This window comes from Curtobacterium sp. PhB115 (assembly GCF_003752025.1).
Lineage (GTDB): Bacteria > Actinomycetota > Actinomycetes > Actinomycetales > Microbacteriaceae > Curtobacterium.
Genome location: NZ_RJKR01000007.1, coordinates 115,343 through 172,351 on the forward strand (window position 1 = coordinate 115,343; position 57,009 = coordinate 172,351).

Here is a 57,009-nt window from a genome sequence, read left to right on the forward strand (position 1 = left end):
GACGATGTTCCTCGCCGAGCGGGGTGTGCCGGACCTGTGGCTCGTCTTCTGGACGATGCTCGGCGGCGCGATGTCCGCGGGCTCCGCGTCCGCGTTCAACTGCTACATCGACCGCGACATCGACCGGCTCATGAAGCGGACGAGCACCCGTCCGCTCGTCACCGGCGAGCTCTCCGACCGCGAAGCCCTCGTGTTCTCGTGGATCCTCGGGATCCTGTCGACCGCGGTGCTCGGCTTCCTGGTGAACTGGCTCGCCGCCGCGCTGAGCGTCGTCGCGATCCTCATCTACGTGTTCGTCTACACGCTGTGGCTCAAGCGCCGCACCCCGCAGAACATCGTCTGGGGCGGTTCCGCCGGCTGCATGCCCGTGCTGATCGGGTGGGCGGGCGTCACCGGGTCGCTCACCTGGGCCCCGGTCATCCTCTTCATGGTGATCTTCCTCTGGACGCCGCCGCACTACTGGCCGCTCTCGATGAAGTACCGCGACGACTACGACGCCGCGGACGTGCCGATGCTCGCCGTGGTCCGCGGTCGCACCGTCGTCGGCCTGCAGGTCGTGCTCTACGCCTGGGCGACGCTCGTCTGCTCGCTCCTGCTCATCCCGGTCGCGCACATGGGGCCGCTCTACACGGTCGTCGCGCTGGCCGGGGGCATCTGGTTCGTCGTCGAGTCGCACCGTCTGTACTCGCGGGCGATCCAGCACGTCGAGCACGTGCAGCCGATGCGCGTGTTCCACAGCTCGATCACGTACTTGACGCTGCTCTTCATCGCGGTGGGCATCGACCCGCTGCTGCCGCAGGTCTTCACCTTCTAGGGGTCGCACCGACGTCGTACGACGTCCTCGACGTCGTACGACGTCGAGGACGTCGTTCTGCGTCTGCGGGGCTGCCCGCGGCTCTCGACGTGCGCACACGCCGGCCGGGAGGCACGGGGCGGGCCCGCCACGGGCCTCCAGTCCGGTGGGCGGTCCGTGGGGCTGGCGCCGCGTCGGCACGGCTCCGACACGCCGGTCGCGGTGCTGACGCGGCGGGCGGAGCACCCGATGTGCGACACCCCACGAGTCGAACGACTCGTGGGGTGTCGGAGAACGGGTGTGTGTTCGGCCCGGAGGTCAGACGCGCACGGCGTCGCGCCCGGCGGTCCCGCGGGTGGAGAGGACGACGACGCTCATCGCGCCGACCAGCAGTCCGGCGAGGACCATGTGCGTGCCGACGAGTCCGACGGGCAGGCCGGTTCGCGCCTGGGTGAGGCCCACCGCGATCTGCAGGAACTCGACGACCAGCAGCATGAGCGGCCACCGGCTCGAGATGCGCAGGCGCACCGCGCCGACGACCAGGACGAGGGTCAGGGCGAACAGCGCGTACGCGGGCCATGCGTGCACGTGCTCCATGACGGCGGGGTCGAACCCGGTGCGGTGCAGGCGTCCGCCGTCGACGGCGGCGTCGGCACCGGCGTGCGGGCCGCTGCCCGTCGTGAGGATGCCGACGAGCACGGTCACGACGACGGCGGCGACGGTGCCGCGGACCACGCCCGTGTACCAGGCGGGGACGAGGCGCTCCGCGGTGCGCGGCCCGTTCATCGCGCGGTAGACCAGCGTCGCGGTGACCGACGTCAGGGCGGCCGAGACGACGAAGTGCAGGCCGACGACGAAGGGGTTCAGGTTCGACCAGACGCTCATGCCGCCGATGACCGCCTGCACGGGGATCGCGACGCCCTGGGCGAACGCGAGCCAGAACAGCTCGGGGCGGGTGCGGCGCATCCGGACGACTGCCAGGAACATCGCGACGGCGACGATGACGAGCACGAAGGTGAGCAGGCGGTTGCCGAACTCGATGATGCCGTGGACGCCCATCTCGGGCGTCGACACGAGCGAGTCCGCCGTGCACTTGGGCCACGTGGGGCATCCGAGACCCGAGGCGGTGAGGCGCACGAGGCCGCCGGTGCCGATCAGGATGACCTCGACCACGAAGGACGCCCAGGCGAGCCAGACCACCCGCGGATCGACGACGCGGGGGAGTGACCACCACCGCTGGGTCCGGAGATCCTGGCCGACGGGGGATCCGACGCGAGTCACGAGGGTGGTGCCTTCCTGTTGTTCCGTGCAGTGAACCTGTAGGATTCGAGGGTTCAGCAGCAGTCAAGTCTAGGCAGGCGCCGGCTCCGAATGAGCCGAGATCGCCGATCACTCCACGGACTGCGTGGAACCATTGTCGTTGCGAGGGAGCAACACCGTGACCGCCGTGCGCAGCAACGTCGGCGGTCTGCGGTGGAATGGCGTCCAGACGCCACGGGTTGACACCCGCACACGCTGTCCCGCGAGAAGGAAACGAGGAGACCATGTCCGACGTGCTCATCGACCGTCCCGAGCTCGAAGGGCTCGGGCAATACGAGTTCGGCTGGTCCGACTCCGACTCGGCCGGAGCCTCCGCTCGTCGTGGGATCTCGGAAGAGGTCGTCACCGACATCTCGAACCTCAAGAACGAGCCCGAGTGGATGCTGAAGAACCGCCTCAAGGGGCTGTCGCTCTTCGGCCGCAAGCCGATGCCGACGTGGGGTGCCGACCTGACGGGCATCGACTTCGACAACATCAAGTACTTCGTGCGCTCGACCGAGAAGCAGGCGCAGTCGTGGGAGGACCTCCCCGAGGACATCCGCGCGACCTACGAGAAGCTCGGCATCCCCGAGGCCGAGCGCCAGCGCCTCGTCGCCGGCGTCGCCGCGCAGTACGAGTCCGAGGTCGTCTACCACCAGATCCGCGAGGACCTGGAGCAGCAGGGCGTCATCTTCATGGACACCGACACGGCGCTCCGTGAGCACCCGGAGATCTTCCAGGAGTACTTCGGCACCGTGATCCCGGCCGGCGACAACAAGTTCGCCGCGCTGAACACCGCCGTGTGGTCGGGTGGCTCGTTCGTCTACGTCCCGAAGGGCGTCCACGTCGAGATCCCGCTGCAGGCCTACTTCCGGATCAACACCGAGAACATGGGCCAGTTCGAGCGGACGCTGATCATCGCGGACGAGGACTCGTACGTCCACTACATCGAGGGCTGCACCGCCCCGATCTACAAGTCGGACTCCCTGCACTCGGCCGTCGTCGAGATCATCGTGAAGAAGAACGCCCGCGTGCGCTACACGACGATCCAGAACTGGTCGAACAACGTCTACAACCTCGTGACCAAGCGTGCGATCGCGCACGAGGGCGCCACGATGGAGTGGATCGACGGCAACATCGGCTCCAAGGTCACGATGAAGTACCCCTCGATCTACCTCGCGGGTGAGCACGCCAAGGGCGAGACGCTCTCCGTCGCCTTCGCCGGTCCCGGTCAGCACCAGGACGCCGGCGCGAAGATGATCCACATGGCGCCGTACACGACGTCGTCGATCGTCTCGAAGTCGATCGCCCGTGGCGGTGGCCGCGCCGGCTACCGCGGCGAGGTCCGGGTGGACCCGAACGCGCACCACGCCGCGAACACCGTCCGCTGCGATGCGCTCCTCGTGGACACGATCAGCCGGAGCGACACGTACCCGGCGATCGACATCCGCGTCGACGACGTGCAGCTCGGCCACGAGGCCACCGTCTCCCGCGTCAGCGAGGAGCAGCTGTTCTACCTCATGTCGCGCGGCATGCCCGAGGACGAGGCGATGGCGATGATCGTCCGTGGCTTCATCGAGCCGATCGCCCGCGAGCTCCCGATGGAGTACGCACTCGAACTCAACAAGCTCATCGAGATGAGCATGGAAGGATCCGTCGGCTAGATGTCCAGCACCACCCCTCCCCACATCGACCAGCCGATCGAACCCGCGGCGACCACCCAGCACGGCGCCGGAGCCCACTCCGACGGCGGCTGGGACGCCCCCGACAAGACCATCCCGGTCCAGACCCGCTCCGAGCGGTTCCAGTCCGGTGACGTCGAGGCCTTCCCGACCGTCACCGGCCGCGAGGTCAACTGGAAGTTCGCGCCCCTCGCGAAGCTCCAGCCGCTCCTCGACGGCGGTCTCGACGGATCCGCCTACCCGTTCCTCGCCCGCCAGTCCGACGGTGCCGACGTCGAGTGGGGTCGCAGCGACGACCCCCGCGTCGGCACGGCTGGTCTGCCCGAGGACCGTGCCGCCGCCGCTGCCTGGTCCGCGCGGGACGCCGTCCTCGCCGTCACCGTCAAGGCGACCGAGGCGCACGAGTTCATCACGATCACCCGGTCAGACTTCGGCACGCAGCCCCGCGCCGCGCACACGGTCATCACCGCCGAGCCGCACGCACAGGGCATCGTGGTGCTCGACAACCGCGGCACGGCGCTCCTCAGCGAGAACGTCGAGATCGTCGTCCAGGACGGCGCCCGACTGACCGTCGTCAGCCTGCAGGACTGGGACGACGACGCCGTGCACGTCTCCACGCACTTCGCCGAGGTCGGCCGCGACGCCTTCCTCAAGCACGTCGTGGTCTCGCTCGGCGGCGACGTCATCCGCGTGAACCCCTCGACGCACCTCGGTGCGCAGGGCGCCGACACCGAGATGTACGGCGTGTACTTCGCCGATGCCGGGCAGTACATCGAGCAGCAGGTCTACGTGAACCACGACGCGCCGAACACGCGCGGTCGGGTCAACTACAAGGGCGCGCTGCAGGGTCAGGGCGCGCACACCGTCTGGATCGGCGACGTCCTGATCGGTCGCGCGGGTGACGGCACCGACTCGTACGAGCAGAACCGGAACCTCGTGCTGACCGACGGCACCCGCGCCGACAGCATCCCGAACCTCGAGATCGAGACGGGCAACATCGAGGGCGCAGGCCACGCGAGTGCGACCGGACGCTTCGACGACGAGCAGCTGTTCTACCTGCAGTCGCGTGGCATCTCGGAAGAAGAGGCCCGACGACTCGTCGTGCTCGGCTTCCTGGTCGAGGTCATCCAGAAGATCGGTGCCCCCGAGCTCGAGGAACGCCTCATCGCCGCGGTCGAGCAGGAGCTCGCCGAGGGCCGTTCGGTCATCGCCGAGCCGGCAGACGCCGCCGCCGAGGCCACCGCCTGATGCCCGAGAAGGTCTGCGCCGAAGCCGACATCGCGGTGGACAGCCCGATGCGGGTCGTCGTCGACGGCACCGCGGTGGCGATCGTCAAGGACTCGTCCGGCACCGTCCACGCGATCGGTGACACGTGCACCCACGGCGACATCTCCCTCGCGGAGGGCTTCGTCGAGGGCGACTCGCTCGAGTGCTGGGCGCACGGGTCCCGCTTCTCGTTGACCACCGGCAAGCCGCAGAACTTCCCCGCCTACGAACCCGTCCCGGTCTTCCGGGTCGAGGTCCGTGACGGCCAGGTCTACGTCGACGTGCACGACCCCGTGCCGGTCGACTAGGTCGTCTCCCACACACTTCCCGCGGCTGACGCCGCACACAGCTGCAACCGAAGGAACACACGTCATGTCCACTCTGGAAATCCGCGACCTCCAGGTCTCGATCGACACCGATCAGGGCACCAAGGAGATCCTCAAGGGTGTCGACCTCACGATCAACGAGGGCGAGATCCACGCGATCATGGGACCGAACGGGTCGGGCAAGTCCACCCTCGCGTACACGATCGCCGGTCACCCCCGGTACAACGTCGTCGGTGGCTCGATCACCCTCGACGGCCAGGACGTCCTCGCGATGAGCGTCGACGAGCGTGCCCGTGCCGGCATGTTCCTCGCGATGCAGTACCCGGTCGAGATCCCCGGCGTCACGGTGTCGAACTTCCTCCGCACCGCGAAGACCGCGATCGACGGCGAGGCCCCTGCCCTGCGCGGCTGGATCAAGGAGCTCCGTCAGTCGATGTCGGACCTCAAGATGGACTCGTCGTTCGCCGAGCGCAACGTCAACGAGGGCTTCTCCGGCGGCGAGAAGAAGCGCCACGAGATCATGCAGCTCGAGCTCCTCAAGCCGAAGTTCGCCGTCCTCGACGAGACCGACTCCGGCCTCGACGTCGACGCGCTGAAGATCGTCTCCGAGGGCGTCAACCGCGCCAAGGCCGCGACCGGCCTCGGCGTGTTGCTCATCACGCACTACACGCGCATCCTCCGCTACATCAAGCCGGACTTCGTGCACGTGTTCGTCGCCGGCAAGGTCGCGGAGCAGGGTGGCCCCGAGCTCGCCGACCGCCTGGAGAACGAGGGCTACGACCGCTACGTGCAGGCCGCTGCCGCCGCCGAGGCGCAGGCCTGATGATCGCGGCACTCGCTCCGGAGAAGTTCGACGAGGTCGTCGAGGGCCTGAAAGAGGTCCAGGACCCCGAGCTCGGCGTCAACATCGTCGACCTCGGACTCATCTACGACCTGGCGTGGGACGACGAGGCCTCTGCGCTCGTCATCAGCATGACGCTGACCAGCGCCGGCTGCCCGCTCACCGACGTCATCGAGGGCGACACCGCGAACGCCCTCGACGGCATCGTGGACGCCTTCCGCATCAACTGGGTCTGGATGCCGCCGTGGGGTCCGGAACGGATCACCGACGACGGGCGCGAGATGATGCGCGCGCTCGGTTTCGCGATCTAGTCGCGACCCACTACGGACGGGAGGCGCGGTGCCAGCTGGCACCGCGCCTCCCGTCCGTTCGTGCGCACGCCACGCGCGGGGCGCGCCGCCGAGTGGTCGCAACACGCCGCGGGCCTGGCCCGTCGGTCGGTCACGACTCCCCGCCGCTCGGACGCCGAGTGGTCGCGTTCTGTCGCCTGGACCGCGGCCAGGCGACAGACCGCGACCACTCGGCGAACGTGAGCGGACGGTTGCGACCACTCGACGAACCGGACCGACAGCCCGTCGCCGCGCCGGCGCGCCGCCGACAGCCCGTCGCCGCGTCGCCGCGCCGCCGCGTCGCCGCGCCGCCGCGCCGCCGCGCCGCCACCACGCAGCACGGCCCCGCACCGATCGGTGCGGGGCCGTGCTGCAGCGGGCAGTGCGTCAGCGGCGGCCGAGCGCCTTCCACGCGAGCGGCAGGACACCAGCAGCGATGAGCGCCTTGGCGATGCCGCCGACGATGAACGGGTAGAGGCCGGCGGCGAGCACCGACTGCACGTCGTTCGGGGCGCCGAGCTGGCCGAGCACCACCGCCAGGTACGGCAGACCGGTCACGAACGGGATGGCGCTCGCGAGCAGCATCGCGACCGCGGCGCGACCGAAGTGACGGTCCCAGTTGCGGCGCGCGAGCCAGCCGACGACACCTGCGGCGGGGATGAACCCGATGACGTAGCCGAAGCTCGGCACGGCGAGGGCCTGCAGGCCGCCCGTCATGTCGGCGAAGAACGGTGCACCGGCCAGACCGGCGACCGCGTAGACGAGCAGCGAGAGCATGCCGCGTCGGGCACCCAGGGTCGCACCGACGAGCACGACGGCGAGCGTCTGTCCCGTGATCGGGACCGGCCACATGGGCACCTCGAGCTGTGCCATCGCGGCGGTGAACAGGGCTCCGCCGGCGACGAGGGCGGCGTTCGTGGCCAGCCCGTGCGACCGCAGACGGTCGGCGAGGACTGCGCGGGGAGCGAACCCGGTGGCGTTCGTCATGGATTCTCCTAGAATGGACTGCTGGTCCCGTTCGGAACCATCGGTCCCGTCAGCGTAGCGGTGCACCTCACGCACACGTCGTTGTGCAAACCCACCAACTGATTGGACGTCCACTGTGCTTGCCGTGCACGAACTCGAGATCCGCGTCGGAGCTCGTCTCCTCATGGAAGACGTGTCCTTCCGTGTCGAGAAGGGTGACAAGATCGGACTCGTCGGCCGCAACGGCGCGGGGAAGACGACGATGACCAAGGCCCTCGCGGGCGAGACGCAGCCCACCGGCGGCAAGATCGACCGCGGTGGGGAGATCGGCTACCTGCCGCAGGACCCGCGCTCGGGCGACCCGGAGGAGACCGCGCGCAAGCGCATCCTCGACGCCCGCGGCCTGGGCGAGCTCGTGGAGGGCATCCGCCTCGCCACGCTCGACATGGCGAGCGACGACGCCGCAGTCGCTGAGAAGGCGATGCGTCGCTACAGCCGGCTCGACGACCAGTTCAACGCGCTGGGTGGCTACGCGGCCGAGGCCGAGGCGGCGTCGATCGCGTCGAACCTCAAGCTGCCGGACCGCATCCTCGACCAGCAGCTCAAGACCCTGTCCGGTGGTCAGCGTCGTCGCATCGAGCTTGCCCGGATCCTGTTCTCGGACGCCGAGACGATGATCCTCGACGAGCCGACCAACCACCTCGACGCCGATTCCGTGGTGTGGCTGCGCGAGCACCTCAAGACCTACCCGGGCGGCGTCATCATCATCTCCCACGACGTCGAGCTCGTGGAAGAGGTCGTCAACCGCGTGTTCTACCTCGACGCGAACCGCCAGACCATCGACATCTACAACATGGGCTGGAAGCTCTACCAGCGGCAGCGCGTCGCCGACGAGGAGCGCCGTCGCAAGGAGCGGGCGGGTGCCGAGAAGAAGGCCGCGACGCTCAAGGACCAGGCCGCTCGCTTCGGTGCGAAGGCCTCGAAGGCTGCTGCCGCGCACCAGATGGTCGCGCGTGCGGACAAGCTGCTCGCCGGCCTCGAGGACGAGCGTGTTGCCGACCGCGTCGCGAAGATCCGCTTCCCGACGCCGGCCCCGTGCGGTCGCACCCCGCTGATGGCCGAGGGGCTGTCGAAGTCGTACGGCTCGCTCGAGATCTTCGCGGGTGTCGACCTGGCGATCGACCGCGGTTCGCGCGTGGTCATCCTCGGATTCAATGGTGCCGGCAAGACGACGCTGCTGCGCATCCTGGCGGGTGCCGACCAGCCCGACACCGGGGAGATCCAGCCCGGGCACGGTCTGCGCATCGGCTACTACGCGCAGGAGCACGAGAACATCGACATCAACCGCACCGTGATCGAGAACATGGTGTCGGCGTCCACCGACCTCAACGAGACCGAGGCCCGTCGGGTGCTCGGGTCGTTCCTGTTCACGGGCGACGACGGCTACAAGAAGGCCGGGGTGCTCTCCGGTGGTGAGAAGACCCGTCTGTCGCTCGCGATGATCGTCGTCTCCGGCGCGAACGTGCTGTTGCTCGACGAGCCGACGAACAACCTGGACCCGGCGTCGCGTGAGGAGATCCTCAACGCCCTGGCCGGCTTCGAGGGGGCCGTGGTGCTCGTGTCGCACGACGCTGGCGCGGTCGAGGCACTGAACCCCGAGCGCGTGCTGCTGCTGCCGGACGGCACCGAGGACCACTGGAACAAGGACTACGCGGAGCTCATCGAGCTCGCGTAGCGCGCGCTGGCCGTCGTGGACTTGACCGGCTGACGGACGGGAGGCCCGTGGCGGTGTCGCCACGGGCCTCCCGTTCCGTCTTCTGGGCGCGTCTCAGACGCGGCGAGCCTCGATGAGGTCGTCCTCGATCTCGGCGTCGGTCTTCGGCTTGGCGTCCTTGCGGCGCTGGCGCTCCTGGGCGCGCTCGCGTTCCTCCGGGTCGTCCTGGTTGAGGTTCCGGTACTCCTGCACCATCACGTACGCCAGGAACCCGAAGCCACCGGCGGCGAACAGGAACCACTGGATGAAGTAGCTGAGGTGCAGACCGGTGTCGGCGGTGGGACGCTCCCAGCCGAGCGGTCGGGCCTCGGTCGGGGCGGGGGACTCGGAGGCGAGCTCGCCGTACGCCCCGGTCCAGATCGGCGTGTCCACCTTCTTCGCGACGTCGGACAGCGTGACGGACTGCACCTGGTCGGTGTGTGCCGGGTCGGTGCGGCCGGGGATGCGCGGCTCGCTCTCCTGCAGCCGGACGACGGCGGTGACCTCGCCGGACGGGGGCGCCGGCACGTGGTCGGGGGCGTCCTGCGCGTTGCCGGTGGGGACCCAGCCGCGGTCGACGACGAACGCGCGGCCGTCGTCGGTGACCAGGGGGGTGAGGACCTCGAACCCGGGCTGACCGTTGTGCACGCGGTTGCGCACGAGCAGCTGCGCGTCGACGTCGTAGTGGCCGGTCACGGAGACCCGGAGCCACTCTTGCTCGTCGTGCCAGCTGGAGGCCTCCGGCAGCGCCTGGTCGAGCGGCACCGGGGTGTGGTCGTAGTTCTGGGCGACCTGTTCGTTCTGGCGGACGGCCTCGTTGCGGCGGTCCCACTGCCACATGCCGAACAGCGCACAGACGATCGCGAAGACCACGGCGATGGCGAAGTACCCAACCCAGCGGCGGCTGCGGACGAAGTGCCAGCCGACGAAGGGCTCGTCCGGGTCGCGTGCGTCGTCCGGCGAGCCGACGCCCGCGCCGGCACCCGCACGTGCACTCGCGGCGGCGCGCTGCAGCTTGGCCGCGTGCTTCCGGCCGTACCGGGACTGCGGGTCGAAGTCGTCCGTCATCGGGTGGTGCCGGTGGAGCGCACCCCGACGTCGTTCTTCGGTGACGCGACGGGATCGCGCTCGTCGTCGAGTCGGTCGACGTCCTCGTGCATGCCGGTCACGCGGACCGGGAACGAGCGGGACCGGAGGTAGTCGGCGAGGAAGTCACGGTGCTCCTCGCACGCGGCCCAGATCTTCACGCGGTCGGTGGCGTGGATGCGCGGGTTGCGCCAGTTCACGCGCCACGCGGCGGTGGAGACGCAGCCGGCACGCGAGCACACCGGGGTCGAGCCCGGTTCGGTGTGCAGGTCGAAGGTCGCGCCCATCAGCGGTGCCCCCACATCTTCGAGCGGTCGCCGTTGCGCTGCCACTCGTCCTGCGCGTGCTGCGCCTGCTGACGGAGGCGGTCCTGCTCGTCACGGTACGCCTGCGCCCGGGCGTCCTCCTGCTGCTCGCGGAGGCCCGGTTCGGCGGCGTCGTACAGCTGCATGGCACCGGCGGGGGAGATCATGTCGCTCTCGGTGCGGCTGCCCGCGTTCGCGATGACGACGGCGACCCAGGGGATCACCGCGGCGAGGACGATCGGCACGACCGCGATCCACGAGTGCCAGATGGAGTAGACCAGCACGGCAACGACGAAGAGCACGACTCTGATGGCCATCTGCCACACGTAGCGGGACAGGCGATGCGCCCGATCCTGCTCCGGCGAATCCGGGAGCGTGGTGATGCTGGTGTGCGTGCTCTTCATACCGATGGTCTCCGTCTACCCGTGTCCCAGCCTAAGCCTGTCCGGCCCGACATGCGTGCGCCGCGCGCGAACGCGTGCCCGTGTGGCCTCCGGTACGCTCGTCCGGGCGTGTCAGCCGGGTCTCCCGACGCGACGCGCCGGACACCACCACCGAACGGAGCGACCATGAGCACCCCCCGTACCGTCCTGATCACCGGCGGCAACCGCGGCATCGGCCACGCCCTCGCCGAGCGGTTCGTCGCCGCCGGGCACCGCGTCGCCGTGACGTCGCGGAACGGACAGGGCGGCCCCGAGGGTGCGCTCACGGTGCAGGCCGACATCACCGACACCGCCTCGGTGGACGCGGCCTTCACACAGGTCGAGGCCGAGCTCGGGCCCATCGAGGTCCTCGTCGCGAACGCCGGCATCACGAACGACCAGTTGCTGCTCCGGATGTCCGAGGACGACTTCACGAGCGTGGTCGACACGAACCTCACCGGCACCTTCCGCGTGGTCAAGCGCGCGACCAAGGGCATGATGAAGGCGAAGTTCGGCCGGATCGTGCTCATGTCGAGCGTCGTCGGCGCCTACGGTCAGATCGGCCAGGTCAACTACGCGTCGTCGAAGGCAGCCCTCGTCGGTATGGCCCGCTCGATCACCCGCGAGCTCGGGTCGCGCGGCATCACGGCGAACGTCGTCGCCCCCGGCTTCATCCAGACCGACATGACGGCAGCGCTCTCCGACGAGCTGCAAGCCGAGTTCAAGAAGGCGATCCCGGCGGCGCGCTACGGCACCGTCGACGACGTGGCGGACGCCACGCTCTTCTTGGCGAGCGACGGCGCCGGGTACGTCTCCGGCGCGATCATCCCGGTCGACGGCGGCCTCGGGATGGGCCACTAGGGCCTCGATGTCCGCGAGGTCCGCGAGCCGACGGGCCGCGGTGGTCGTCGCGGTCGCCGTTTCGCGCTGAGCGACAGTTCACGGGCGCTCGAGCGCGTGAGGTGTCGCTGAGCGCGAAAAGTCGGCGCCGAGCACGCCGCGCCGAGCACGCCGCGCGCCTCAGCCGCGCAGACCGAGCGTCGCCAGCACCGAGGACAGGTCGCGGTCGACGACGGCGACGTCGGCCTGCTCGCGCACCCGCGGCTTCGCGTCGAAGGCCACCGAGAGCGCCGCGACGCGCATCATCTCGAGGTCGTTCGCCCCGTCGCCGATCGCCACGGTCCGGCTCGCGTCGACGCCGTCCGCGGCCGCCCACTCGCGGAGCGCGACGGCCTTGGCGTGCGCGTCCACGACGTCGCCGAGCACCCGGCCGGTGAGCACGCCGTCGATCACCTCGAGGCGATTGGCCCGGCAGTGGTCGAGGCCGAGCTGCTCCGCGAACGGGTCGAGCACCTCGTGGAAGCCGCCGGACACGACGCCGACGGTGCCGCCGGCGGCGTGCACGCCGCGGACCAGCTGGTCGGCCCCTCGCGTCACGCGGACCGCCTGCTGTGCGCGGACGAAGACGTCAGCCTGGAGGCCCGCCAGGGTCGCGACACGCTCCCGGAGGCTCTCCGCGAAGTCGATCTCGCCGCGCATGGCGCGCTCCGTGATCGCCGCGACCTGTGGCCGGGTCCCGGCGGAGTCGGCGAGGAGTTCGATCACCTCGTCCTCGAGCAGGGTGGAATCGGCATCGAGGACGACGAGGAAGCGTGGCACGCACCAACGGTACCGACTGACGGAGGCACGGCCGCGTCTGTGACGCGAGCCGTGCCTCCGGTGTGGTGCCAGGGTGTCGACGCGAGGGGCCGACGCTACGCGTCGACGCGGACGCCCTTGCCCACCACGGTGATGCCGGACTCGGTGACGGTGAAGCCGCGGGCCTCGTCGGCCTCGCGGTCGACGCCCACCTGCGCACCCGGCGCGATGACCACGTCCTTGTCGAGGATCGCGCGGTTCACGACCGATCCCGCACCGATGGTCGCCCGCTCGAAGACGATCGAGTCGAGGACCTTCGCCCCCGAGTCGATGCCGCACCACGGGCCGATCATGCTGCGCTCGACCTGCGCTCCGGACACCAGGCACCCGAGCGAGACGAGCGAGTCGACCGTCGAGCCGGTGTTGCCGTTCGCGTCGCGGACGAACTTCGCCGGGGGCAGGTTCGTCTGCTGGTTGAAGATCGGCCAGTGCTGGTTGTACAGGTTGAACACCGGGACCGGGGCGATGAGGTCCATGTGCGCGTCGAAGAACGAGTCGATCGTCCCCACGTCGCGCCAGTAGTACTTGTCGCGGTCGGTCGAGCCGGGGACCTCGTTGCGCTTGAGGTCGTACACGCCGGCGTCGCCGCGGTTCACGAAGTCGGGCACGATGTCGCCGCCCATGTCGTGGGCGGACGACTCGACCTGACCGTCGCGGAGCACCGCGTCGACGAGCGCGTCGGCGTTGAACACGTAGTTGCCCATCGACGCGAGGATCTCGCCGGGGGAGTCGGCCAGACCGACGGCGTCCGTCGGCTTCTCGAGGAAGGCCTCGATCTTCGTCGGGTCGTCGTCGGCGACCTGGATGACGCCGAACTGGTCGGCGAGGCCGATCGGCTGGCGGATCGCGGCGACGGTGGCGCTGCGGCCCGAGGCGATGTGGGCCTCGACCATCTGGTGGAAGTCCATCCGGTACACGTGGTCGGCGCCGACCACCACGACGATGTCGGGTCGCTCGTCGCGCAGCAGGTTGAGCGACTGCAGGATCGCGTCGGCAGAGCCGGCGAACCACCGCTTGCCGAGGCGCTGCTGCGCGGGGACCGACGCCACGTACGAGCCGAGCAGCCCCTCCATGCGCCACGTCTCGGCGACGTGGCGGTCGAGACTGTGCGACTTGTACTGGGTCAGCACCACGATCTTCTGCAGACCGGAGTTCACCAGGTTCGACAGTGCGAAGTCGATGAGACGGAAGTTCCCGCCGAACGGGACAGCGGGCTTCGCCCGGTCGGCCGTGAGCGGCATGAGCCGCTTTCCCTCGCCTCCGGCGAGCACGATGCCGAATACCTTCTTTGGTGCCATGCCGCTCACAGTAGGCGTCAGCACTGGGAACCGGTTACGTTGAACCCGTGCGAGTCGATCTACTGACCAGGGAGTATCCGCCGGAGGTCTACGGCGGAGCGGGTGTCCACGTGGCCGAACTGACTGCTGCGTTGCGGTCGGGGACCGACACCGACGTCCGGGTCCGGGCCTTCGGGGCCTTCCGCGACGAAGAGGACGTGTGGGGCTACCGGACCCCGGCGGGCCTCGAGCAGGCCAACGGTGCGCTGCAGGCGCTCGGCACCGACGTCGCCATCGCGGCGGACGTCGAGGGCGCCGACATCGTGCACTCCCACACCTGGTACGCGAACGCCGCTGGGCGGATCGCGCAGCTGACCTACGGCATCCCGCACGTCGTCACCGCCCACAGCCTCGAGCCGCTCCGCCCGTGGAAGGCCGAGCAGCTCGGCGGGGGTTACCGTCTGTCGAGCTGGATGGAGCGCGAGGCGTTCGAGCAGGCCGACGGCGTCATCGCGGTCTCGAAGGCGATGCGCGCGGACATCCTCCGCTCGTACCCGTCGATCGACCCGTCGAAGGTGCACGTCGTCTACAACGGCATCGACATCGACGAGTGGAAGCCGACCGTCGACGAGGACGCCGTGCGCGCCCTCGGCATCGACCCGTCGCGACCGAGTGTCGTGTTCGTCGGCCGGATCACCCGCCAGAAGGGTCTGCCGTACCTGCTCCGCGCGGTGGCCTCGCTGCCGCCGGAGGTCCAGATCGTGCTGTGCGCCGGTGCCCCGGACACCCCGGAGATCCTCGCCGAGGTGACCGGTCTCGTCGAGGGCCTCCGCGAACAGCGCGAGGGCGTCGTCTGGATCGACCGGATGCTCGCCCACCAGGAGATCGTCAACGTGCTCTCCTCCGGCACCGTGTTCGTGTGCCCGTCGATCTACGAGCCGCTCGGCATCGTGAACCTCGAGGCCATGGCGTGCGGGATCCCCGTCGTCGGCACCGGCACCGGGGGCATCCCCGAGGTCGTGGCGGACGGGCTCACCGGACGCATCGTCCCGATCGACCAGGCGCAGGACGGCACCGGCACCCCGACCGACCCCGACCGCTACGTGGCCGACCTCGCCGCGACCCTCACCGAGGTGCTCGCCGACGAGGGCCTGGCGAAGCTGATGGGCCGTGCCGGACGCCTCCGCGTGGAGACCGAGTTCACCTGGGACGCGATCGCGTCGCGGACACGGCACGTCTACGACGAGGTGCTCGGCCGGAACCCGTAGGCTGGTCGCATGCCCTCGGTCGTGCGCTTGTCAGACGTCTCCGTGGTCCGCAACGGGGCCACCATCCTCGACTCCGTGTCGTGGGAGGTGCAGGACGACGAACGGTGGGTCGTGCTCGGTGCGAACGGCGCCGGCAAGACCACCCTGCTGCAGGTCACGGGTGCGCAGACCTTCCCGACCTCCGGTGAGGTCGAGGTGCTCGGCACCGAGCTCGGCGGCGCCGACCTGTTCGAGCTCCGCCCGCGCATCGGTTTCGCGTCGACCGCGCTCGCCCGCCGGATCCCGGTGACCGAGAAGGTCATCGACGTCGTGCTCACCGCGGCGTACTCGGTGACCGGTCGCTGGAACGAGGAGTACGAGGAGCTCGACGTCCGTCGTGCGCAGCGCGTGCTCGACGAGTGGGGCCTCGGGTCCTTCACCGACCGCACGTTCGGCGAACTGAGCGACGGCGAGCAGAAGCGCGTCCAGATCGCCCGTGCGGTGATGACGGACCCGGAGATCCTGTTCCTCGACGAGCCGGCCGCGTCGCTCGACCTCGGGGCCCGCGAGAGCCTCGTCCGCACCCTCGGCGGCTACGCCCAGAGCGCGGACTCGCCGGCCATCGTCATCGTCACGCACCACGTCGAGGAGATCCCGGCCGGGTTCACCCACGCGCTCGTCCTCGCGGACGGCCACGTGCAGGCCGCCGGGCCCATCGACGAGGTCCTGACCGACCAGACCCTGACCGAGGCGTTCGGCATCGAACTCTCCGTCACCAAGGACGCCGGTCGCTACACGGCACGCGCCGCGTAGCGCTGCGATCGGGCCGTCTCTCTGGTAACGTAGACGGCTGGCGCAAGCCGACGACTTCCCGCGCATTCGCGCACTCCCCATCACCGCTACCGCTATCGAGGAAACTCCATGAAGACCGACACCCACCCCGAGTACCGCGCCATCGTCTTCCGCGACCTGGCCTCCGGTGAGACGTTCCTGACGCGTTCGACCGCGAACAGCGACAAGACCATCGAGCTCGACGGTGCCACCTACCCGGTGATCGACGTCGAGATCTCCTCCGCGTCGCACCCGTTCTACACGGGCAAGCAGCGCATCCTCGACTCGGCCGGCCGCGTCGAGAAGTTCAACCAGCGCTTCAAGGGCTTCTCCAAGTAGGGATCGGCCCCGACGCGACAACGGGCGGTCCTCCTTCGGGAGGGCCGCCCGTTCCGTGTACCAGCGGTCAGCGTGCGCCGTCCACCGCACGTGCGGCGAGCTCGATGATCTCCTGACCAGCCATGACGCCCGACGCCTGCGTGACGAGCAGGTTCGGCGCCGTCCACCCCGCCGCGTGCAGCTCACCGTGCGCCGGCCGGATCGCGACGTCCGCGGCGGCGAGCATGTCGCGGTCGAGGAGCGAGTCACCGGCCGCGACGGTCAGGGTCGCACCGACCCGCTCGGCGACGGCAGCCAGGGCCCGTTCCTTCCGGATCGCGACCGGCACGGCGTACAGCTTCCGACCCTGCAACGACACCGTCCAGCCGAGGGCCCCGAGTGCTGCTGCGAGGTCGGCCAGCGCGTCGTCCGGCAGCGCGGCCCGGTCGACCACGGCGTAGACGAAGAGGTCCTCCGCCCGGTGGTTCCGGAGCAGGGCCGCGGTGGGCAGCTGGGCGAGGAACAGTTCCTCAGCGGCCGCCAGCGGTGCCGACGTCGCGTCGATCTCGGCACGGAGCGATGCGGTCCAGGCGTCGTCGGGTCGGTCGTCGTGCAGCAGGACGGCACCGTTGGTCGTCACCGCCCACCCCTCGGTGGGCAGCGGCAGCCGGATGCGACGGTACTGCGCCACCGTCCTGGTCGTGACGGGGACGACCGTGGCACGCGAGGCGAGGCCCGCGAGTGCGGTCTCGGCGACCCGGGTCATGTACGACAACGGTGCGTGCTGGTAGACCTCGGTCACGACGAGCGCGGGCGCCGACTCGTCCGGGCCGTCGAGCAGCAGGGCAGCGGCGGAGTAGACGAGGGTGCGGTCGAGGTCGAACCCGACGAGCGCGCTCACGAGGTGGCTCCCTCGGCGGCCGGCGCGACGCGGCTGCCGAGCGGGTGGATGAGGCCGACGCAGCTGTAGGACAGGTCCGGACGGGTGACGACCGGCACGCCGCGCTCACGGGCCAGTGCGACCACGTGCGCGATGTCGACGTCGTCGGGGTTGCGCACCAGGACCTGCCACGGCACGCGGCGGAGGAGGACCCTGGTGGTCTCCCCGACACCGGGCTTCACGAGGTGCAGGTCCTCGATGCCGTACTCGGCACCGATCGCCTCGACCGTGCGCATGCCCCGCCAGTCGACGGCCCGCGCTGCGGTGTCGTCCGGTCCGGTCGCGTCGAGCGCGGCGGTCACCCGGTCGGCGACGGCGTCGAAGCGCTCCGCGATCGTGGCGACGAACGCGCGGGAGTGGTCGCGGGGTGCCAGGTGCCGGTACTGCTTCGCGCCGTGGAAGGTGCCGGCCGGGGTGAACGTCCGGTTGAACACGGTGCGGGACACCAGCCCCGAGACGGTCGAGTTGAGGCAGGCCGACGGCACCAGGTAGTCGTCGCGGGTGCCGTGCAGTGTCGTGCAGCCGGCCGGGTCCGCGAGGACGGCGAGCTCGTCCGGGAACTGCGCCCCGTCGGACTCGGCGAACCGGGCGAGCGCGTCGGTGAGCTCGCGCGTGATCGCTCCCTTGCCGGTCCACCCGTCGACGAAGACCACCTGGGCGGGGTCGTGGTGGTCGGCGAGCCACCGCAGCGCGGTCTCGTCGATGCCGACGCCGCGCACGATGCTGGCCGTGTAGTGGTCGAGCCGCAGCCCGTGCAGCCGCTCGGCCCACGCGCGCATCAGGATGCCGATGGGAGTGCCGGCCCGTGCCAGCGAGACGAGCACGGGGCGGTCCCGGCTGCGCAGGACGAGTTCGGTGACGATGCCGACGGCCTCGGCGATGCGGTCGGCCGACCGGTCGAGGGCGTCCCGGTACAGGGCTTCGTACGCCTCGGACGGCACGTACTCGACGGGGAGCGACTCGGCGTAGTTCGCGCCCTCCAGCTGGATCGCCCGCTCACGGTCGGCGGTGTCGGCCTCGAGTGCCGCGTCGGCGAGGTCCTGCAGCAGCCAGGTCACGTCGCCGGGTTCGTAGGAGCCGAAGGACGGCCCGGTGAGCGGCCGCGGAGCACTCCGGTCGGCACCGGTGTCGAGCGCTGCGTCGACGAGCACGACGACGGGCGCGGCGGTGGACAGCGCCGCGAGCAGGCCGTCCTCGCCGTCCAGCAGCGCACGGTCCGTCCCCGGCTCCGGCAGCACCACGATCGCGTCGAAGCCGTGCACGTTGTACGCGAAGCGCTCGCCCGGGCCGTCCACGGTGGTGTCGTGCGACCGGAAACGGACGCCCGAACGGATCGGCCACGCCGGGTCGTCGAGCACCGCGACGGGGGAGCGGGTCGTCGTGGAGAAGCGGACGTCGGCGTCGCTGCGGCGCCGGATCGCGTCCGCGACGACGAGCGGGGTGTGCATGTGCTCCTCGGTGCCGAGCACCAGGATCCGGCGGGGATCGCCGGCGACGTCGTGCAGCGCGGCGAGGACGTCCGCGGCGGTCCCCTCGACGTCGGTGCGCGGCAGACGGACCCGCTGCGCGGGTGTGCCGAAGCGGTCGACGGCCGTCGCCGGTGCGGTGGTGGTCGTGACGGTCCCGGGCCGGGAGGCGCGGGTCGGGCCCGCACCGGGCCTCCCGTCCGGCACTGGTGCTGTTCCGGGCCCCGCCAGCGCGACCGCGTGCGTCGCGACCACGTCGGCAGCCGCGGCCGGCAGTCCGGGCGGGAGCACGGCGTGGCCGCGCCCCAGGGCGACGACCGTGACGGGCGCGCCGATCTCGGCGGCGAGTTCCTGGGTGGCCGCCACGTCGGCCGGGGACCGGAGGTCGATGAGGCTCGCGACGACCCAGCGGCGCTGGGGCGCGAGGGCATGGAGTTCGCGGATGGTGGCGCGGGCGGTGGCGCCGGTGCTCAGCTCGTCGTCGACCAGCACGACCGTGCCGTCGGTCGGCAGCCAGTCCGGGTCGGCGGGCAGGAGCCGGTGCGCGGTGGCGTGCGAGTGCGCCTCGTCGAAGCCCGCCGCGGGCACGGCTCCCGGCGGGTCGTGCCGGGTGGAGTGGAGGTACCGGGCACCGAGGGACTCGGCGACGAGGGCTCCGAGGGCCGTCGCGGTCTCCGCGAACCCGAGGACCAGGGCGTCCGGGAGCTCGGGACGACCGGCGGCGAGGTCAGTCCGGAGCGTGGTGGCGGCGCTGTGGACGGCGTCGGTCGCGTCGGCCCGGGCGGTGCGACCCTGGTCTGGGTGGCGCTCGTCGGGATGGCGCTGGTCTGCACGACGCTGGTCGGGATGGCGCTGGTCGGGACGGTGCTCGTCTGGATGGCGCTGGTCGGGACGGTGCTCGTCTGGATGGCGCTGGTCGGCTGCGGTGGCGTCGCGGACGATCCGGTCGAGCCGCGCGGCGGTGCTGGCGTCCCAGCGGGCGCCACCGTCGAGCGCGTCGGCGGTGAGGGCGCCGAGTGCCTCGCCGGCGGCGAGGGCGACGGCGGGGACGGTCGGCAGGTGCTTCGCCAGGACCGTCGAGACGAGCAGGTGCGCGCGCTTCGGGTTGCGGCGCAGTGCGATCCGGGCGAGGACCCCGAGCGGGACGGTCGCGGTGCCGGTCGCGGTGTCCGCGTCGATTGCCGTCGCGGTCGCCGTGTCCGTGTCGGTTGCCGTCGCGGTCGCGGTGTCCGTCTCGGTTGCCGTCGCGATGCTCGTCGCGGTGTCCGTCTCGGTGTCCACCAGGGTGACACCGAGGTCGGCGGGTGTGGGCAGGGGCACGGTCACGTGAGGCTCCGTTCGAGCACGTCGACGAAGGTGACGTCCGGGTTGGCGACGCCGAACGCCCGGGCGCGCAGCACGGTGCGCACGGCCCAGTCGTGGTGCGGCTTCATCTCGTTCATCTTGTTGCCGTAGCGGGACGCGGCGACCCCGCCGGCGACGTTCGCGAGCACGTCGCTCGCATCCGAGAACTCCTCGTCGCTGACGACGGACATCGCGTGCACGAGGGGCACGTGCCGTGGGTGGATCACGGTCTTGCCGGTCAGGCCGTTCGCGCGGTCCAGGGTGACCTCGCGGAGCAGGCCGTCGAAGCCCTCCAGGAGGAGTTGCCGGCGGAGCGCGAGGTCGCCCGCTTCCGCGAACGGCGTGGCGCGGAGCTGCGTCCGGAACACCCGGTCGGCGTCGGGGTAGTGCTCCCACACCGGGCCGCTGACCACGAAGCCGTCGCGGGCGCGCCCGAGGACGTTCACCACGTCGCCGATCACCGACGCGAGGACCTGGACGTCGTACGCGGTGAGGTCGGAGGACCGGCGGAGCCCGAACACGCTGGACAGGTCGGTGGCGCCGATGCGGACCGCCAACACGTCGCGCCGGCGAGCGAGCAGCAGGTCGCGCAGCGCGGCGAGGGCCTCGGTGCGGGTCTCCCGGTGCATGATCGACGGCGACTCGAGGATCGGCATCACCAGGAGACGACGGTGCTCCGGCCGGCTCGCGTTGAGGTCGTCGAGCACGTCGAAGTACTGCGACCCGCTGTCCGGGGCGTCCTCGAACTTCGGCAGGACGAAGCCGCTCAGCACGTCCAGCGCACGGTCCCCGAAGCGTTCGACCAGCCGCCGGAGGTGCCCGGGGTCGCGGACCCGCAGGAAGAGCTGGGGGAGCGTGGCGTCGTCGGCGTCCGCGGCCAGGGCGCGCAGGGCATCGCCGACGCGTTCCTCGGCGACCGGGAGGTCGGCGTCGGCCACGGAGTCCTCGAGGCACAGCACGATCGAGCCGGCGCCGAGGGCCGTCTGCCGCTGGACGTCCCGCACCAGGTCGGGGCGGATGCCCGGCGTGTACAGGGTGGCGCCGAGCGCGACGGCCCGGAGGTCCTGGTCGCTGCCGCGGTGGACGTCCTCCGGCGGGTGCAGGAAGAGGTCCTGGCCGTCGAGCTGGGCGAAGTGGCGCATGGTCAGGTCCCCGGTGTCGGAGCGGACAGGACGAACCCGAAGGCGGCGAAGACGTCACCGTCGTGGGTCGACCGGGGGAAGGGCTCCGCCCGGAGTTCGAGCTCGCCGTCGATGACGGACACGGCGAGCACGGTCATGGTGTCGGGGTCGCCCTCGGCGACCGCGAAGGTGGTGCCGTCGTGCAGCGCGACCACGAGTCGCTCGGGGCCGCGGGCCATGAAGAGCGCCCGGCGGAGCTGGCGGACGTGCCGGAGCGACACGAGAGCGACGCCCTCGTCGAAGCCGACCAGGGGACGGTTGCCGGCGGTCGTCACGGTGCGGCCCGCCTGGGCGCGCTCGGCAGTGGTCGCGCCGACGGTGAAGTCCACGGACTCCCACGCCACGCTCGTGCAGCCGGTGACGGTGAGCGCGCCCACCGCCGAGCGGCGACGGTCCACCCGGACGATCGGCGCATCGGGGCCGAGGACCCGGATGGTGCGGGGGTCCGGGGCGGGGAACGGTCGGATCCGGCGCGCGCGCTCGGTGCGGCGGCGGAGGACGCGTTCCGAGGGGCCTCTGGGCCTGGCGGGTGCGGCCGGGGTCGTCGCCGGTGTGCGGGCTGGCGCTGGTGTGCGGGCTGGCGCTGCCGCCGGAGCCGGAGCCGGAGCCGGAGCCGGTGACCGTGTCGGAGCCGGTGCCGACGGTGCCGGAGCCGGTGCCCGCGTCGGAGCCGGAGCTGCCGGTGCCGGTGCTGACGGTGCCGGTGCTGCTGCGCGTGCCGGGCGCGGACGACGGCGGAGGTACGGGTGGCCCGAGCTCATCGGGCCCGGCCGATGCCGTGGTCCGTCCGGAGCCCGGTCAGCCCCGTGGTGTACCCCTGGCCGACCGCGCGGAACTTCCACTCGGCGCGGTGCCGGTAGAGCTCGCCGAGGATCACGGCGTCGATCGTGTGGTTGCGCTCCGACGGCAGCGGGAACTGCACGAGTTCGCGGCCGTCGGGTGCGCTCACGCGGATCGTCATCGACCGGACCGAACCGAGGTCACGGGGTGAACGCGGGTCGGGGTCGAGGTAGACCGCGAAGACGATCTTGTCGACGACGTCCGGCACGCTGACCAGGTCGACGTCGATCTCCTCCTGGTCGGACTCGTCGAGGTACCGCACGGACGAGTCGGCGCTCTCGATCTGGTTGAAGAACACCAGGTCGTCGTCGGAGAGCACCCGGCCATCGGCGTCGCACACGATGGCGACGGGGACGAGCTCGGCCGAGGGGCCGCGGCTCGCGATCTGGTCCCAGGCGATGCCGACGACCACGGCGTCGAGGCCGGGGTTCTCAGCCGTGAGCGCCGCGTTCGCGCCCGGGACGAGTCGCCCGGTCACGAGTCCGCTCCGCGGAGACGGAGGCCGGGGTCGCCGTCGCCGAGGCGGTCCCGGAGGAAGCGGCCGTGGGTGGAGAGCTCTGCGATGGCTCCGCTCCTGATCTGTTCGTGCATGTCGTCGACGGTCTCGGCCACGACGTCCAGCTGTTCGGCGAGCGTGCGGGTCGCGGCGCTGTCCTCGGTGCGGTCCTCTGGTGGCAGCGTGCGGTAGGTGCGGACCGGCGACGGCACGTAGTCGTCGACGATCGCCTGGAACAGGTACCGCTGCTCGGTGGAGGCGCCGCGCGCGACGACCGTGCCCGCTGCTTCGCGGAGCAGGTCCTCGACGTGCCGGATCTTCGAGGACACGACCGTCGGGAGCTCGGCTCCCGCCGCGCGGACCAGCGCGCGGAGGTCGTCGAGTCCCGCCGAGGCCGCAGCGTCGTCGGCCTGGCCGCCGGCACCGCGGACGTCGATCCGCGCCGCCGCCGCTGCCGCGACCGAGGACGGGGTGGTGTCGGTCGGATCCGGTTCGCGGTCGTCGTCGCGGCCGAACAGCGCGCGCAGACGATCACGCACGGCGGTCGACCGTCCGGGTCATCGGCTGATCGAGCGCGGGTCGTCGTCGGTCTGCCGCGCACGCTCCAGGTAGGGCTTGGCGCGCTGGATGCCGGACTCGAGCGCGGTGACGGTCGACGCCATGTTCTGCGCGGCCTCTGACCGGAACGAGTCGATGGCGTCCATCGTCTGGAAGACGTTGTCGAACGCCCGCTGCAGCGTCTCCACGCTGACGCCGGAGTTCGTCGCCTGCTGGTGGATGCGCGTGGTCTGGTCGCGGAGCATCTCGCTCGTCTGCAGGATCATCGCGTTGGTCGTGTTGTTGACCGCGTCGATCTGGTCGAGCACCATCTTCTGGTTCGCGAGCGCCTGGGCGACCACGACGGCGGTGCGGAGCGCCGCGATGGTGGTGGTCCGGGCACGCTCGACGCCCTTGATGAGCTCGGTGTTGTTCTTGCGGACCAGGTCCATCGCCAGGTACCCCTGCACCGAGACGGCGAGCTGCGTGAGGATGTCCTGGTGGCGCTGCCGCACGGGGAAGAGCACGTCGGACTCGAGCTTCTGCGCCTCATCCGTGCGCCCGGCGTTCCGGAGTCCCTCGATCTTCGTGACCGCCGCCGCGTCGAGCGCCTTCGCGAACACCGCGTACTCGCTCAGCTGCTGCATGGTCTCCCACAGCTGCACCTTCTCGTCGGCGAGTGTGGCGTTGTCCTTGCGGAGCTCGTCCTGCCCGGCCATCAGCGACTTGATGATGTGGTCGAGCTGGGTCTGCGCGGACTCGTACCGCTGGAAGTACTTCGCGAGCTTGTTCCCACCCGGGATCAGCCCGAGGATCTTCCGGCCGGTGCTGAGGTCGGCCTGGTTCGGCGTCAGGTCCTCCACCGTGGAGCGGAGGTCCCCGAGGGTCGTCGCGACCTTCACCTGCGCGCCGTCACCGGTCCGCTTGGCACCCGCGACGGACGTCTGCGACCGCTCGAGCATGCGCGACGAGAAGCCGCCAGACCGCGTGATCTCCGAGCCGGCGATCGTCGAGATGCCGTCGACCTTCTCCGTGAACGCCGGCGACCGCGGGTCGAGCGCGGCGATCTCGTCGACGAACTCCCGCGCCTGCGCGGCGATCTGCGACTGGCGGCTCGGGTCGACCGGCACCATCCCGGGGGCGTCGTCGGGCGTCACGACCTCGGCGGACTCGGCGGGACGGAGGACGAGGGCGTCCTCGGACGGGTCGGTCGGTTCCGGCGGAGCGAGCGGTCCGGGCATCGGTGGGTCTCCTGGTCTGGGGGTGGGTGCGGGGTGGGGCCGGTCGGCCGGGTCAGCCGAGCTGGACGCCGAAGTCGGTCGCGATGCCGGCGAGGCCCGTGGTGTAGCCCTGCCCGACCGCGCGGAACTTCCACTCGGCACCGTTGCGGTAGATCTCCGAGAAGATCATCGCGGTCTCGGGTGCTGCGTCCTCGGAGAGGTCGAAGCGCACGATCTCGGTGCCGTCCTGGTCGAGGACGCGGGAGTAGGCGCTGCGCACCTGGCCGAAGTTCTGCCGACGGGCCTCGCCCTGGTCGATCGAGACGACGATGACGACACGGTCGACCTCGGCGGGCAGGGTCTGCAGGTCGATGACGATCTGCTCGTCGTCGCCCTCGCCCTGACCGGTGCGGTTGTCGCCCTTGTGCTCGACCGAGCCGTCGGCGCTGCGCGGCTGGTTGTAGAAGATGAAGTCCGAGTCGGAGCGCACCTTGCCGTTCGCACCGATCAGGAGCGCCGAGGCGTCCAGGTCGAACTGCTCACCGGAGGTGGTCCGGGGGTCCCAGCCGAGTCCGACGGTCGCCACGGTGAGTCCGGGGCTGGTCTTGGTGAGCGAGAGGTTGTTGCCCTTTGCGAGGGAGAGGCCTGCCATGATCGGTCCTTTCGAGGTGGGGGAGAAGCGGTCAGTCGAGGATGACGCCGTAGTCGGTCGCCACGCCGAGCAGCCCGGTGGCGTAGCCCTGGCCGACGGCCCGGAACTTCCACTCGTTGCCGTACCGGTAGATCTCGGAGAAGATCATGCCGGTCTCGGATGCGGCGTCCTCGGTGAGGTCGAACCGCACGACCTCGTTGCCGGTCTCGTCGTTCACGACGCGGCAGAACGCGCCACGGACCTGCCCGAAGTTCTGGCGGCGGGCGTCGGCCTGGTCGATCGTGACGACGATGACGATGCGTTCGACGTCGGCGGCGACGAGGTCGAGGTCGATGAGGATCTGCTCGTCGTCGCCCTCGCCCTCACCGGTGCGGTTGTCGCCCTGGTGGACGACGGAGCCGTCGGCGGACGCCAGCTGGTTGTAGAAGATGAAGTCGTCGTTCGACCGGACCTTGCCGGTCGAGGCGACCAGCAGCGCCGAGGCGTCGAGGTCGAACTGCTCGCCGGCCGTCGTGCGCGGGTCCCAGCCCAGGCCGATCATGGCGCGGCGGAGCCCCGGGTCCGTCTTCGTGAGCGAGAGGTTGGTGCCCTTGGACAGGGAGAGAGAAGCCATCAGGAGTCCTCCGTTCGAGGGATCAGAGTGCAGCGGTCGCCGGGGCGACGAGGTCCTGCACGGTCCGGCCGTTCGCGCGCTCACCGGTCGCGGTGAACGTCCATCCTGCTCCGGTGCGCGAGACCTTCGCCATCACCATCGCGGTGTGGGTGCCGGACTCGGTCAGCTGGTACCGGACGACCTCGGGCGAACCGGCCGTCGAGTCGTCGACGACGCGGCAGAACGCGTTCTGCACGTTGTCGAACGTCTGCCGGCTGTAGCTGCTGATCACGAAGACGATCTGGGACACGGCGCTGTGCACCGCGCCGAGGTCGATCCGGATGGTCTCGTCGTCGCCGTCGCCGGCGCCGGTGAGGTTGTCACCGGTGTGCTGCGCCGAGCCGTCCTTGCTGCGGAGCTGGTTGAACCAGACGTAGTCGACCGGGGTGCCCTGTGCGTCGAAGAAGATCGCCGAGGCGTCGAGGTCGACCTCGGCCTCTTTCCGGCCGCCGAACAGGCCGCGCTTCGCTGCGACGGCGTCCCAGCCGAGTCCGAGCCGGACGCGCGACAGTGCGCTGCCGTCGGACTTCGTCAGGGAGAGCGCCTGACCCTTCTGGAGGCTGAGACCCATGGGAGAACCTTTCGTGGTGGTGGAGTGCCGGGGGTACGGTCGCCGCTCAGCGGGACAGGACCGACGGCTCGGGACGTGCGTCGGCGTGCGCCTTCTGCCGGTTGCGGACGACCGAGGAGATGAACGCGGCGAGGATGAAGACGACGCCGATGAGGCCGGTGACGACCTCGTTGACCTCGGTGGTGATCGTGACGAGCAGGATCACGGCGAGGGCACCGATCGCCCAGTGCGCGCCGTGGTCGAGGTACTCGAACTCGTCGAGGGTGCCCTGGCGGACCAGGAAGACCGTGAGCGACCGGACGAACATGGCGCCGATCAGGCCGAGGCCGAGCGCGATGATGATCGGGTCGGCCGTGATCGCGAAGGCACCGATGACGCCGTCGAACGAGAAGGACGCGTCGATGACCTCGAGGTAGAGGAAGAGCAGGAACGCGGCGCGCCCGGCGACGTGGCCGAGTCGACGCTTCTTGCCGATGCGGTCCGCCTCGGCGACCATCTCGCCGGTGTTCTCGAACGAGTTGCCGTCGTCCTCGGGGTCGTCGACGTCGAACAGCCCGCCGAGTCCCGTGACGAGGAAGTACGTGACGAGGCCGGCGATGCCCGCGATGAGGACCGTTGACTGGTGGTCGCCGGAGGTCGCACCGAACAGGGCGAGGAGGGCGAGCGCGACGACGACGTTGACCATCGGGAGCTTGCCGATGAAGAGCAGCGGTCGTTCGAGCCACTTCAGCCAGAGGATGTCGCGCTCCTCGAACATGAAGTCGAGGAAGATCATGAGCAGGAACATCCCGCCGAACGCGGCGATCTGCGGGTGGGCCTCGTGGAGGAGGTACGCGTAGGTGCCGGGTTCCTCGATCGAGCCCTTCTCGAGCGCGAGCCGGACCGCTTCGACCGGGTTGAGCTGCGCCGTCACCGCGACGATGAGGAGCGGGAAGAGCACGCGCATGCCGAAGACGGCGATGACGATGCCCACGGTGAGGAACATCTTCTGCCAGAACGGGCTCATCCGCTCGAGGATGCGGGCGTTCACCACGGCGTTGTCGAAGCTGAGGCTGATCTCGAGCACGCCGAGGATCAGCGTGATGACCACGGCGCTCCAGCTGCCGTACACGAGCGCGGTCGCGAGCGCGAGGACGGTGATCACGAGGGACCACCCGAAGGTCTTCAAGAACACGTGTGACGATCTCCCGTTGTGCTTCAGCCAGCAGCGATGCGGGGACTGATGCGTCGATCGGCCCCCTCGCGAGATGCTACATGCTCCCGCTGGCGTTCCGGTGGGGCCACCGACCGTCGGCTGTGAACGAGGGATCGCGCTTCTTCCGCATGTACTCCTGGAACGACGTGGCCTGCTCGGCGCACCAGCCGACCTGCTTGCGGTGGAGTTCCTCGGCGCTGATGCCGAGGTCGTCCGGGTACTTGCCGGCGATGGCCTGGGCGACCCGGCCTGCGGCGATCGCGTCCGCGCCGGCGTCGTGCGCGTCGTCGAGGGTGACGCCGTAGAGCTCGGACGCCGCCTCGAGCGTGCGCTTGCCCTTGCGGAAGGTGTCGAGCGCCTTGTCGATCACCAGTGGGTCGACGACGTTGCCGATCACGGGGGAGGCGATCCCGTGCCGCTTCGCCTCGCGGTCGAGGACGGTGAGGTCGTAGGGGGCGTTGTAGATCACGAGCGGGATGCCGCGGGCGAACACGGCCTCGATCGCGGCGATGATCTCGGCGACCACCTCGGCGGCGGGACGCCCCTCGGCCTGGGCGCGCTCGGTCGTGTACCCGTGCACTGCCGCGGCGCCCTCCGGGATCGCGATGCCGGGGTCGGCGATCCAGGCACCCTCGGCGATCGATGCACCCGTCATGTCGATGAGGCCGACGTGGGCCGTGACGATCCGGGCGGTCTCGACGTCGACGCCGGTGGTCTCGAGGTCGAAGACACCCAGTGCGTGCCACCAGGGACGACCGGAGAGGTCCTGGGCCGAGGCGGGCGGCGTGTCGAGTTCTGCTGCGGTGAACGTCACGCGGTCAGGCTAACCGGGCGCACCGACACGCCCCGCTACCCGACCGGCGCGCCGACGTGCAGCCAGTAGAACGACTGCGTGCCCATGGTGAGCGTCACGGAGCCGTCCTCGTCGAACGAGGGGAAGGACCCGCCGCCGAAGAGGTCGTAGAGCGGACGACCAGCGAACTCCGGTGCCGACACCGTCACCGACGTCGGGTTCGTGGCGAACGAGAACACGCAGAGGACGTCCTCCGCCGAGGGACCGAACTGCTGGCCGGAGCCCTCCCACGAGCGGACGAACGCCAGGACCGACTCGTTCGAGGTCTCCTGCACCTGCAGCGTCCCCATGCCGAACACCGGGTGGGCCTTCCGCACGTGGATGACGTTCCGGACCCAGTGCAGCAGGGACCGGGACTGGGCGAGCTGCGCCTCGACGTTCACCTGGGCGTAGTTGTAGACGAGGGACTGCACGACGGGCAGGTACAGCTTGCCCGGGTCGGCGGTGGAGAAGCCCGCGTTCCGGTCCGGGGTCCACTGCATCGGCGTGCGGGACGAGTCGCGGTCCGGCAGCCAGATGTTGTCGCCCATGCCGATCTCGTCGCCGTAGTACAGGAACGGCGACCCCGGCAGCGAGAACAGCAGCGCGTGGATGAGTTCGAGCTCGGCGCGCGAGTTGTCGAGCAGGGGAGCGAGGCGGCGCCGGATGCCGATGTTCGAGCGCATCCGGGGGTCGTAGCCGTACCAGCCGTACATCGCCTGCCGGTACTCCTCGCTCACCATCTCGAGGGTGAGCTCGTCGTGGTTCCGGAGGAAGACGCCCCACGCCGCGCTCTCCGGAACGTCGAGGGTCTCGGACAGGATCGCGGCGAGCTCCTTCGCGTGCTGGGCGCGGAGCGAGTAGAAGATGCGCGGCATCACCGGGAAGTCGAACGCCATGTGGCACTCGGGCTCCTCGTCGGTGCCGAAGAACGCCGCGGTCTCACGCGGCCACTGGTTCGCCTCGGCGAGCAGGACACGGCCGGGGTACTCGTCGTCGACCATCGACCGGAGCTTCTTGATGAACTCGTGGGTCTCCGGCTCGCCCTCTCCGTTGCCCTCCTCCGACTCGAAGAGGTACGGGATGGCGTCGAGACGGAGCCCGTCGACGCCCAGGTCGAGCCAGTGCCGGACGACGTCGTACACGGCCTCGACGACGGCCGGGTTCTCGAAGTTCAGGTCGGGCTGGTGCGAGAAGAAGCGGTGGAAGAAGAACTGCCGCCGGACCGGGTCGAACGTCCAGTTCGACTCCTCGGTGTCGACGAAGATGATCCGGATGTTCGAGTACTCCTCGTCGGTGTCCCGCCAGACGTAGAAGTCGCCGTAGGGGCCGTCCGGGTCCTCGCGGGACTGCTGGAACCACTCGTGCTGGTCGCTGGTGTGGTTGATCACCATGTCGATCACGATGCGCATGTTCCGCTCGTGCGACTTCGTGACGAGCTCGCGGAAGTCGTCGAGGGTGCCGAACTCGGGCAGGATCGCCTTGTAGTCGGCGATGTCGTAGCCACCGTCGCGCATCGGCGACTGGAAGAACGGCGGCAGCCACAGCGCGTCGACGCCGAGCCACTGCAGGTAGTCGAGCTTGCCGATGACACCCTGGATGTCACCGATGCCGTCACCGTTCGAGTCGACGAACGACCGGATCATGCACTCGTAGAAGACCGAGCGCTTGTACCACTGCGGGTCGAGCGTCAGGCCGGGCAGCTGGATCGGGGCTGTGAAGGTCACCGTGCTCCTCGTGGTCGACGCGGGCCGGTGGCTGGGCCCGCCTCGGACACGATAGGCGCGCGATGCTCCGGGTGTCCGGGGTTTCGTCCGGTTGTCTTCGTAGACTGGCGCGGATGCAACCGCCCGTGCTCTCCCCGTACCAGTCGCTGATGGCTGCCACCCCGGTCGTCCACCGGGCCGTGCAGGTCGACGGCCGCACCACCCACTACTGGGAGTACGGGCCGTCCGACGCGGCCGAGACCGTCCTCGCCGTGCACGGGTTCCGCGGTGACCACCACGGGCTGGAGACGATCGCCGCGCACCTCGAGGGCGTCCGCGTGATCGTGCCCGACCTGCCCGGGTTCGGGATCTCCGACCCGCTGCCCGTCTCCGACGTCGAGTCGTACGTCGCGTGGCTGACCGGCTTCCACGCCGCGCTCGGCCTCGGCCGCGACACCGTCGTGCTCGGGCACTCGTTCGGGTCGATCGTGGTGTCCGCCACCGTCGCGGCCGGGCTCGACACCCGTCTGCTCGTCCTGGTGAACCCGATCGCCGCCCCGGCGCTGCAGGGTCCTCGCGCGGTCGGCACCGGTATCGCGATCGGCTACTACCGCGCCGGAGCGGTGCTGCCGAAGCCGGTCGGCCTCGGCATCCTGCGCAACGCCGCCATCGTGCGCGTGATGAGCATCGCCATGCTGAAGTCGCACGACCGCGACCTCCGCCGGTGGGTGCACGACCAGCACGACCGGTACTTCTCGGCCTTCGCGAACCGCACGAGCGTCCTCGAGGCCTTCCGTACGTCGGTCACCCACGACGTCTCCGAGTACGCCGACCGGATCGAAGTGCCCGTGCTCATGATCGCCGCCGAGCACGACGACATCACCGCCGTGCCCGAGCAGCGGACCCTCGCCGGCCGGCTGCGCGACGCCGAGCTCGTCGTCATCCCCGGCGTCGGACACCTGGTCCACTACGAGACCCCCGGGCCGGCGGCGGCCGCGGTCCTCCGCCGGATGGCGGACACACCGGCGCGCACCGGACGCGGGGGGAGTGCCAAGGCAGGCCGGCCGACGGGCGCGGGACGGGCCTCCAGGAAGAAGAACGCACCGGACGTGAGCGCGACGACCGACGCGACCACGGGGACGGACGCCTCGTGAGCCGGCTGCGCATCGGCATCGACTGTCGCTACGTCCGCATCGGCCGCCACGACGGCATCAGCCGGTTCACCGCCGGGGTCGTCCAGAACCTGCCCGACCGGCACGACTACACCCTGCTCGTCCACGACGAGCGGCAGCTCGAGTCGCTCCGCGACGACCTGCCGTGGGAACTCCTGCCGGCGCCGACCGACGCCGGCGAGCCGCTGATCGCTCGCCGGGTGAACCGGCTCGGGCTCGATGCGGTGTTCTCACCGATGCAGACGATGGGCGCTCGTGGGCGGGCGTACGCGCTCGTGCTGACGCTGCACGACCTCATCTACTACCGGAACCGCACGCCCCCGCGCGAGTTCTCGTGGCCGATCCGGCTCGGGTGGCGCGCCTTCCACCTGTCGTGGGCACCGCAGCGGTTCCTGCTGAACGGGGCCGACGGGGTCGTGACGGTGTCCGAGACCACCGCGGGGCTCATCACCGACCACTGGCTGACGAAGCGGCCCGTGACCGTGGCGTACAACGCTGCCGACCCGGCGCCGCCGCGCGCTGCCGGTGGACCCCGTGAGCGTTCCCTCGTCTACATGGGGTCGTTCATGCCGTACAAGAACGTCGAGACCCTGGCGGCCGCGATGCCGCTCCTCGGCGCCGGGTGGACGCTGCACTGCATGTCGCGCGTGTCCGACGCCGACCGGGCTCGGCTCGACGGGCTCGCCCCCGCCGGTGCGATCGTGTTCCACGACGGGGCGACGGACGACGAGTACCTCGACGTCCTCCGGTCCGCGACGGCGCTGGCGACGGCCTCGTACGACGAGGGCTTCGGCATCCCGCTGGTCGAGTCGATGGGCGTCGGTACCCCGGTCGTGGTGAGCGACATCCCGATCTTCCGGGAGATCGGTGGCGACGCGGCGGAGTACTTCGACCCGGCGTCGCCGTCCGCGGTGGCTGCGGCGGTCCGGCGCGTCGAGGAGCGGTGGGACGAGGCATCGGCGCAGTCGGTCGAGCGGGCCGGTCGGTTCCGCTGGGAGGACTCGGCCGAGCAGGTCGTGCGGGCGGTCGAGCGGGCCGTGGCCGGGCGCTGACGCGGGCGCGGTGCGGGCGCGGTGCGGGGGCGGGCGCGGCGCGGGGGCGCGGCGCGGTGCGGTGCGGGGTGGGGGCGCACGAGGTTCGCGACGATCCACGAGGTGATCGTCTCGTGTTTCGTCGCGATGGGCGTGCACGACTGCGGCGGAGCAGCACCTACCCCGCGGCGACCACCTCGACGCGCGCCCCGGGGAACACCGCGTGCGTCTCCGCGGTCACCCGAGCCACGATCGGCGGCACCGCAGCGCCGCGACCGGGGGTCTCGACGACGATCGACTGGTCGGCCGCACGGTCCGAGGGGGTCCCGCCGCGTGCCCACGAGCACCGGACGGCCGTGACGCCGCCGATGTGGTCGAGCCGGTCCGCGAGCACCAGACGCTTCGCGGTCACGGCACGGGATTCGGACACACCCACCTCGAGGTTGCCGAGGTCGGCGATCGCGACCACCCGCACCCCGTTGCCCCCGGCCGAGTCCGCGGCGCGGCTCAGCGTCGAGACGAGGTCCTTCCGAGCCGCGGCGTCGAGCGACGGGTCGGCGGTGATCGTCGCGGTCGCGTCGTAGCTGGCGAACCCGGTCTTCTCGGCCTGGTGGTGCCGGACCTCGGTGACGCCGGGGACGCCGTCGAGTTCACCGTCGAGGCGGTCGAGCGCCATGTCCGGCCGGGGGAACACGCCGCCGATGCCCGTCTGCACGGTGCCGACGATGGTGCCGAGCACCAGGACGATCACCCCGGCGACGACGACGGTGCCGCCGCCGATCGCGAGCCAGGTCCGGGCGCGCTGCGCTCGTGATCGGGTCTGCACGCTCGCGGTCTCGGGGCCGAAGGCACGGTCGAGGTCGTCGTCCTGTCGGTCGGCTGCTGGCCAGCCAGCCGGGTCGGTTCCGTCGGTCACCATGTCGCCCCCTGGTTCGGGTGCGTCGGAGCCTAGTCGCTCGTCAGCCCCGGCGTTCGAGCGGGTTCTGGTACTCGAACGAGTACCGGCCGGGGCCGTCGGAGACGTCGTCGATGGGGTCGTCGAACCGGACCAGCTCGGCGTGGAAGCGCTCCGGGTCCCACCGGAACGAGTGGATCGACCCGTTCCGGATCGGCGTGCTGTGCCGGTCGGCGGTGCCGGGAGCTGCGGCGTTCACCACGCTGCGGATGACCGCGCCGTGGGTCGCGACGACCACCACCCCGCCGTCGAACCGGACCGCGACCTCGCCGAGCGTCTCGGTGACCCGGGCGAGCAGGGCGCTGCGGGACTCACGCCCCGGGATGTCGTCGTGCGGGTACCGCTCGACCACCTCGGTGTCGGTGAGCCCCTCGGCCTCGCCGTAGGACCGCTCGGCGAGCCCCGGGTACGACACCGGCGCGTCGAGGCCGAGTCGCGCGGCGATGATCGCGCCCGTCTCGGCGGCGCGGACGAGCGGTGAGGCGACGACGGCGTCGAAGGACCGGCGGGTGAGGAGCTCCGCGGCCTCGGCGGCCTGTCGTCGTCCGGTGTCGTTGAGGGGGATGTCCGTGGAGCCCTGGATGCGTCGCTGCGCGTTCCAGTCGGTCTCGCCGTGCCGGACCAGGTACAGGAGCGTCGTCACGCCTCGATCATCCCAGACGACGGACCGAGGGGGTCTGCGCCGGACGAGCCCGGCGCCGCGGACGAGCCCGCACCCTGCTCGAGCGGGTCCGACCCCAGCCGCTCCGCCAGGTGCACCAACGTCTCGGTGGTGCCGGCGTCGAGCTTCACGGCGGCACGCCGGTCGCTCCGGGTGCTGCCGCGGTTCACGATCACCACGGGGTTCTTGCGACGGGCGGCGTGGTCGACGAGCCGCACGCCCGAGTTCACGGTGAGCGAGGACCCCACGACCAGGAGCGCGTCGGCGTCGGCGACGATCGACACGGCCTCGCGGAACTTCTCGGCTGGCACGAACTCGCCGAAGAACACCACGTCGGGCTTGAGCATCCCGCCGCACACCGAGCAGTCCGGCACGACGAAGCGTTCGACGTCGGTGATCTCGACGTCGCCGTCGGGTTGGAGCTGCACCGAACCGGGTTCGTCGATCCAGGGGTTCGCCTGGTCGATGGTGGCGGCGAGGTCGGCCCGGGAGAACACCTGTCCGCAGGTCAGGCAGAGTGCGCGGTCCATCGAGCCGTGGATCTCGACGACCCGGCGGGACCCGGCGCGAAGGTGCAGGCCGTCGACGTTCTGCGTGACGACCCCGGTGACGACCCCGGCGTCCTCGAGCGCGGCGAGCGCGCGGTGCCCCTCGTTCGGACGCGCGGCGGCGAAGGACCGCCACCCCAGGTGCGACCCGGCCCAGTACCGCTGACGCTTGGCGGGGTCGGCCCGGAACTCCTGGAACGTCATCGGCTTCCGCACGACCCGGCCGGCGCCGCGGTAGTCGGGGATGCCGGAGTCGGTGCTCAGGCCCGCGCCGGAGAGCACCGCGATGCGCTTGCCCGCGAGCACCTCGACGACGCGCTCCAGGTCGTCGGTCACGACCGTCGGTCCGCTCGTCGACGCAGCATCATCCAGCACCCTGTTCACGGTACCCTCAACAGCCGACCGTCCCGGTCCCTTCCCGGCACCCCGGAACGACCGGCCGCCCCCGAACGAACCAGGAACGAGCCCCGTGCACCCCGTCCGCATCGACACCCTCGACGACCCCCGCCTCGACGACTTCGCCCGTCTCACCGACGTGGCGCTCCGCCGGGTGAGCGAGCCGGAGGGCGGCCTGTACATCGCCGAGTCGAACACGGTCATCGAGCGCGCGGTCCGCGCCGGGCACGTGCCGCGCAGCATCCTGGTGCAGGAGAAGTGGCTCGACAGCGTCCTGCCGCTCGTCGCCGACCACGACGGCCCCGTCTTCGTCGGCCCGGACGCCCTGCTCGAGGAACTCACCGGCTTCCGCATGCACCGCGGTGCGATCGCCGCCGTGCAGCGTCCCGAGCTGCCGACCGTCGCCGAGGTCGTGCGGGACGCGAAGCTCGTCGTCGTCCTCGAGGACATCGTCGACCACACCAACGTCGGAGCGGTCTTCCGCAGCGTCGCGGGCCTCGGCGCCGACGCGGTGCTCGTCAGCCCGCGCTGCGCCGACCCGCTGTACCGCCGGAGCGTCCGGGTGAGCATGGGCACGGTCCTGCAGGTGCCGTGGACGCGCATCGGCGACTGGCCGGCCGCCGGCGAGGAGCTGCGCGAGCAGGGCTTCCACCTCGCGGCGATGGCGCTCACCGACGACTCGGTCGACCTCGCCGAGTTCGTCCGGGACGTCCCCGGCAAGGTCGCGCTCGTGATGGGCACCGAGGGGCAGGGCCTCACGCCGGCTGCGATCGCCTCGGCCGACACCACGGTCCGGATCCCGATGGCGCACGGCGTCGACTCGCTCAACATCGCTGCGGCGAGCGCCGTCGGTCTGTGGGCGGTCACGCACGCCCAGCGGCTCGCCTCCTCGACGCGCGGCTGACACCGGCCTGGAGGCGCGGGGCACGTCAGTCCCGCAGCAGCCGTCCGGCGCGGATCACCAGGGCACGATCGGTGCCCGGCTCCCCGACGAGGCACACGCCGACGGGTGCGCCGTCGACGGTGAGCGCCGGGGCGCTGACCGCGGGGAGCCCGCCGACGCTCGCGAGGCTCGTCATCGCGGTGGTCGCGGTCCGGGTCCGTTCGAGCGTCGCGGTGTCGGCGGAGACGAGCGGTGCTGGTCCGGGGACGGTGGGGAACAGGAGCGTCCTGCCGGCGAGCGCCGTGCGGATCGTCGCTCGCACCGTGCCGAGCCGTGCGACGGCCTCGGCGGTGGCGGTCGGGTCGTTCGCCCGGGCGGCGGCGAACCGGTCACCGACGACGGTGCTCAGCGCGCCGGGGTGGGCGTCGATCCAGGCGCCGTGGGCGGCGACGGCCTCGGCGGCCTGCACGAGGCGCAGGAGTTCGCGCAGCTCGTCGAGTGACGGGATCCCGAGGTCGGCGAGGTGCACGGTGCGGACGGGTTCGTCGAGTCCGGTGACGAACGTCCCGAAGGCCTCGGCGGTGTCGGGTTCGACGAGGTCCAGCAGTTCGGCCGGCACGAGCAGCTCCACATCGGTGCCTGTTGCGGCCGGCGGCACCGTGGCGTCGAGTGCGCCGAGCAGCACGTCGGAGCCTCGCGTGAGCCACCCCACCGTGTCGAACGACGGCGCGAGCGGCAGCAGCCCCTTGCGGGACACCGAGCCGTGCGTCGTCCGGAGGCCCCAGAGTCCCTGGTACGAGGCGGGGACCCGCACCGATCCTGCGGTGTCCGTGCCGATCCCGATCTCAGCCGTGCCGAGACGGACGGCCGATGCGGAACCGCTGGACGAGCCTCCAGGCAGTCGGGTCGCGACCGCCCCGTTGGGCGGGGTGCCGTGGTGTTCGTTGCGTCCCGTCAGGTTGTAGGCGAACTCGTCGGTGCGCGCGATCCCGCGGATCGCCGCGCCGGCGGTGAGGAGCGCGTCCACGGCGGCGGCCGGGACGGTCTCGGCGGCTGCCTCGCGCAGGAACGTCGGGTTGCCGGCACCGACGGGGTGACCGGGGACGGCGTAGAGGTCCTTCACCGCGACGGTCATGCCGTCGAGCGGGCCGGCGCCGCTCGCGGGGACCAGTGGGTCGCCGACCACGCGCCAGATCGTCGTGTCGAACGCCTTCGGCCGTCCGGTGACGTGCGCTGCCTCGATGCGCCAGGTGTCGCCGTCGCGCCGCCACAACTGGGTCTGGAGACCCTGCCCACCGTCGGTGAACCCGGACACCGAGACGACGAGCGCGAGCCCGTCGGCCAGGGGGCGGACCTCGACCCGCGTCAGCGACCGGGTCTGGACCCCACCCCGCGCGCTGCGGAACGCGCTGATCGCGTCGTGCCCGACGAGCAGGCCACGATCGTCGCCGCGCATGGTGCCCGGGGCGTCGACGAAGGCGGCGTCGAGTGCGTCGAGGTCGTTCGCGGCGAGGGCGGCCTCGTACGCGTCGAGGGCGTCGAGGAGGCCGTCGGGTGCTCCTGCGGTCATCGGGTGGGCTCCTCGAAGTCGGCCTTGCGGATGCGGGCGTGCGCCCCGGTGACCAGGTCGACCACCTGCGAGATGTTGAAGTCCGTCGCGGCCGACAGGTACGCGTAGGCGAGGTGTCGCTCCATGCCCCAGCGGGCGCCGAGGATCGCGACGGCGTGCCGGACGCAGGCGCGGACCGCCTCGTCGAGGTCCGGGTCCATCCCGGTCGGGACGAGGAACTCGTGGGTCTCGACGAGCGGCCACACCAGGTCGCCGAACTGCCGCGCCGCCTGGTCGGCCGGCGTCAGGTCGAACCGGACGGTCGCGCGGAGCGAGGCCTCCATCGCGGTGAGCGCGACTTCGCCGTCGCCCTGCGCGAAGTGCGGGTCGCCGACGTACGCCAGCGCACCGGGGACGAGGACCGGCAGGTGGAGCTGCGCGCCGACCTGCAGCAGGTTCACGTCGATGTTGCCGCCGTGCCGGCCCGGTGGCACCGAGTGCAGCCGCTCGCCGGGGGTGGCGACGCCCATGATGCCGAGGAAAGGGGCGAGCGGGAAGTGCGCGAAGCGGTCCCGGGCCGCGGTGAGCGGGATGCGCCCACGGTCGCCTGCAGCGGTGGCGACCACGTCGGCGAAGACGCTCACCGTCGTGCCGTCGACCGGGTACTCCCCGCGCAGGGCACCACGGCCGTGCCGGTTCGACACCACCCCGTAGTGCACGCGCGGCAGCGTCTCGAGCACCGTCATGGTGAGGACGTCGCCGGGCTCGGCGCCCTCGACGGCGACCGGACCGGACACCACGTGCGGGCCGTCGACGCCGGCGTCCCGGTGGCCGCTCCTGGCGATCGCCACGGCGTCGTCGAGGACGTGCTCGGGCGCGACGCCGTGCGACCTGAAGTACGCGAGGGGGTCACTGCCCTGGTCGGGCAGGATCCCCTCGTGGCTGACGGTGTCGATGGTCACGTCCTCACCGGACGCGACCGTGATCGCCGGGCGGTCGTCGCCGTTCGGCAGCCGACCCCAGTGCACGGTGCCCGGTTCCACGGGCAGGTAGCGCGACGAACGGATCGGGCCGTCGCCGGGCTGCAGGGTGGGGACGGTCATCGGTCGGCCTTCCGTTCGACGAGGTGGGCGACGTCGGCGAGGTGAGCGGTCATCGCGTCGCGCGCGCCGTCCTCGTCGTGGCGCTGGATGCAGTCGAGGATCCGCTCGTGCCAGACGAACGACGACCGGCGTCCCTCGCTGGTGCTGTGCGACCGGGCACGGACGTCCTGTACCCACCCGCTGCTGAGCTCGCACAGGGACACCAGCAACGGGTTGCCCGAAGCACGTGCCACCTGCACGTGGAAGGCGACGTCCTGCGCCAGGGACTCCTCCGGGCTGAGTCCGGCGTGCGTCGCGGCGAGGATGCGTTCGAGGGCGAGCAGGTCCGCCGCACCGGCGCGGGCCGCGGCGAGGCCGGCCACCCGGGGTTCGACCACGGTGCGGAACTCGGCGACGTGCTCCGCGCGCTGCGCCAGGTCGTCGCCGTGGGCCGCGCCGGTCTGGTGCTCCAGCAGCGCGGTGGCCTCCTCGGAGCGCGGCAGGACGACGGTGCCGCGGCCGGGGGTCCGCGAGACCAGTCGGCGGCGCTCGAGTTCCTGCATGGCCTCGCGCACGGTCGTCCTGGACACCGCGAGGTCCTCGGCCAAGGTCCGTTCCGGCGGGAGCTTGTCACCGGGCGCCAGGTCCTCGAGCACCAGACGTGCGAGGTGCGCAGCGGTCGCGGCGCTCAGGGTGCGTCCTCTCTGCATGGGCAGGAGCCTACGGTCCATTGGTCTGCTTGGTTCATTGGTACGACCAGCTTTTACACGCTCGTCACACGGGGCGTCGGAACCGGAAACACGGCGGGCGAATGGTGGGTCACGTCCGATCCGAGGAGGACCCACCATGGACCTGATCCTGCGAACCGCACGGCTGACCGACGGCCGACTGGTCGACGTCCACGTCACCGACGGCACGATCGTCCGGGTCGCCGACGCCGGTGCCGACGGGGCACCGACCGGTGCGGCGGACGTCGTGGACTGCGCCGGCCGCGTCGTGATCCCTGGGCTCATCGAGGCGCACCTGCACGTCGACAAGGCACTGCTCGACCGCGAACGGCCCAACCCGGACGGCACCCTCGCCGGCGCGATCGCCGTGACGGGGGAGCTCAAGCGCGGCTTCACCCACGACTCCGTGCGCGACCGGGCCCGGACCCTGCTCGACCAGGCGATCACGAACGGCACCACACTCGTCCGCGCGCACCCCGACGTCGACCCGATCGTGGGACTGACCGGTGTCGAAGTGCTCCTCGGCCTGCGCGACGAGTACCGCGACGCCCTGGACCTGCAGGTCGTCGCGTTCCCGCAAGAGGGGATCGCGAAGGCCCCGGGCACGCTCGCACTGCTGCGGGAGGCGCTCGCCGCGGGAGCCGACGTCATCGGCGGCTGCACCTACAACGAGGCGACCCTGGCCGCGTGCCACGAGCACGTCGAGACCGTCCTCGACCTCGCCGAGGAGTTCGGCGTGCCGGCCGACCTGCACGCCGACTTCGCCGACGACACGTCCGATCCGCGGTTCGCCCTCGCCGGACACATCGCCGACCAGGTCGCCGCGCGGGGACTGCAGGACCGGGTCGCCCTCGGACACGTGACGTCGCTCGCGAGCCTGCCGCGAGCCTCGCGCACCGACCTGCTCCTGAAGCTGGCCGCAGCGGGCGTCGCCGTCGTGCCCCTGCCGGCCACCGACCTGCACCTCGGCGGACGCTCGGACGACCACGACGTCCGGCGCGGCGTCGTCCCGGTCCGCGAACTCTGGGCGGCCGGCGTCACCAGCGCCTACTCGTCGAACAACGTCCGGAACGCGTTCACCCCGTTCGGCAACGCGGACATGCTCGACATCGGGCTGCTGCTCGCCCAGGTGGGGCACCTGTCCGGCCCGGACGACCTCGCGCGGGTGCTCGAGATGGCCACGGCGTCCGCGGCCGGGGTCGTCGGGGTCGCGGACACGTACGGCATCCGGCCCGGAGCGGCGGCGGACCTCGTCGTCCTGTCCACCACCGATCCGGCGGGCGTGCTGCTCGACCGGCCTGACCGGGACCTCGTCCTCAAGCGCGGCCGCGTCGTCGCGGAGACCACCAGGACCACCCGACTCACCAGGCCCACCCCCGGACTCACCACCGGCCTCACCACCGGACTCACCACTCGATCGAAGGAACCCATCCATGCGTGAACGGATCCCGCACGAGGTCGTCGCCTCGGTCCTCGCCGGCGCGACGGCGTTCATCGGCGGCAACGCCCTGCACCTGCCCACCTGGGCGATCTTCATCAGCTGGGCGGGGATGTTCCTGCTCGGCGCGAAGCCCACGCTCCGGAACGCCACCCGGCTGTGGGCAGCGATGCCGATCGGGTCCGCGTTCGGACTCGTGATCGTGCTGCTCGACCAGCGCTTCGGCACGGTCCTCGGAGCCGGTCAGGCCGCGCAGAACACGGTGCTGGCGGTGCTCATCCTGGTCGTGAACTGCGCCCTCATGTACACCGGCCGCACGAAGCTGTTCGGGCTCGTTCCCGGGATGTTCCTCGGGTTCGCCTCGTTCTTCGCCACGTGCTTCGGCGGGTTCGGGTTCGACCCGGGCAACGCGTGGGCGGCCTGGCTGTCGGTCGTGGCGATGAACGCGCTCGGCCCGGTGTTCGCGTACCTGTCCCGTCGACTGACCTTCGCCCGCGCCGACGCGACGGTGACCGCGCCCGTGCCCGACGCGAGCGCGACGGTGCCCTCCGCTGCGACCCCGACCGCCGCGTCCGCCGCCCCGAACCCGACCACGGCGTCCGCCGAGCCGCCCGTCGCAGCCCGGGTCTAGGCGCGGCCCGGTACGCTCGGGTCCCGTGTCACGAGTCGTCCGCCGCCCCCGTTCCGCCGTCCGGAGGCCGGTGACGATCTCCGTCATCGCGGTGCTCGTGCTGGCGGTGGGCTACCTCGTCGCCGCGGCCGTCGTGCCCTTCGCCCCGGCGAGCGCCACGACCACCACATACTCGGCCCCGACGTCGAGCGTGCCCGCCCTGAGCTTCCCCGGCTACGGCGCCACCGCGGTCGAGGCAACCGACTTCCCGGAGAGCCTCCGCACCAGCGGCGACACGAAGCCGCGGTCGATCGCGAGCATCACGAAGGTCGTCACGGCGTTGGTCGTGCTCGACGAGAAGCCGATGGCGGCGGGGGAGTCCGGCCCGGCCATCACCTTCACGCCGAAGATGGAGTCGCTCTACGCGAAGTACGCCGCCCTGAACGGCGAGGTCGCCCCGATGCCCGCGGGGCTGGAGCTCACCGAGCACCAGGCGTTCCAGGTGATGCTCATGAAGTCGGCGAACAACTACGCCGGCGCCCTCGCGATCTGGGCCTTCGGCTCGATCGCCGAGTACGAGCAGGCGGCGACGAAGTGGCTCGAGGAGCACGACCTCGACGACACCACGATCCACGAGCCGACCGGCCTCGACCCGGACAACACCTCGACGGCGACGGACCTGGTCGACCTCGGGCAGCTCGCACTCGCGAACCCGGTGGTCAAGGAGATCGTCGGCACGAAGGACGTCACGATCCCGACGGTCGGCGAGATCGAGAACTCGAACAAGCTGCTGGGGCTCGACGGCATCGAGGGCATCAAGACGGGCACCCTCGACGAGGCCGGCGCGTGCCTGCTGTTCGCGGCGACGTACGAGCGCGGCGGGCGGGACGTCACGGTCATCGGCGTGATGCTCGGCGGGGTCGACCACGACTCGCTCGACGTCGACGTGCAACGGCTGCTCCGGTCGGTCGCGGACAACTTCCAGGTGGTGACGCTGACCCACGCCGGGCAGACCTTCGGGACGTTCTCGACGCCGTGGCAGGACGAGGCCGACGCCGTGAGCGCGAAGGCTGCAGAGGTCCTGGTGTGGGGGAAGACGAAGGTCCGCGCGAAGGCGCACCTGGACCGTGTCACCCTCGGGACGAAGGGCGAGCGGGTCGGCAAGGTCCGGTTCACCGTGACGGACCACGACCCGGTGACGGTGCCGCTCGTGCTCGAACGAGCCATCGACGACCCGGGCGTCTGGTGGCGCTGGACGAACCCGTTCCAGGGCTAGCGCCGTAGGGTCGGACGGGTGACGACGACGACGACGTTCCCCCGGACCACCCCCTCCGCCCTCGGCATCGACGCCCGCGGCGTGCTGGCGTTCCTCGACGCGCTCGAGTCCACCCCCGACGTGGAGCCGCACAGCCTGGTGCTCCTCCGGCACGGGCAGGTCGCCGCTTCCGGGTGGTGGCACCCGTACGCCGCCGACCGCGTCCACCTGCTGTACTCGCTCAGCAAGAGCTTCACCGCCGCCGCGGTCGGGATCGCCGTCCGCGAGGGCCTGGTCGACCTCGACGCGACGGCGCTGTCGTACTTCCCCGAGCTCGACGCCGAGGTCGTCGACGAGCGCAGCCGGCGGATCCGCGTGCGACACCTGCTGGCGATGGCGAGCGGCCACCGCGAGGAGACCATCGACCGTGTCCGCGCGCTCGATGCGGAGGACACGGTCCGCGGGTTCCTCCTGCTGCCGCCGGACGAGGAGCCGGGCACCGTCTTCGCGTACAACCAGCCGTGCACGTACACCCTCGCCGCGATCGTCCGTCGGGTCAGCGGCGGCTCGCTCGTCGAGTACCTCCGCCCGCGGCTCCTCGACCCGCTCGGCATCGACGACCTCGCGTGGCGCCGTGACGACTCCGGCGCGGAACTCGGCTACAGCGGCTGCTACGCCCCGACGGCCGCGGTCGCCGCCCTCGGGCAGCTGTACCTGCAGCGCGGCGTGTGGGAGGGCGAGCGGATCCTCGACGAGGACTGGGTCGCCGCCGCGACGAGCACGCAGGTCGCGAACCCGGACGAGGGCAACCCGGACTGGTCCCAGGGCTACGGCTTCCAGTTCTGGATGGCCCGGCACGGCTTCCGCGGCGACGGCGCCTACGGGCAGTTCTGCGTCGTCCTGCCGGAGCACGACGTCGTCCTCGCGCTCACCGGCCAGAGTGCGGACATGCAGGCGGTCCTCGACGCGGCCTGGCAGCACCTGCTGCCCGCCTTCGACGGTCCGTCGGACGCGGCCGCGGACACCGCCCTGGAGGCCCGACTCGCCTCCCTGGGGCTGCCTGCGGTGATCGGCGGGCCGCTCCATGGCCTCGCCGACGTCGGTCCGTTCGCCCGCGACGGCGACGGGTGGCGGCTCACGCTCGACGTCGACGGTGGCAGGTTGTCCGTTCCGGTCGGCCAGGGGGAGTGGCTGGTCGAGGGCGCGCTGGCGGCGAGCGGTGCGGTGGACCCCGACGGCAGCACCGTCACGGTCGACGTGCGGTTCGTCGAGACCCCGCACCTGGCGCACGTCCGGATCGACACCACCACCGGTGCGGTCACGTCGTCGTGGGCGACCGAGCCGCTGCACGACGGACCACTCACGCTGCGGCGGCCGACGGACTGAAGGCCCTCACACGCGACCGCGCCCGCACGCGACCGCGCCGCACGCGACCGCGCCCGCACGCGACCGCGCCCGCGCCCCGTAGTGGGCGTCGCGCCCCGGCTCATGGGGGCGCGACGACCGTGCAGGGGCGCACTGCGCGGACCCGACGGACGACTAGGGCGTGTCGGACTTGTGCTCGGTGACGATCTGGAGCTCCGGGCGCTTCGCGGACACGCCGTCGCCGGAGGACGTGTGCTTGATGCGCCGGACCACCCACGGCACCAGGTACTCCTTCGCCCACCCGAGGTCCTCGGCCCGTGCCTCGCGCCAGGGCCGGGACTCGAGCGGCTCCGGGTTGAACGGTTCGAGGCCGTGCGGCACCCCGAGGGTGTCGAGCACCGCCGCGGCGATCGTGGCGTGCCCGGTCGGCGAGTGGTGCAACCGGTCGGGTGCCCACATCCGCGGGTCGCGGAGCACCCGGATCGCCCACATGTTCGCCACGAGGGCTCCGTGCTTCAACGCGATGGCGTGCAGGTTCTCGTTGTAGATCGCGGTCTTGCCGCGGACCATGCCGAGCACCGGGGTCATCCCGACGTCGGGGCCGGTGAACAGCACCACGGTGGCGCCGTCGCTCCGCAGCCGCGACACCATCGCGTCCACCCGCTCGGCGAGTTCGTCCGGGTCGGAGCCCGGCCGGATGATGTCGTTGCCACCGGCGGACACCGTGACCAGGTCCGGGCGGAGGGCGAGTGCCGGCTCCACCTGCTCGTCGATGATCTGCTGCAGCAGCCGCCCGCGGATCGCCAGGTTGGCGTACGCGAAGTCGTCGGACCCGTGGGCGAGCACCTCGGCCACGCGGTCCGCCCAACCCCGGTTGCCTCCGGGGACCGTGGGGTCGGGGTCGCCGATCCCCTCGGTGAACGAGTCACCGATCGCGACGTACCTGGACCACGGATGACGATCTGACACGCTCCGGACCCTAGTCTCGTGCCATGACGAAGGCCAACACGGGGGTCCCCGGCTGGACGGTGCCCGACGACCTGCTCGCCCGCATCGCCGAGCGCGCTCCCGGGTACGACGCGGCGAACACCTTCTGCGTGGAGGACCTCGACGAGCTCCGCGCCGCCGGGTACCTGCGCATCGGGGTGCCGGTCGAGCAGGGCGGCTCCGGACTCGGCCTCCGCGCCACGGCAGCGGTGCAGCGGACGCTCGGCCGGGCCGCCCCGGCGACGGCGCTCGGGCTCGGGATGCACCAGGTGTGGGTGCAGGCGGCCCGCGCCGTGTCCGCGCGAGGTGAGTCGTTCCTCCAGGCCGTCACCGACCACGCGGCGGACGACCACCTGCTCGCGTTCGGGGTGAGCGAACCCGGCAACGACGCCGTCCTGTTCGACTCATCGACGACGGCGGAGCCGGACGGCGACGGCGGGTACCGCTTCACCGGCACCAAGGTCTTCACCTCGCTCGCACCGGCGTGGGACGTCCTGAGCGTCTTCGGCAAGGACGACTCCGGGCCGGAGCCGCGGTTGGTGCACGGCTTCGTGCTGCGATCGGACGGCGACGTCGAACACCTGGACGACTGGGACACCCTCGGCATGCGGGCGACGCAGAGCCGCACGACGAAGCTGCACGGCGTGCACGTGCCCGCGGAGCGCATCGTCCGGTCGTTGCCCGTCGGCCCGAACCAGGACCCGCTGGTGTTCGGCGTCTTCGCGTCCTTCGAGCTCCTCATCGCGTCGGTGTACGTCGGCATCGCGGAGCAGGCGATCGCGCTCGCGGTGTCGTCGGTCGCCGGACGGACGGCCCTCGACGGCACGCCCCGGTCGGCGGACCCCGACGTCCGTCGGGCACTCGCGGACCTCCGAGGCGCGGTCGACGCGATCACGCTGCAGGTCGACTCCCTCGCCCGGTCGGTGGACGAGCTCGACGACCTCGGGGCCCGGTGGTTCCCGCTCCTCGTCGGCACGAAGGCGCGGGCGGTCGACACCGCCCAGCACGTCGTCGACGAGGCGATGCGCGTCGTCGGCGGCTCGGCGTTCCGGTCGACGAGCGAGCTCGCGCGCCTGGCCCGGGACGTCCGAGCGGGGCAGTACCACCCGTCGACGCGGGACTCGGCGGCGCGGACCATCGCGGCGTCGGTGCTGGGGCCGCTCGGCTGAGGTGCCGCGGCGCGGCGCGGGGTCGCACGGTGCGAGGTGGGCGGCGCGGCGCGGGGCCGCGCTATGCCGCACGGTGCGAGGTGCCGACCACGGTGGCAGCCGCGCGGCCCCGCACCATGCGCGGAACCTCGCACCGTGCGACCACGACCTCGCACCGTGCGACCCTCGCCCGCTCCCGAACTAGTTCGAACCCGGTACGATTGGCCTCCCGAGCGAAGAGGAGGCGGCCGACTCGTGCCGACGACCGACACCACGAACCGGACCGCCCCGCGCCGACGGAGCCGCACACGACGGTTCGCCGACCGTGTCCTCGCGCTCGACCCCGGCCTCGTGAAGACCGACGGCGCGCTCCGCACCCTGGTCGCCGTCCCCGCGGGCATGGCCGTCGGGTACGCCGTCGCCGCGGTCTTCGGGCTGCCGGGGATCCTCGGCGTGATGATCGGCGCGATGCCCGCGTTCATCACGTGCCTCGTGATCGTCGACCCGAGCTCCGGCCGGACCGCCGCCCGCACCGGTGCCGTGCTCGTGCCGTTCGTCGTCGCGCTCGCGGGGAGCATCGCCCTGCAGCCCTTCCGGCTCCTCGAGCTCGTGCTCATCGTGGTGCTGCTCTTCCTGCAGTTCGCCGCCGCGTCGTGGGGTGCGTGGGCGTCCGACGCCGCGATCGTCGGGTTCGCGGGCTACCTGTGCGGGCTCCTCCTGCCGCTGCCCGAGACGAGTGTCGTCCCGCTCGCACTCGTCGTCGCCGGCTCGCTCGCGGTGACCGTGCTGGTGCGGCTGCTGCTCCGACCGGACCCCCACCGGGCGCTCCTGCGGACCCGTCGCGGCTTCGTCGCCCGCGGCTCGGACGTCCTCGAAGCCGCCGTGGCCGTCCTCGCCGCCGCCGAGGACCCGGCTGCCCGGCGTCGGACGCTCGCCCGGCTCCGACGGCGACGCGACCGGTACCACGAGATCGCGCTCACCGTGGACGGGATGCTCGCCGCGAGCGGGGTCGATGCCGACACCGCTGCCGAGGAACTCCACCGGCTCGTCTTCGACACCCACTTCGCGATCGACGAACTCGGCCGTTCGGCGGGTGCGCTCGTCGAGCACGGTGCCCCGGCCGACGTGCGGCACGCGGTGCTCCGGGCGTTCACGATCGTCCTCCGGCACGGCGGGAGCCACGGCGATGAGGCCGCGCACACACTGCTCGCCCGGTACGGCACGACGCCTTCCGCCGCCGACCCGGCGTCCCGCACGAGCGCCGTCGTCCGACGGGCCGCCGCCGAGTTCGCCGACCTGCGCGTCGCGGGGGACCGATGGCGTGCGCTCCGCGACGACCTGCCGCGCCACGGAGCCGGGGTGCCGTTCGCGACGCCCGTCGTGCTGGCCGGGGGTCGCCCTGCCGGTGCGGTCCCGATCCTCGCCGACGCCGTCGCCGAGGGGCCCTGGCGTCGCTGGCACCTCACCGCGTCGCTCCGCACCGCCGTGCACGCCGCGATCGCCGTCGCCGTCGTCGAGCCCCTCGCGCTGCTGCTCGACGGCAGCCGCTTCTACTGGGGCGTCATCGGCGTGATGATCGTGCTGGCCGGGACGAACACGACCCACGAGCGCGTCCGGAAGGGCCTGCACCGCGCGGTCGGCACGGTCGTCGGTGGCGCGGTCGGCATCGTCCTGGTGCACCTGGTCGGCACCACCCACCCCTGGGTCACGCTCGTGCTCGTCTGCGTCCTGCTCGCGGTCGGCACCTACGGGTTCGGCGGCGTGTACGCGGTCTGGGCCGCCTGCCTCGTGGTGGTGCTGTGCCAGGTGTACGCGTTCTCCGGCACCTTCACGGACACGCTCATCCCGATGCGACTGGCCGAGAACCTGCTCGGTGCCGCCGTCGCGGTCCTCGTCAGCGCCGTCGTCTTCCCCATCGCGACGCGTGCCGTCGTGCGCCGCGCGGTGGGCCGGCAGCTCGAGGCGGTGCGCGCCTTCGTGCTCGCGCTGGTGGGGGTCGACGCCGACCAGACGGACGAGGTGACGGGCGAGCCGGACGCGAGCCGTGCCTCCAGGCCGTCGCCCGCCGTTCCCGACCTGCGTGCCCGGTCGCGGGCCGTGGACGCAGCCACCTACCAGCTCGACGCGGTGCTCCGTCCGATGGTGCGGTTCCCGACCGGCGGGCCGGCCCGCGCCGACGCCAGGACGCGGACCTCGCTGCAGGCGGCCGCGGCGTTCGCGCGCGAGGCAGCCGGGAGGCTCGGTGCGGCCCCGCAGGACCCGCCCGCCGCCCTGCGTGGTGCGGCCGAACGCCTCGCCGAGTCCGTGGGCGAGCTCGCGTCCGCCATCGCGGACGGCCCCCGGTCCGCAGCGCCGACGGCGGTCTGGGTGCGGGTCGGTGACCGGCTCGACGCGGCCGTCGCGTCCGCTGCCGGCCGTCCCGACCAGCCAGCGATCGAGGCCGCGGCGCACGCCCTCGGTCGCGTCGACGAGGCGCTCGCCCTGCTCGCCGACCGGCACCGCGCCACCGTCCTGGGGGAGTCCGCGCCGTCGTCGGTCGCGACGCGGACGGCGTGACGGTGGCGATGTCGGTGGGGCCTGGCATCATCGCCGTGTGAGCAAGCAGGACGGAAGCAACCGGCTCGTCTCCGACGCCCCGGTGGACGACGTCTCGGCGACCGTGCTGCACGTCGACATGGACGCCTTCTTCGCCTCCGTCGAGCTGCTCGACCGGCCGGACCTGGTCGGACTGCCGGTGATCGTCGGCCACGACTCCGACCGGTCCGTGGTGACGGCCGCCACGTACGAAGCCCGGCGGTACGGCGTGAACTCCGCGATGCCGATGGCCGTGGCGAAGCGCCGGTGCCCGAACGCGATCATCGTCGAGCCGCACTTCGAGAAGTACCGGGACAAGTCCGCCGCGGTGATGGCGATCTTCGACCGGTTCACCCCGCGGGTCGAACGGCTCGGCATCGACGAGGCGTTCCTCGACGTCGCCGGGGCACTGCGGCTGTACGGCACCCCGTGGCAGATCGGGCAGGCGATCCGCCGGACCGTCCACGCCGAGACGGGGCTCCACTGCTCGGTCGGCGCCGCGTCCACCAAGTTCGTCGCCAAGCTCGCGTCCAGCCGGTCCAAGCCGAACGGGTTGCTCGTCGTCCCCGAGCAGGACACCATCGCGTTCCTGCACCCGCAGCCCGTCTCCGCGCTGTGGGGTGTCGGCGGCAAGACGCAGGAGACCCTCGAACGCCGCGGCATCCGCACGGTGGGTGACCTCGCGAACACGCCGCTCGGATCGCTCGTGTCCGCGCTCGGGCCCGCCGGCGGCCAACGCCTGCACGACCTGTCGTGGGGACGCGACCCCCGGGTCGTCGACACCGGCGTCGGCGAGAAGTCCATCGGGCACGAGGTCACGTTCGGCCACGACCTGACCGAGCGCGACGACGTCGCCCGCGAACTCCTGCGGTTGGCCGACAAGGTCGCGGTCCGCCTGCGCCACGCCGACGTGCAGGCCCGCACCGTCGCGCTCAAGGTCCGCTACACCGACTTCACCACGCTGACCCGTTCGCGCACCCTCGCCGAACCGACCGACGTCGCCAAGCGGCTGCACCGCGAAGCCGTCGAGCTGTACGACGTGCTGCACCGACCGGGCAACCGGATCCGGCTCATCGGGGTCCGTGGCGAGAACCTCGTGCCGGCGGCGGCGAGCAACGCGCTGTGGGACGACGACGCGCCGTGGCGCGAGACCGAGACCACCGTCGACGCGGTCGCCGCGCGCTTCGGTGCGGGCGTGCTGCGACCGGCATCCCTGGTCCGCCGCAGCCCCGACGGCCACGTCCCGCACGCCAGGCAGGACTGAGCGTGGCGGTAGAATCTCCTCCAGTGAGCGCAGCGGAGTACGAAGAGCAGCAGCCCGCCACGCTGTGGGCCGAGTCGGGGGACGACCGGGCCGGAGACGGCGCAGCGGAGTCGACCGACACGTCGTCGGGCGCATCGTCGACGGCACACGCCGACGCCGTCGCTCGGGACGAAGCCGACGCGGCCGCTCTTGCCGAAGCCGCGGGCAACTCGGCCGTCCAGCACCTGTCGCCGGCCTTCCCGGATCGCGCTGCGTGGGGCACCGCGTCGAAGCTGCGCGCCTGGCAGGTCGAAGCCCTCACGAAGTACTTCGAGTCCGAGCCACGCGACTTCCTCACCGCCGCGACCCCCGGCGCCGGCAAGACGACCTTCGCACTGCGCCTGGCGACCGAGCTCCTCGCCCGGGGCACCGTCGACCGCATCGTCGTCGTCGCGCCGACCGAGCACCTCAAGCGCCAGTGGGCCGACTCCGCCGACCGCGTCGGCATCCGGATCGACCCGATGTTCAAGAACGGCGACGGCATGTTCGGCCGGCACTACCAGGGCGTGGCGATCACGTACGCCCAGGTCGGCATGAACCCCGAGGTGCACAAGAAGATCACCGAGGGCGGGCGCACGCTCGTCGTCCTCGACGAGGTCCACCACGGCGGCGACGCACTCACGTGGGGCGACGGCATCCGTGAAGCGTTCTCCGGTGCAACCCGCCGGCTCTCGCTCTCCGGCACCCCGTTCCGCTCCGACACGGCGCCGATCCCGTTCGTGCAGTACGCCCCCGACGAGCAGGGCATCCGCACGTCGATCTCCGACTACAACTACGGCTACGGCCGCGCACTGAAGGACGGCGTCGTCCGGCCGGTGCTCTTCATGGCGTACGCCGGCCAGATGCGCTGGAAGACCCGGATGGGCGACGAGATGTCCGCGTCCCTCGGCGAGCAGGTCACGAAGGACATCACGGCCCAGGCCTGGCGCACCGCCCTGTCGCCAGAGGGCGAGTGGATGCCCGCCGTGCTCTCCGCCGCCGACAAGCGCCTGACCGAGGTCCGTCGGGGCGTGCCGGACGCCGGTGGACTGGTCATCGCGACCGACACCACCACCGCCCGCGCGTACGCCCGCATCCTGCAGCGCATCACGGGGGAGCGCCCGACGGTCGTCCTCTCCGACGAGGCCGCCGGGTCCAGCCGGATCAGCGCGTTCGCCGAGGACACCTCGCGGTGGATGGTCGCCGTCCGGATGGTGTCCGAGGGCGTCGACGTCCCGCGGCTCTGCGTCGGCGTGTACGCCACGAGCGCGAGCACCCCGCTCTTCTTCGCCCAGGTGATCGGCCGCTTCGTGCGCGCCCGGCGCCGCGGCGAGACCGCGAGCGTGTTCCTGCCGAGCGTCCCCGGCCTCATGGCCCTCGCCGCCACCCTCGAGCTCGAGCGCGACCACGCCCTCGACCGCCCGAAGGACGCGGACGACGGCATGTACAACCCCGAAGACGCGATGGTCGCCGAGGCCAACAAGGAAGACCGCGCGTCCGAGAGCCTGCTCGAGGTCCAGCCGTTCGAGGCGCTCGACTCGCAGGCGTCCTTCGACCGCGTCCTCTACGACGGCGGCGAGTTCGGTACCGGGGGCGAGGTCGGTTCGCTCGAGGAACTCGACTTCATCGGCATCCCCGGGCTGCTCGAACCCGACCAGGTGCGCGACCTCCTCCGCGCGCGGCAGGCGACCCAGGCGAAGCGCTCCAAGGGCCGCGCGGTGAAGGACGGCCTGCCGAAGGCGCCGGAGCCCGACCGCCCGATGTACATGACGATCAAGGAGCAGCGGACCGAGCTCGCGCGGCTCGTGTCGATCTGGTCCCGGCACTCGAACGAACCCCACGGGTCCATCCACGCCGAACTCCGGCGGATCAGCGGGGGACCGGCGGTGGCGCAGGCGAGCATCGAGCAGATCCAGAAGCGCATCGACGTCCTGCGGTCCCGCATCGGCGGGCGTCGGTGATCGAGGCCCGCGACGACCGCACCTGGTACGTGAAGCGCGACGCCGACGCGTCGCCCGAGGCCATCATCGACCGCTTCGGCGGGGGCTACCGCCTGCGTCGGTTCTCCCTCACGGAGTCCCGTCGGACCCCGCACGGGGTCTACACGGGCCTCGAACTCGCCGAGACGGCGTGGTGGCGGCTCCGCGACAGGCCGCGGAACTCATGACGCACCGAGCCAAAGTCCGGTAGACCGGAGGAATGGCAGACTCGATCCCTCACGTCCTCGTCCTCGGCGGCGGCTCCGCTGGCTACACCACCGTCAAGCAGCTCCAGAAGCACGCGGCAACCGTGCCCATGCGCATCACGCTGGTGGACCAGAACACCTACTACACGTACCTGCCGTTCCTGCCCGAGGTCGCCGGCGGCCACATCGCGCCGAAGGACGTCACGGTCGAGCTGCGCCGTGCGCTCCGCAAGACCCGGGTGATCCAGGGCAAGGTCACCGGGATCTCCTCGGCCGACAAGACGGTCTCCATCGCGACCGCCGGTGGCGACGACCGCACCCTCGGCTACGACCAGCTCGTCGTCGCCCTCGGCTCGGTGACCCGCACGTTCCCGACCCCCGGCCTCGACGAGTACGGCGTCGGCTTCAAGAGCGTCGAAGAGGCCGCGTACGTCCGTGCGAAGCTCCTCGACAACATCGCGAAGGCTGCGGCCACCCGCGACGAGGACGAGCGTCGCCGCCTGCTCACCAGCGTCTTCGTCGGCGGTGGCTACACCGGCGTCGAAGCCATCGGTGAGCTCTTCGACGTGTCGCAGGCCGCCATCAAGACCTACCCGTCGCTCGCCGGCGAGCAGCCGCGCTGGATCCTCATCGACGCGCTCGACCGCGTCGCGCCCGAGGTCGGCCCTGAGCTGTCGAAGTGGACCCTCGAGTCCCTCCGCGCCCGTGGCATCGACGTCCGCCTCAAGACCACCATGCCGAGCGCCGAGGGCGGCATCGTCAAGTTCTCCGACGGCGACGAGATCCCGACCGGCCTGCTCGTCTGGACCGCCGGCGTGAAGCCGAACCCGCTCCTCGACGCCTCCGACCTGCCGCGCGGGCCGAAGGGCCACCTCGCCGCGAACGCGAAGCTGCAGGTCGAGGCCGAGGACACCCACGAGGTCGTCCCCGGCGTCTGGGGCCTCGGCGACGTCGCGCAGGTGCCCGACCTGACCGCCGAGAAGCAGCCGGCGTTCTACCCGCCGAACGCGCAGAACGCCGTGCGTCAGGCCGTCGTCGTGGCCGACAACATCGTCGCGACGATCACGGGCAAGCCGCTCGAGGAGTACCGCCACCCCTCGATCGGCACCGTCGCCTCGTACGGTGTCGCCAAGGGTGCCGCGAACATCAAGGGCATCAAGATGACGAACCTGTTCGCCTGGCTCGCCCACCGTGCGTACCACGTGTACGCGATGCCGACGCTGAACCGCAAGGCGCGCATCATCATCGGTTGGGTCACCGGTGCCGTCTCGGGTCGTGACGCGACCTCGCTCATCAAGGAGACGGACCCGCGCCGCAACTTCGTCGAGGCGTCGAAGAGCTAGACGCGACCACCTGACGGACGGGAGGCGCGGTGCCAGCTGGCACCGCGCCTCCCGTCCGTTCGTCGGTCGCGTCCGGCGGGCCGAACACGCGGTCTGCGACGTTCCACGCGTCGATCACGGCGTGTTCTGTCGGAATCCGCGTGCTCGGGCCCCCGTCCTCGAGGCGGGCGGGACGCGTGTGTCGGAGTGGTGCCGTGCCTCCAAGCCGTGAGGCTCCATGCGTGCGCACGTTCCGACGTTCCACCTGTCGATCGACGCGTGGTCTGTCGCATGCCTCGTGCGCGACCGTGCAACGACGCGGCGGGTCGCCCTCGGCGCAGCGATTACGGCACTCGGCGGGAGGAGCAACAGAAAATGCCCCCGGGCCGAAAGGCCAGGGGGCATTCATCTTCTGTGTCCGAGGGGGGACTTGAACCCCCACGCCCTAATACGGGCACTAGCACCTCAAGCTAGCGCGTCTACCAATTCCGCCACCCGGACAGGGTGTCTGGTGTCTGTTTCCCGGGTTTTCCCCGGCTTTCCTGCCGAGAGAAGACACTAGCACGGGTCTGAACACGCGATGAACACGGCCGTGCATCCCGGGCGAGTCCCGCGGTGACGCGGGCGTCGGGGGCGTCGGTGCCGACCGGTAGCGTGGAGCCATGACGAACCCGGAGGCGACGGTGACCGACCTCGAGGCCACCGCTGCGATCGCCCGTGACCTCATCCGCATCGACACGACGAACTGGGGCGAGGGCAAGTCCCGCGGCGAGACCGAGGCGGCGCACTACGTCGAGGACAAGCTCCGTGCGCTGGGTCTCGAGCCGCAGCTGTTCGAGTCCGAGCCGGACCGGGTGAGTGTCGTCGCCCGGGTCCCGGGGCGGAACCGCGACAAGCCGGCGCTGGTGGTCCACGGTCACCTCGACGTCGTCCCGGCGGATCCGGCGAACTGGACCGTCGACCCGTTCGGCGGCGTGGTGAAGGACGGGTCGCTGTGGGGCCGCGGCGCCGTGGACATGAAGAACATGGACGCGATGATGCTCACGTCCCTGGCGGACGTCATCGAGCAGCAGGGTGCGCCGGAGCGTGACCTCGTCATCGCGTACTTCGCCGACGAAGAAGCCGGGGGAGTCCTCGGCTCGCACCACGTCGTCGAGCACCACCCCGAGGTCTTCGCGGGGGCGAGTGCGGCGATCAGTGAGGTCGGCGGGTACTCGATCACCCTCGGCGACCGGCGGGCGTACCTGCTGCAGACCGGCGAGAAGGCCCTGATGTGGATCAAGCTCGTCGCCCGCGGTACGGCGGCGCACGGTTCGCACGTCATCCGCGACAACGCCCTGACGAAGCTGGCGGCGGCCGTCGCCCGCATCGGGAGCGAGGAGTGGCCGGTCCGGCTCTCCGCGACGACCGACGCGATGGTGGCCGAGGTCGCCCGGTTCCTCGGGGTCGACCCGACGGTGACCGGCCCGGACGAGGTCGCGCTGGCCACCGGGTCCGCGTCGCGGTTCATCCACGCGGCGCTGCACACCACGTCGAACCCGACGGTGCTCACCGCCGGCTACAAGCACAACGTGATCCCGGACACGGCCGAGGCGCTCGTGGACATCCGCTGCCTGCCCGGCGACGAGGAATCGGTGCTGGCCCGCGTGCGGGAGCTCGCCGGCGACGAGGTCGAGGTGGTGATGTCGTTCCGCGACATCGGTCTCGAGCAGGACTTCGGCGGCCCGCTGGTGGATGCCGTCCGGGACGTCCTCGGGCGGCACGACCCCGGTGCGCCGGTGCTGCCGTACCTGCTCTCCGGCGGGACGGACAACAAGGCGTTGTCGACCCTCGGCATCGCGGGCTACGGCTTCGTGCCTCTGCAGCTGCCGGCCGGTGTGGACTTCCCGGCGATGTTCCACGGCGTGGACGAGCGTGTGCCGCTCGACTCGCTCGCCTTCGGTCGGCGTGTGCTCGGGGACCTGCTCGGTTCGTACTGATATACTGCCTGGTCGCCTCCGGCGGCCACGTCGCCGAACGGCCACGACCACGACCACGACCGAGCCCGCTCCGAAAGGCCGCGCCAGTGCACATCCTCGAGGCCATCTTCCTCGGCTTCGTGCAGGGACTCACCGAGTTCCTGCCCGTCTCCTCCAGCGCCCACCTGCGGATCGTCGGGCTGTTCCTGCCCGACGCGAAGGACCCCGGCGCAGCGTTCACCGCGGTGACCCAGCTCGGCACCGAGACCGCCGTGCTCATCTACTTCTGGCGCGACATCACCCGGATCATCGGCCGGTGGTTCCGGTCGCTGTTCCGCCGCGACGTGCCGAAGGGCGACCCGGACGTGCGGCTCGGCTGGCTCGTGATCATCGGCACGATCCCGATCGGCATCGCCGGGCTCCTGCTCAAGGACTCCATCGAGACCACGTTCCGCTCGCTGTGGATCGTCGCGATCGTCCTCATCGTCTTCGGCATCGTGCTCGGTGTGCTCGACGTGGTGGGGCGCAAGGAGCGCCGGATCGAGCACATGACGTTCGGCGGCGGCATCCTGATCGGCATCGCGCAGGTCCTCGCGCTCGTCCCCGGCGTCTCGCGGTCCGGCGCCACGGTGTCGATGGGCCTCGCGCTCGGCTACACCCGCCCGGCGGCGGCCCGGTTCGCGTTCCTGCTCGCCGTGCCCGCGGTGTTCCTGTCCGGTCTGTACGAGGCCGCGACGAGCCTCGGTGACCACGGAGCGCCGTTCGGACTCGCCGACACGCTCATCGCGACGGTGGTGGCGTTCCTCGTCGGCTTCGTCGTGATCGCGGCGTTCATGAACTACATCAGCAAGCGCAGCTTCATGCCGTTCGTCGTTTACCGCATCGCACTCGGTATCGTTCTCATCGTGTTGTTGTCGCTCGGAGTGATCCAGCCGTGAGGGCCTGGGAGGCCCCGTTCGTTCCCGACGTCGCCGGCGCCGCGCCGCGCCCCGTCGTGCACGACACCGCCACCGGCAAGCCGGTCGACCCGACCCGGGGCGAGGAACGCGCAGCGCTGTACGTCTGCGGGATCACGCCGTACGACGCCACCCACCTCGGCCACGCGGCCACCTACCTGGCGTTCGACACGCTCGGGCGCGCCTGGCGCGACGCCGGCCTCGACGTCGAGTACGCGCAGAACGTCACCGACGTCGACGACCCGCTGCTCGAGCGTGCCGCCCGCGACGGGGTCGACTGGCGTGAGCTCGCCGCCTCGCAGGTGGACCTGTTCCGCCGTGACATGGAGTCGCTCCGCATCCTGCCGCCCGACGACTTCGTGGCCGTCACCGAGGACGTCGACCGCATCGCCGAGGCCGTCTCGTTCCTGCAGGAGACCGGGTACGCCTACGAGGTGCCGACGCCGGACTCCGAGGGCGACGACCTGTACTTCGACGTGAACCGTCCCACCGAGGCGTGGACACTCGGTGACGAGAGCCGCCTCGACCGCGAGACGATGCTGACCCTCGCTGCTGAGCGTGGCGGGGACCCGGAGCGTCCGGGCAAGCGCGACCCCCTCGACCCGCTGCTCTGGCGCGCAGCCCGCGAGGGCGAACCGAGCTGGGACACCGAGATCGGCCCCGGCCGTCCGGGTTGGCACATCGAGTGCAGCGTCATCGCCGGCGACCGCCTCGGTCTGCCGATCAGCGTGCAGGGTGGCGGCAGCGACCTCGTCTTCCCGCACCACGAGATGAGCGCCGGGCATGCTGCTGCGCTGGCGCACCAGCCCCTCGCGAACGCGTTCGTGCACACGGGGATGATCGCCTACCAGGG

At 71.4% G+C, this 57,009-nt stretch carries 54 protein-coding genes and 1 tRNA gene (2 of these 55 only partly in view); 27 read left to right on the forward strand and 28 right to left on the reverse strand.

What is annotated here, in order from left to right:
* Window positions 1-814 carry the 3' portion of a heme o synthase gene (locus tag EDF19_RS10030; protein ID WP_123680759.1) on the forward strand. 113 nt of this gene lie to the left of the window's left edge, so 814 of the gene's 927 nt are visible here — the last part of the coding sequence; the start codon falls outside the window, past its left edge; the stop codon is at window positions 812-814.
* 297 nt (window positions 815-1,111) lie between these two features.
* Here the strand turns inward: EDF19_RS10030 and EDF19_RS10035 are convergent, their stop codons facing one another.
* Window positions 1,112-2,074 carry a heme A synthase gene (locus EDF19_RS10035; protein ID WP_123680760.1) on the reverse strand — a complete coding sequence of 321 codons (963 nt, stop codon included), beginning with the start codon at window positions 2,072-2,074 and terminating at the stop codon, window positions 1,112-1,114.
* A 263-nt stretch (window positions 2,075-2,337) separates the two neighbouring features.
* Here EDF19_RS10035 and sufB point away from each other — a divergent pair, with 263 nt between their 5' ends.
* The 5 genes from sufB (at window position 2,338) to EDF19_RS10060 (ending at window position 6,518) form a co-directional block, all read left to right on the forward strand.
* The gene (sufB, locus tag EDF19_RS10040; protein ID WP_123680761.1) at window positions 2,338-3,756 is read left to right on the forward strand and encodes a Fe-S cluster assembly protein SufB; all 1,419 of its coding nucleotides are present in this window, start codon (window positions 2,338-2,340) and stop codon (window positions 3,754-3,756) included.
* Entirely contained in the window at window positions 3,757-5,022 is a 1,266-nt protein-coding gene (gene sufD, locus EDF19_RS10045; RefSeq protein ID WP_185022778.1) for a Fe-S cluster assembly protein SufD, read from the forward strand. It abuts the gene before it with no gap.
* Window positions 5,019-5,348: a non-heme iron oxygenase ferredoxin subunit gene (locus EDF19_RS10050; protein ID WP_395860038.1), complete on the forward strand. Its 330-nt coding sequence runs from the start codon at window positions 5,019-5,021 to the stop codon at window positions 5,346-5,348. Before sufD ends, EDF19_RS10050 begins: the two co-directional genes overlap by 4 nt.
* 64 nt (window positions 5,349-5,412) lie before the next feature.
* Window positions 5,413-6,189, forward strand: coding sequence for a Fe-S cluster assembly ATPase SufC (sufC, locus tag EDF19_RS10055; RefSeq protein ID WP_123680763.1), 777 nt, complete (start codon window positions 5,413-5,415; stop codon window positions 6,187-6,189).
* Window positions 6,189-6,518: a metal-sulfur cluster assembly factor gene (locus EDF19_RS10060; RefSeq protein ID WP_111083972.1), complete on the forward strand. Its 330-nt coding sequence runs from the start codon at window positions 6,189-6,191 to the stop codon at window positions 6,516-6,518. The genes sufC and EDF19_RS10060 overlap by 1 nt, the downstream gene beginning before the upstream one ends.
* 405 nt (window positions 6,519-6,923) lie before the next feature.
* Here EDF19_RS10060 and EDF19_RS10065 read toward each other — a convergent pair whose 3' ends face one another.
* Window positions 6,924-7,523, reverse strand: coding sequence for a biotin transporter BioY (locus EDF19_RS10065; protein ID WP_123680764.1), 600 nt, complete (start codon window positions 7,521-7,523; stop codon window positions 6,924-6,926).
* Between the two features lie 115 nt (window positions 7,524-7,638).
* Between EDF19_RS10065 and EDF19_RS10070 the strand changes: the two genes are divergently transcribed.
* Complete coding sequence (locus tag EDF19_RS10070; protein ID WP_123680765.1) at window positions 7,639-9,237, forward strand: ABC-F family ATP-binding cassette domain-containing protein; 1,599 nt, start codon at window positions 7,639-7,641, stop codon at window positions 9,235-9,237.
* Between the two features lie 93 nt (window positions 9,238-9,330).
* On the opposite strand, the gene EDF19_RS10075 is transcribed toward EDF19_RS10070, so the two are convergent.
* Genes EDF19_RS10075 through EDF19_RS10085 form a run of 3 tightly spaced genes read right to left on the reverse strand, consistent with a single transcriptional unit; the run spans window position 9,331 to window position 11,050 of the window.
* Window positions 9,331-10,323, reverse strand: a complete 993-nt coding sequence (locus EDF19_RS10075) for an SURF1 family protein (RefSeq protein WP_123680766.1) — start codon at window positions 10,321-10,323, stop codon at window positions 9,331-9,333.
* Window positions 10,320-10,628, reverse strand: a complete 309-nt coding sequence (locus EDF19_RS10080; RefSeq protein ID WP_395859872.1) for a hypothetical protein — start codon at window positions 10,626-10,628, stop codon at window positions 10,320-10,322. Before EDF19_RS10080 ends, EDF19_RS10075 begins: the two co-directional genes overlap by 4 nt.
* Window positions 10,628-11,050, reverse strand: coding sequence for a DUF3099 domain-containing protein (locus tag EDF19_RS10085; RefSeq protein ID WP_123680767.1), 423 nt, complete (start codon window positions 11,048-11,050; stop codon window positions 10,628-10,630). Before EDF19_RS10085 ends, EDF19_RS10080 begins: the two co-directional genes overlap by 1 nt.
* 165 nt (window positions 11,051-11,215) lie before the next feature.
* Between EDF19_RS10085 and fabG the strand changes: the two genes are divergently transcribed.
* Window positions 11,216-11,929, forward strand: a complete 714-nt coding sequence (fabG, locus tag EDF19_RS10090; protein WP_123680768.1) for a 3-oxoacyl-ACP reductase FabG — start codon at window positions 11,216-11,218, stop codon at window positions 11,927-11,929.
* A gap of 159 nt (window positions 11,930-12,088) precedes the next feature.
* Here fabG and serB read toward each other — a convergent pair whose 3' ends face one another.
* The gene (serB, locus tag EDF19_RS10095; RefSeq protein ID WP_123680769.1) at window positions 12,089-12,727 is read right to left on the reverse strand and encodes a phosphoserine phosphatase SerB; all 639 of its coding nucleotides are present in this window, start codon (window positions 12,725-12,727) and stop codon (window positions 12,089-12,091) included.
* 95 nt (window positions 12,728-12,822) lie between these two features.
* Window positions 12,823-14,064, reverse strand: coding sequence for a glucose-1-phosphate adenylyltransferase (locus tag EDF19_RS10100; protein ID WP_123681002.1), 1,242 nt, complete (start codon window positions 14,062-14,064; stop codon window positions 12,823-12,825).
* Window positions 14,065-14,111: 47 nt separating this feature from the next.
* On the opposite strand from EDF19_RS10100, the gene glgA reads away from it, so the two are divergent.
* From glgA to EDF19_RS10115, 3 genes are all read left to right on the forward strand, one after another.
* Window positions 14,112-15,311: a glycogen synthase gene (gene glgA, locus EDF19_RS10105; protein ID WP_123680770.1), complete on the forward strand. Its 1,200-nt coding sequence runs from the start codon at window positions 14,112-14,114 to the stop codon at window positions 15,309-15,311.
* Between the two features lie 9 nt (window positions 15,312-15,320).
* Window positions 15,321-16,103 (forward strand): ABC transporter ATP-binding protein, encoded by a 783-nt coding sequence (locus EDF19_RS10110; RefSeq protein ID WP_123680771.1) that lies wholly within the window; start codon window positions 15,321-15,323, stop codon window positions 16,101-16,103.
* A gap of 108 nt (window positions 16,104-16,211) precedes the next feature.
* Complete coding sequence (locus EDF19_RS10115; protein WP_017887280.1) at window positions 16,212-16,460, forward strand: type B 50S ribosomal protein L31; 249 nt, start codon at window positions 16,212-16,214, stop codon at window positions 16,458-16,460.
* Between the two features lie 67 nt (window positions 16,461-16,527).
* On the opposite strand, the gene EDF19_RS10120 is transcribed toward EDF19_RS10115, so the two are convergent.
* The 13 genes from EDF19_RS10120 to treS all read right to left on the reverse strand — a co-directional run bounded on the left by EDF19_RS10120 (window position 16,528) and on the right by treS (window position 30,092).
* Window positions 16,528-17,340 carry an HAD family hydrolase gene (locus tag EDF19_RS10120; protein ID WP_123680772.1) on the reverse strand — a complete coding sequence of 271 codons (813 nt, stop codon included), beginning with the start codon at window positions 17,338-17,340 and terminating at the stop codon, window positions 16,528-16,530.
* Window positions 17,337-20,171, reverse strand: coding sequence for a phosphoribosyltransferase (locus EDF19_RS19385; protein WP_260217083.1), 2,835 nt, complete (start codon window positions 20,169-20,171; stop codon window positions 17,337-17,339). The genes EDF19_RS10120 and EDF19_RS19385 overlap by 4 nt, the downstream gene beginning before the upstream one ends.
* Complete coding sequence (locus EDF19_RS10130) at window positions 20,168-21,331, reverse strand: HpcH/HpaI aldolase/citrate lyase family protein (RefSeq protein ID WP_123680774.1); 1,164 nt, start codon at window positions 21,329-21,331, stop codon at window positions 20,168-20,170. Before EDF19_RS10130 ends, EDF19_RS19385 begins: the two co-directional genes overlap by 4 nt.
* Window positions 21,332-21,333: 2 nt before the next feature.
* Complete coding sequence (locus EDF19_RS10135) at window positions 21,334-21,768, reverse strand: hypothetical protein (RefSeq protein ID WP_123680775.1); 435 nt, start codon at window positions 21,766-21,768, stop codon at window positions 21,334-21,336.
* Between the two features lie 359 nt (window positions 21,769-22,127).
* Window positions 22,128-22,688 (reverse strand): TerD family protein, encoded by a 561-nt coding sequence (locus tag EDF19_RS10140; protein ID WP_123680776.1) that lies wholly within the window; start codon window positions 22,686-22,688, stop codon window positions 22,128-22,130.
* On the reverse strand, window positions 22,685-23,245 hold the full coding sequence (locus tag EDF19_RS10145; protein WP_123680777.1) for a hypothetical protein: 561 nt from the start codon (window positions 23,243-23,245) through the stop codon (window positions 22,685-22,687). The genes EDF19_RS10140 and EDF19_RS10145 overlap by 4 nt, the downstream gene beginning before the upstream one ends.
* 18 nt (window positions 23,246-23,263) lie before the next feature.
* Window positions 23,264-24,484 (reverse strand): toxic anion resistance protein, encoded by a 1,221-nt coding sequence (locus EDF19_RS10150; RefSeq protein ID WP_123680778.1) that lies wholly within the window; start codon window positions 24,482-24,484, stop codon window positions 23,264-23,266.
* Window positions 24,485-24,536: 52 nt separating this feature from the next.
* Entirely contained in the window at window positions 24,537-25,115 is a 579-nt protein-coding gene (locus EDF19_RS10155) for a TerD family protein (RefSeq protein ID WP_123680779.1), read from the reverse strand.
* A gap of 31 nt (window positions 25,116-25,146) precedes the next feature.
* Entirely contained in the window at window positions 25,147-25,728 is a 582-nt protein-coding gene (locus EDF19_RS10160) for a TerD family protein (protein WP_123680780.1), read from the reverse strand.
* A 22-nt stretch (window positions 25,729-25,750) separates the two neighbouring features.
* Window positions 25,751-26,338: a TerD family protein gene (locus tag EDF19_RS10165; RefSeq protein ID WP_123680781.1), complete on the reverse strand. Its 588-nt coding sequence runs from the start codon at window positions 26,336-26,338 to the stop codon at window positions 25,751-25,753.
* A 46-nt stretch (window positions 26,339-26,384) separates the two neighbouring features.
* Complete coding sequence (locus EDF19_RS10170; RefSeq protein ID WP_123680782.1) at window positions 26,385-27,512, reverse strand: DUF475 domain-containing protein; 1,128 nt, start codon at window positions 27,510-27,512, stop codon at window positions 26,385-26,387.
* Between the two features lie 76 nt (window positions 27,513-27,588).
* The gene (locus EDF19_RS10175; RefSeq protein ID WP_185022779.1) at window positions 27,589-28,347 is read right to left on the reverse strand and encodes a 3'-5' exonuclease; all 759 of its coding nucleotides are present in this window, start codon (window positions 28,345-28,347) and stop codon (window positions 27,589-27,591) included.
* 35 nt (window positions 28,348-28,382) lie between these two features.
* Window positions 28,383-30,092, reverse strand: a complete 1,710-nt coding sequence (gene treS / locus EDF19_RS10180; protein ID WP_123680783.1) for a maltose alpha-D-glucosyltransferase — start codon at window positions 30,090-30,092, stop codon at window positions 28,383-28,385.
* A gap of 113 nt (window positions 30,093-30,205) precedes the next feature.
* Here treS and EDF19_RS10185 point away from each other — a divergent pair, with 113 nt between their 5' ends.
* Window positions 30,206-31,225: an alpha/beta fold hydrolase gene (locus EDF19_RS10185; protein WP_123680784.1), complete on the forward strand. Its 1,020-nt coding sequence runs from the start codon at window positions 30,206-30,208 to the stop codon at window positions 31,223-31,225.
* Between the two features lie 5 nt (window positions 31,226-31,230).
* On the forward strand, window positions 31,231-32,295 hold the full coding sequence (locus EDF19_RS10190; protein ID WP_123681004.1) for a glycosyltransferase family 1 protein: 1,065 nt from the start codon (window positions 31,231-31,233) through the stop codon (window positions 32,293-32,295).
* A 157-nt stretch (window positions 32,296-32,452) separates the two neighbouring features.
* On the opposite strand, the gene EDF19_RS10195 is transcribed toward EDF19_RS10190, so the two are convergent.
* From EDF19_RS10195 to EDF19_RS10205, 3 genes are read right to left on the reverse strand one after another with little or no spacing between them, the layout of a single operon-like run.
* Entirely contained in the window at window positions 32,453-33,193 is a 741-nt protein-coding gene (locus tag EDF19_RS10195; RefSeq protein ID WP_123680785.1) for a hypothetical protein, read from the reverse strand.
* 40 nt (window positions 33,194-33,233) lie between these two features.
* Entirely contained in the window at window positions 33,234-33,872 is a 639-nt protein-coding gene (locus tag EDF19_RS10200; protein ID WP_123680786.1) for a histidine phosphatase family protein, read from the reverse strand.
* Window positions 33,869-34,813 (reverse strand): Sir2 family NAD-dependent protein deacetylase, encoded by a 945-nt coding sequence (locus tag EDF19_RS10205; protein WP_395859889.1) that lies wholly within the window; start codon window positions 34,811-34,813, stop codon window positions 33,869-33,871. The genes EDF19_RS10200 and EDF19_RS10205 overlap by 4 nt, the downstream gene beginning before the upstream one ends.
* 94 nt (window positions 34,814-34,907) lie before the next feature.
* On the opposite strand from EDF19_RS10205, the gene EDF19_RS10210 reads away from it, so the two are divergent.
* Window positions 34,908-35,738 carry an RNA methyltransferase gene (locus EDF19_RS10210; RefSeq protein WP_123680788.1) on the forward strand — a complete coding sequence of 277 codons (831 nt, stop codon included), beginning with the start codon at window positions 34,908-34,910 and terminating at the stop codon, window positions 35,736-35,738.
* Window positions 35,739-35,763: 25 nt separating this feature from the next.
* Here the strand turns inward: EDF19_RS10210 and EDF19_RS10215 are convergent, their stop codons facing one another.
* Genes EDF19_RS10215 through EDF19_RS10225 form a run of 3 tightly spaced genes read right to left on the reverse strand, consistent with a single transcriptional unit; the run spans window position 35,764 to window position 39,058 of the window.
* Window positions 35,764-37,287 (reverse strand): AtzH-like domain-containing protein, encoded by a 1,524-nt coding sequence (locus EDF19_RS10215; RefSeq protein WP_123680789.1) that lies wholly within the window; start codon window positions 37,285-37,287, stop codon window positions 35,764-35,766.
* Window positions 37,284-38,369 (reverse strand): acetamidase/formamidase family protein, encoded by a 1,086-nt coding sequence (locus tag EDF19_RS10220; protein ID WP_123680790.1) that lies wholly within the window; start codon window positions 38,367-38,369, stop codon window positions 37,284-37,286. The genes EDF19_RS10215 and EDF19_RS10220 overlap by 4 nt, the downstream gene beginning before the upstream one ends.
* On the reverse strand, window positions 38,366-39,058 hold the full coding sequence (locus EDF19_RS10225; RefSeq protein ID WP_123680791.1) for a FadR/GntR family transcriptional regulator: 693 nt from the start codon (window positions 39,056-39,058) through the stop codon (window positions 38,366-38,368). Before EDF19_RS10225 ends, EDF19_RS10220 begins: the two co-directional genes overlap by 4 nt.
* A 136-nt stretch (window positions 39,059-39,194) precedes the next feature.
* Between EDF19_RS10225 and EDF19_RS10230 the strand changes: the two genes are divergently transcribed.
* The 4 genes from EDF19_RS10230 to EDF19_RS10245 are packed head-to-tail and all read left to right on the forward strand — an operon-like array spanning window position 39,195 to window position 43,765.
* Entirely contained in the window at window positions 39,195-40,517 is a 1,323-nt protein-coding gene (locus EDF19_RS10230; protein WP_123680792.1) for an amidohydrolase family protein, read from the forward strand.
* Window positions 40,510-41,145, forward strand: coding sequence for a DUF1097 domain-containing protein (locus EDF19_RS10235; RefSeq protein ID WP_260217085.1), 636 nt, complete (start codon window positions 40,510-40,512; stop codon window positions 41,143-41,145). The genes EDF19_RS10230 and EDF19_RS10235 overlap by 8 nt, the downstream gene beginning before the upstream one ends.
* 25 nt (window positions 41,146-41,170) lie before the next feature.
* A complete protein-coding gene (locus tag EDF19_RS10240) occupies window positions 41,171-42,400 on the forward strand; it encodes a D-alanyl-D-alanine carboxypeptidase family protein (protein WP_185022780.1) in 1,230 nt (409 codons plus the stop codon).
* A gap of 18 nt (window positions 42,401-42,418) precedes the next feature.
* Window positions 42,419-43,765 (forward strand): serine hydrolase, encoded by a 1,347-nt coding sequence (locus tag EDF19_RS10245; protein WP_123680794.1) that lies wholly within the window; start codon window positions 42,419-42,421, stop codon window positions 43,763-43,765.
* A 153-nt stretch (window positions 43,766-43,918) separates the two neighbouring features.
* Here EDF19_RS10245 and EDF19_RS10250 read toward each other — a convergent pair whose 3' ends face one another.
* Window positions 43,919-44,713: an SGNH/GDSL hydrolase family protein gene (locus EDF19_RS10250; RefSeq protein WP_123680795.1), complete on the reverse strand. Its 795-nt coding sequence runs from the start codon at window positions 44,711-44,713 to the stop codon at window positions 43,919-43,921.
* A gap of 23 nt (window positions 44,714-44,736) precedes the next feature.
* Here EDF19_RS10250 and EDF19_RS10255 point away from each other — a divergent pair, with 23 nt between their 5' ends.
* The 6 genes from EDF19_RS10255 to EDF19_RS10280 all read left to right on the forward strand — a co-directional run bounded on the left by EDF19_RS10255 (window position 44,737) and on the right by EDF19_RS10280 (window position 53,263).
* Complete coding sequence (locus EDF19_RS10255; RefSeq protein WP_123680796.1) at window positions 44,737-45,900, forward strand: acyl-CoA dehydrogenase family protein; 1,164 nt, start codon at window positions 44,737-44,739, stop codon at window positions 45,898-45,900.
* A 234-nt stretch (window positions 45,901-46,134) separates the two neighbouring features.
* On the forward strand, window positions 46,135-48,435 hold the full coding sequence (locus EDF19_RS10260) for an FUSC family protein (RefSeq protein ID WP_123680797.1): 2,301 nt from the start codon (window positions 46,135-46,137) through the stop codon (window positions 48,433-48,435).
* 37 nt (window positions 48,436-48,472) lie between these two features.
* Window positions 48,473-49,717: a DNA polymerase IV gene (gene dinB / locus EDF19_RS10265; RefSeq protein WP_123680798.1), complete on the forward strand. Its 1,245-nt coding sequence runs from the start codon at window positions 48,473-48,475 to the stop codon at window positions 49,715-49,717.
* A gap of 224 nt (window positions 49,718-49,941) precedes the next feature.
* A complete protein-coding gene (locus tag EDF19_RS10270; protein WP_123681005.1) occupies window positions 49,942-51,696 on the forward strand; it encodes a DEAD/DEAH box helicase in 1,755 nt (584 codons plus the stop codon).
* Complete coding sequence (locus EDF19_RS10275; RefSeq protein ID WP_123680799.1) at window positions 51,693-51,902, forward strand: hypothetical protein; 210 nt, start codon at window positions 51,693-51,695, stop codon at window positions 51,900-51,902. Before EDF19_RS10270 ends, EDF19_RS10275 begins: the two co-directional genes overlap by 4 nt.
* A 32-nt stretch (window positions 51,903-51,934) precedes the next feature.
* Window positions 51,935-53,263: an NAD(P)/FAD-dependent oxidoreductase gene (locus EDF19_RS10280; RefSeq protein WP_123680800.1), complete on the forward strand. Its 1,329-nt coding sequence runs from the start codon at window positions 51,935-51,937 to the stop codon at window positions 53,261-53,263.
* 394 nt (window positions 53,264-53,657) lie between these two features.
* On the opposite strand, the gene EDF19_RS10285 is transcribed toward EDF19_RS10280, so the two are convergent.
* Window positions 53,658-53,743 (reverse strand) — tRNA-Leu (locus EDF19_RS10285).
* Between the two features lie 161 nt (window positions 53,744-53,904).
* Between EDF19_RS10285 and EDF19_RS10290 the strand changes: the two genes are divergently transcribed.
* The 3 genes from EDF19_RS10290 to mshC form a co-directional block, all read left to right on the forward strand.
* Entirely contained in the window at window positions 53,905-55,221 is a 1,317-nt protein-coding gene (locus tag EDF19_RS10290) for a M20/M25/M40 family metallo-hydrolase (protein WP_123680801.1), read from the forward strand.
* A gap of 86 nt (window positions 55,222-55,307) precedes the next feature.
* Window positions 55,308-56,138 (forward strand): undecaprenyl-diphosphate phosphatase, encoded by an 831-nt coding sequence (locus tag EDF19_RS10295; protein WP_123680802.1) that lies wholly within the window; start codon window positions 55,308-55,310, stop codon window positions 56,136-56,138.
* Window positions 56,135-57,009, forward strand: the 5' portion of a protein-coding gene (gene mshC / locus EDF19_RS10300) for a cysteine--1-D-myo-inosityl 2-amino-2-deoxy-alpha-D-glucopyranoside ligase (RefSeq protein WP_123680803.1). Its footprint extends 370 nt past the window's final position; the window shows 875 of its 1,245 coding nt (coding positions 1-875); it begins with the start codon at window positions 56,135-56,137; its stop codon lies beyond the right edge, outside the window. The genes EDF19_RS10295 and mshC overlap by 4 nt, the downstream gene beginning before the upstream one ends.

Bases quoted from the DNA above. Each gene is read 5' to 3' on its own strand.
- sufB (WP_123680761.1), top strand. From the start codon at position 2,338: ATGTCCGACGTGCTCATCGACCGTCCCGAGCTCGAAGGGCTCGGGCAA.
- sufD (WP_185022778.1), top strand. From the start codon at position 3,757: ATGTCCAGCACCACCCCTCCCCACATCGACCAGCCGATCGAACCCGCG.
- sufC (WP_123680763.1), top strand. From the start codon at position 5,413: ATGTCCACTCTGGAAATCCGCGACCTCCAGGTCTCGATCGACACCGAT.
- EDF19_RS10060 (WP_111083972.1), top strand. From the start codon at position 6,189: ATGATCGCGGCACTCGCTCCGGAGAAGTTCGACGAGGTCGTCGAGGGC.
- EDF19_RS10065 (WP_123680764.1), bottom strand. From the start codon at position 7,523: ATGACGAACGCCACCGGGTTCGCTCCCCGCGCAGTCCTCGCCGACCGT.
- EDF19_RS10075 (WP_123680766.1), bottom strand. From the start codon at position 10,323: ATGACGGACGACTTCGACCCGCAGTCCCGGTACGGCCGGAAGCACGCG.
- EDF19_RS10080 (WP_395859872.1), bottom strand. From the start codon at position 10,628: ATGGGCGCGACCTTCGACCTGCACACCGAACCGGGCTCGACCCCGGTG.
- EDF19_RS10085 (WP_123680767.1), bottom strand. From the start codon at position 11,050: ATGAAGAGCACGCACACCAGCATCACCACGCTCCCGGATTCGCCGGAG.
- fabG (WP_123680768.1), top strand. From the start codon at position 11,216: ATGAGCACCCCCCGTACCGTCCTGATCACCGGCGGCAACCGCGGCATC.
- EDF19_RS10100 (WP_123681002.1), bottom strand. From the start codon at position 14,064: ATGGCACCAAAGAAGGTATTCGGCATCGTGCTCGCCGGAGGCGAGGGA.
- EDF19_RS10110 (WP_123680771.1), top strand. From the start codon at position 15,321: ATGCCCTCGGTCGTGCGCTTGTCAGACGTCTCCGTGGTCCGCAACGGG.
- EDF19_RS10115 (WP_017887280.1), top strand. From the start codon at position 16,212: ATGAAGACCGACACCCACCCCGAGTACCGCGCCATCGTCTTCCGCGAC.
- EDF19_RS10130 (WP_123680774.1), bottom strand. From the start codon at position 21,331: ATGCGCCACTTCGCCCAGCTCGACGGCCAGGACCTCTTCCTGCACCCG.
- EDF19_RS10150 (WP_123680778.1), bottom strand. From the start codon at position 24,484: ATGCCCGGACCGCTCGCTCCGCCGGAACCGACCGACCCGTCCGAGGAC.
- EDF19_RS10155 (WP_123680779.1), bottom strand. From the start codon at position 25,115: ATGGCAGGCCTCTCCCTCGCAAAGGGCAACAACCTCTCGCTCACCAAG.
- EDF19_RS10160 (WP_123680780.1), bottom strand. From the start codon at position 25,728: ATGGCTTCTCTCTCCCTGTCCAAGGGCACCAACCTCTCGCTCACGAAG.
- EDF19_RS10165 (WP_123680781.1), bottom strand. From the start codon at position 26,338: ATGGGTCTCAGCCTCCAGAAGGGTCAGGCGCTCTCCCTGACGAAGTCC.
- EDF19_RS10185 (WP_123680784.1), top strand. From the start codon at position 30,206: ATGCAACCGCCCGTGCTCTCCCCGTACCAGTCGCTGATGGCTGCCACC.
- EDF19_RS10195 (WP_123680785.1), bottom strand. From the start codon at position 33,193: ATGGTGACCGACGGAACCGACCCGGCTGGCTGGCCAGCAGCCGACCGA.
- EDF19_RS10215 (WP_123680789.1), bottom strand. From the start codon at position 37,287: ATGACCGCAGGAGCACCCGACGGCCTCCTCGACGCCCTCGACGCGTAC.
- EDF19_RS10220 (WP_123680790.1), bottom strand. From the start codon at position 38,369: ATGACCGTCCCCACCCTGCAGCCCGGCGACGGCCCGATCCGTTCGTCG.
- EDF19_RS10225 (WP_123680791.1), bottom strand. From the start codon at position 39,058: ATGCAGAGAGGACGCACCCTGAGCGCCGCGACCGCTGCGCACCTCGCA.
- EDF19_RS10230 (WP_123680792.1), top strand. From the start codon at position 39,195: ATGGACCTGATCCTGCGAACCGCACGGCTGACCGACGGCCGACTGGTC.
- EDF19_RS10235 (WP_260217085.1), top strand. From the start codon at position 40,510: ATGCGTGAACGGATCCCGCACGAGGTCGTCGCCTCGGTCCTCGCCGGC.
- EDF19_RS10255 (WP_123680796.1), top strand. From the start codon at position 44,737: ATGACGAAGGCCAACACGGGGGTCCCCGGCTGGACGGTGCCCGACGAC.
- EDF19_RS10280 (WP_123680800.1), top strand. From the start codon at position 51,935: ATGGCAGACTCGATCCCTCACGTCCTCGTCCTCGGCGGCGGCTCCGCT.
- EDF19_RS10290 (WP_123680801.1), top strand. From the start codon at position 53,905: ATGACGAACCCGGAGGCGACGGTGACCGACCTCGAGGCCACCGCTGCG.